Origin of the sequence: Vibrio casei, from assembly GCF_002218025.2 — a bacterium.
In the GTDB taxonomy this organism is placed as follows: Bacteria; Pseudomonadota; Gammaproteobacteria; order Enterobacterales; family Vibrionaceae; genus Vibrio; species Vibrio casei.
The window spans coordinates 2479867-2535435 of sequence record NZ_AP018680.1 but is presented as its reverse complement, the minus strand read 5'-3'; the positions used below and the strand labels follow the sequence as shown (position 1 = coordinate 2535435).

Annotated in this window: 68 protein-coding genes and 1 pseudogene (1 of these 69 only partly in view); 50 read left to right on the top strand and 19 right to left on the bottom strand. The window is 42.5% G+C overall.

Features of this window, described 5'->3' with window-relative positions; genetic code table 11:
• From spoT to gmk, 3 genes are all read right to left on the bottom strand, one after another.
• Positions 1–844, bottom strand: the 5' portion of a protein-coding gene (gene spoT / locus VCASEI_RS11890) for a bifunctional GTP diphosphokinase/guanosine-3',5'-bis pyrophosphate 3'-pyrophosphohydrolase (RefSeq protein ID WP_089110422.1). The gene continues 1274 nt to the left of window position 1, outside the view; only the first 844 of its 2118 coding nucleotides appear in the window; it begins with the start codon at positions 842–844; its stop codon lies beyond the left edge, outside the window.
• A gap of 24 nt (positions 845–868) precedes the next feature.
• Entirely contained in the window at positions 869–1141 is a 273-nt protein-coding gene (rpoZ, locus tag VCASEI_RS11885) for a DNA-directed RNA polymerase subunit omega (RefSeq protein WP_027696467.1), read from the bottom strand.
• A gap of 122 nt (positions 1142–1263) precedes the next feature.
• Positions 1264–1890 carry a guanylate kinase gene (gene gmk / locus VCASEI_RS11880; RefSeq protein ID WP_086960383.1) on the bottom strand — a complete coding sequence of 209 codons (627 nt, stop codon included), beginning with the start codon at positions 1888–1890 and terminating at the stop codon, positions 1264–1266.
• Between the two features lie 203 nt (positions 1891–2093).
• Here gmk and fdhD point away from each other — a divergent pair, with 203 nt between their 5' ends.
• Positions 2094–2942 (top strand): formate dehydrogenase accessory sulfurtransferase FdhD, encoded by an 849-nt coding sequence (fdhD, locus tag VCASEI_RS11875; protein WP_089110423.1) that lies wholly within the window; start codon positions 2094–2096, stop codon positions 2940–2942.
• 117 nt (positions 2943–3059) lie between these two features.
• On the opposite strand, the gene VCASEI_RS11870 is transcribed toward fdhD, so the two are convergent.
• Positions 3060–5390, bottom strand: coding sequence for an FdhF/YdeP family oxidoreductase (locus VCASEI_RS11870; protein ID WP_089110424.1), 2331 nt, complete (start codon positions 5388–5390; stop codon positions 3060–3062).
• A 243-nt stretch (positions 5391–5633) separates the two neighbouring features.
• Between VCASEI_RS11870 and VCASEI_RS11865 the strand changes: the two genes are divergently transcribed.
• Positions 5634–7004, top strand: coding sequence for a DNA-3-methyladenine glycosylase 2 family protein (locus VCASEI_RS11865; protein WP_089110425.1), 1371 nt, complete (start codon positions 5634–5636; stop codon positions 7002–7004).
• Between the two features lie 42 nt (positions 7005–7046).
• Positions 7047–7565 carry a methylated-DNA--[protein]-cysteine S-methyltransferase gene (locus VCASEI_RS11860; RefSeq protein WP_086960477.1) on the top strand — a complete coding sequence of 173 codons (519 nt, stop codon included), beginning with the start codon at positions 7047–7049 and terminating at the stop codon, positions 7563–7565.
• 101 nt (positions 7566–7666) lie between these two features.
• Here VCASEI_RS11860 and VCASEI_RS11855 read toward each other — a convergent pair whose 3' ends face one another.
• The 5 genes from VCASEI_RS11855 to VCASEI_RS11835 form a co-directional block, all read right to left on the bottom strand.
• Positions 7667–9052 (bottom strand): Na+/H+ antiporter NhaC family protein, encoded by a 1386-nt coding sequence (locus tag VCASEI_RS11855; protein ID WP_086960379.1) that lies wholly within the window; start codon positions 9050–9052, stop codon positions 7667–7669.
• Positions 9053–9272: 220 nt separating this feature from the next.
• Entirely contained in the window at positions 9273–10010 is a 738-nt protein-coding gene (locus tag VCASEI_RS11850; RefSeq protein ID WP_226983327.1) for a DsbA family protein, read from the bottom strand.
• A 48-nt stretch (positions 10011–10058) separates the two neighbouring features.
• Positions 10059–10553, bottom strand: a complete 495-nt coding sequence (locus VCASEI_RS11845) for a protein disulfide oxidoreductase (RefSeq protein WP_086960378.1) — start codon at positions 10551–10553, stop codon at positions 10059–10061.
• Complete coding sequence (locus VCASEI_RS11840) at positions 10550–12670, bottom strand: protein-disulfide reductase DsbD family protein (protein WP_089110426.1); 2121 nt, start codon at positions 12668–12670, stop codon at positions 10550–10552. Before VCASEI_RS11840 ends, VCASEI_RS11845 begins: the two co-directional genes overlap by 4 nt.
• Positions 12671–12747: 77 nt before the next feature.
• On the bottom strand, positions 12748–13152 hold the full coding sequence (locus VCASEI_RS11835; RefSeq protein WP_086960376.1) for a hypothetical protein: 405 nt from the start codon (positions 13150–13152) through the stop codon (positions 12748–12750).
• Positions 13153–13641: 489 nt separating this feature from the next.
• Here VCASEI_RS11835 and VCASEI_RS11825 point away from each other — a divergent pair, with 489 nt between their 5' ends.
• Positions 13642–16779, top strand: coding sequence for a DUF3427 domain-containing protein (locus VCASEI_RS11825; RefSeq protein WP_089110427.1), 3138 nt, complete (start codon positions 13642–13644; stop codon positions 16777–16779).
• Between the two features lie 39 nt (positions 16780–16818).
• Positions 16819–17853, top strand: a complete 1035-nt coding sequence (locus VCASEI_RS11820) for a virulence RhuM family protein (RefSeq protein ID WP_086960373.1) — start codon at positions 16819–16821, stop codon at positions 17851–17853.
• An 82-nt stretch (positions 17854–17935) separates the two neighbouring features.
• Here VCASEI_RS11820 and VCASEI_RS11815 read toward each other — a convergent pair whose 3' ends face one another.
• Positions 17936–18802 (bottom strand): YicC/YloC family endoribonuclease, encoded by an 867-nt coding sequence (locus VCASEI_RS11815; protein ID WP_086960372.1) that lies wholly within the window; start codon positions 18800–18802, stop codon positions 17936–17938.
• Positions 18803–18937: 135 nt separating this feature from the next.
• Here VCASEI_RS11815 and rph point away from each other — a divergent pair, with 135 nt between their 5' ends.
• The 3 genes from rph (at position 18938) to VCASEI_RS11800 (ending at position 21862) form a co-directional block, all read left to right on the top strand.
• Positions 18938–19666: a ribonuclease PH gene (rph, locus tag VCASEI_RS11810; protein ID WP_089110428.1), complete on the top strand. Its 729-nt coding sequence runs from the start codon at positions 18938–18940 to the stop codon at positions 19664–19666.
• A 129-nt stretch (positions 19667–19795) separates the two neighbouring features.
• On the top strand, positions 19796–20437 hold the full coding sequence (gene pyrE / locus VCASEI_RS11805; protein ID WP_086960370.1) for an orotate phosphoribosyltransferase: 642 nt from the start codon (positions 19796–19798) through the stop codon (positions 20435–20437).
• 219 nt (positions 20438–20656) lie between these two features.
• Positions 20657–21862: an aromatic amino acid transport family protein gene (locus VCASEI_RS11800; RefSeq protein ID WP_089110429.1), complete on the top strand. Its 1206-nt coding sequence runs from the start codon at positions 20657–20659 to the stop codon at positions 21860–21862.
• A 139-nt stretch (positions 21863–22001) separates the two neighbouring features.
• Here VCASEI_RS11800 and crp read toward each other — a convergent pair whose 3' ends face one another.
• From crp to VCASEI_RS11775, 5 genes are all read right to left on the bottom strand, one after another.
• Complete coding sequence (gene crp, locus VCASEI_RS11795; RefSeq protein WP_017025416.1) at positions 22002–22634, bottom strand: cAMP-activated global transcriptional regulator CRP; 633 nt, start codon at positions 22632–22634, stop codon at positions 22002–22004.
• Positions 22635–22875: 241 nt separating this feature from the next.
• A complete protein-coding gene (locus VCASEI_RS11790; RefSeq protein ID WP_089110430.1) occupies positions 22876–23745 on the bottom strand; it encodes a phosphoribulokinase in 870 nt (289 codons plus the stop codon).
• A gap of 131 nt (positions 23746–23876) precedes the next feature.
• Positions 23877–24092: a YheU family protein gene (locus tag VCASEI_RS11785; protein ID WP_089110431.1), complete on the bottom strand. Its 216-nt coding sequence runs from the start codon at positions 24090–24092 to the stop codon at positions 23877–23879.
• A gap of 118 nt (positions 24093–24210) precedes the next feature.
• Positions 24211–24678, bottom strand: coding sequence for a TIGR02444 family protein (locus VCASEI_RS11780; protein ID WP_089110432.1), 468 nt, complete (start codon positions 24676–24678; stop codon positions 24211–24213).
• A 1-nt stretch (position 24679) separates the two neighbouring features.
• The gene (locus VCASEI_RS11775) at positions 24680–26587 is read right to left on the bottom strand and encodes an ABC transporter ATP-binding protein (protein WP_086960365.1); all 1908 of its coding nucleotides are present in this window, start codon (positions 26585–26587) and stop codon (positions 24680–24682) included.
• Positions 26588–26821: 234 nt separating this feature from the next.
• On the opposite strand from VCASEI_RS11775, the gene kefG reads away from it, so the two are divergent.
• The 4 genes and pseudogenes from kefG to slyD all read left to right on the top strand — a co-directional run bounded on the left by kefG (position 26822) and on the right by slyD (position 30174).
• On the top strand, positions 26822–27409 hold the full coding sequence (gene kefG, locus VCASEI_RS11770; protein ID WP_089110433.1) for a glutathione-regulated potassium-efflux system ancillary protein KefG: 588 nt from the start codon (positions 26822–26824) through the stop codon (positions 27407–27409).
• A 10-nt stretch (positions 27410–27419) separates the two neighbouring features.
• Positions 27420–29210: pseudogene (gene kefB / locus VCASEI_RS11765) on the top strand (glutathione-regulated potassium-efflux system protein KefB).
• 31 nt (positions 29211–29241) lie between these two features.
• A complete protein-coding gene (locus VCASEI_RS11760; protein WP_086960362.1) occupies positions 29242–29442 on the top strand; it encodes a YheV family putative zinc ribbon protein in 201 nt (66 codons plus the stop codon).
• A 159-nt stretch (positions 29443–29601) separates the two neighbouring features.
• Complete coding sequence (slyD, locus tag VCASEI_RS11755; RefSeq protein WP_086960361.1) at positions 29602–30174, top strand: peptidylprolyl isomerase; 573 nt, start codon at positions 29602–29604, stop codon at positions 30172–30174.
• 84 nt (positions 30175–30258) lie between these two features.
• Here slyD and VCASEI_RS11750 read toward each other — a convergent pair whose 3' ends face one another.
• Entirely contained in the window at positions 30259–30483 is a 225-nt protein-coding gene (locus VCASEI_RS11750; protein ID WP_086960360.1) for a SlyX family protein, read from the bottom strand.
• 453 nt (positions 30484–30936) lie between these two features.
• On the opposite strand from VCASEI_RS11750, the gene fkpA reads away from it, so the two are divergent.
• The 37 genes from fkpA to rplQ all read left to right on the top strand — a co-directional run bounded on the left by fkpA (position 30937) and on the right by rplQ (position 52557).
• Complete coding sequence (fkpA, locus tag VCASEI_RS11745) at positions 30937–31731, top strand: FKBP-type peptidyl-prolyl cis-trans isomerase (protein ID WP_086960359.1); 795 nt, start codon at positions 30937–30939, stop codon at positions 31729–31731.
• Between the two features lie 225 nt (positions 31732–31956).
• Positions 31957–32661, top strand: coding sequence for a helix-turn-helix transcriptional regulator (locus VCASEI_RS11740; protein WP_226983331.1), 705 nt, complete (start codon positions 31957–31959; stop codon positions 32659–32661).
• Between the two features lie 29 nt (positions 32662–32690).
• Positions 32691–33077: a sulfurtransferase complex subunit TusD gene (gene tusD, locus VCASEI_RS11735; protein ID WP_086960475.1), complete on the top strand. Its 387-nt coding sequence runs from the start codon at positions 32691–32693 to the stop codon at positions 33075–33077.
• Positions 33077–33430, top strand: a complete 354-nt coding sequence (tusC, locus tag VCASEI_RS11730; protein WP_086960357.1) for a sulfurtransferase complex subunit TusC — start codon at positions 33077–33079, stop codon at positions 33428–33430. Before tusD ends, tusC begins: the two co-directional genes overlap by 1 nt.
• Before the next feature lie 22 nt (positions 33431–33452).
• The gene (gene tusB / locus VCASEI_RS11725) at positions 33453–33734 is read left to right on the top strand and encodes a sulfurtransferase complex subunit TusB (protein WP_086960356.1); all 282 of its coding nucleotides are present in this window, start codon (positions 33453–33455) and stop codon (positions 33732–33734) included.
• A gap of 186 nt (positions 33735–33920) precedes the next feature.
• Positions 33921–34295, top strand: a complete 375-nt coding sequence (rpsL, locus tag VCASEI_RS11720; protein ID WP_086960355.1) for a 30S ribosomal protein S12 — start codon at positions 33921–33923, stop codon at positions 34293–34295.
• A 112-nt stretch (positions 34296–34407) separates the two neighbouring features.
• The gene (rpsG, locus tag VCASEI_RS11715; RefSeq protein ID WP_086960354.1) at positions 34408–34878 is read left to right on the top strand and encodes a 30S ribosomal protein S7; all 471 of its coding nucleotides are present in this window, start codon (positions 34408–34410) and stop codon (positions 34876–34878) included.
• Positions 34879–35044: 166 nt separating this feature from the next.
• Entirely contained in the window at positions 35045–37141 is a 2097-nt protein-coding gene (gene fusA, locus VCASEI_RS11710; RefSeq protein ID WP_089110434.1) for an elongation factor G, read from the top strand.
• A 150-nt stretch (positions 37142–37291) separates the two neighbouring features.
• Positions 37292–38476, top strand: coding sequence for an elongation factor Tu (gene tuf / locus VCASEI_RS11705; protein WP_110957749.1), 1185 nt, complete (start codon positions 37292–37294; stop codon positions 38474–38476).
• Positions 38477–38886: 410 nt separating this feature from the next.
• Entirely contained in the window at positions 38887–39198 is a 312-nt protein-coding gene (gene rpsJ / locus VCASEI_RS11700; RefSeq protein WP_017026395.1) for a 30S ribosomal protein S10, read from the top strand.
• Positions 39199–39211: 13 nt separating this feature from the next.
• The gene (rplC, locus tag VCASEI_RS11695; RefSeq protein ID WP_027697927.1) at positions 39212–39841 is read left to right on the top strand and encodes a 50S ribosomal protein L3; all 630 of its coding nucleotides are present in this window, start codon (positions 39212–39214) and stop codon (positions 39839–39841) included.
• A gap of 16 nt (positions 39842–39857) precedes the next feature.
• Positions 39858–40460, top strand: a complete 603-nt coding sequence (rplD, locus tag VCASEI_RS11690; RefSeq protein WP_086962113.1) for a 50S ribosomal protein L4 — start codon at positions 39858–39860, stop codon at positions 40458–40460.
• Positions 40457–40759: a 50S ribosomal protein L23 gene (gene rplW / locus VCASEI_RS11685; protein ID WP_017026392.1), complete on the top strand. Its 303-nt coding sequence runs from the start codon at positions 40457–40459 to the stop codon at positions 40757–40759. The genes rplD and rplW overlap by 4 nt, the downstream gene beginning before the upstream one ends.
• A gap of 15 nt (positions 40760–40774) precedes the next feature.
• Complete coding sequence (rplB, locus tag VCASEI_RS11680; RefSeq protein WP_086962111.1) at positions 40775–41599, top strand: 50S ribosomal protein L2; 825 nt, start codon at positions 40775–40777, stop codon at positions 41597–41599.
• A gap of 19 nt (positions 41600–41618) precedes the next feature.
• Complete coding sequence (gene rpsS, locus VCASEI_RS11675; protein ID WP_004398469.1) at positions 41619–41897, top strand: 30S ribosomal protein S19; 279 nt, start codon at positions 41619–41621, stop codon at positions 41895–41897.
• A gap of 10 nt (positions 41898–41907) precedes the next feature.
• Positions 41908–42240 carry a 50S ribosomal protein L22 gene (rplV, locus tag VCASEI_RS11670; protein WP_086962109.1) on the top strand — a complete coding sequence of 111 codons (333 nt, stop codon included), beginning with the start codon at positions 41908–41910 and terminating at the stop codon, positions 42238–42240.
• A gap of 20 nt (positions 42241–42260) precedes the next feature.
• Positions 42261–42962 carry a 30S ribosomal protein S3 gene (rpsC, locus tag VCASEI_RS11665; protein ID WP_086962107.1) on the top strand — a complete coding sequence of 234 codons (702 nt, stop codon included), beginning with the start codon at positions 42261–42263 and terminating at the stop codon, positions 42960–42962.
• A gap of 11 nt (positions 42963–42973) precedes the next feature.
• A complete protein-coding gene (rplP, locus tag VCASEI_RS11660; RefSeq protein WP_017026388.1) occupies positions 42974–43384 on the top strand; it encodes a 50S ribosomal protein L16 in 411 nt (136 codons plus the stop codon).
• Positions 43384–43575: a 50S ribosomal protein L29 gene (gene rpmC / locus VCASEI_RS11655; protein WP_017026387.1), complete on the top strand. Its 192-nt coding sequence runs from the start codon at positions 43384–43386 to the stop codon at positions 43573–43575. The genes rplP and rpmC overlap by 1 nt, the downstream gene beginning before the upstream one ends.
• Positions 43575–43829, top strand: a complete 255-nt coding sequence (gene rpsQ / locus VCASEI_RS11650) for a 30S ribosomal protein S17 (RefSeq protein ID WP_017026386.1) — start codon at positions 43575–43577, stop codon at positions 43827–43829. Before rpmC ends, rpsQ begins: the two co-directional genes overlap by 1 nt.
• A 166-nt stretch (positions 43830–43995) precedes the next feature.
• A complete protein-coding gene (gene rplN / locus VCASEI_RS11645; RefSeq protein WP_017026385.1) occupies positions 43996–44367 on the top strand; it encodes a 50S ribosomal protein L14 in 372 nt (123 codons plus the stop codon).
• Between the two features lie 14 nt (positions 44368–44381).
• Positions 44382–44696 (top strand): 50S ribosomal protein L24, encoded by a 315-nt coding sequence (rplX, locus tag VCASEI_RS11640; RefSeq protein WP_086962105.1) that lies wholly within the window; start codon positions 44382–44384, stop codon positions 44694–44696.
• A gap of 14 nt (positions 44697–44710) precedes the next feature.
• Complete coding sequence (rplE, locus tag VCASEI_RS11635; RefSeq protein WP_017026383.1) at positions 44711–45250, top strand: 50S ribosomal protein L5; 540 nt, start codon at positions 44711–44713, stop codon at positions 45248–45250.
• Positions 45251–45267: 17 nt separating this feature from the next.
• Positions 45268–45573, top strand: a complete 306-nt coding sequence (gene rpsN, locus VCASEI_RS11630; RefSeq protein WP_086962103.1) for a 30S ribosomal protein S14 — start codon at positions 45268–45270, stop codon at positions 45571–45573.
• A 29-nt stretch (positions 45574–45602) separates the two neighbouring features.
• On the top strand, positions 45603–45995 hold the full coding sequence (rpsH, locus tag VCASEI_RS11625) for a 30S ribosomal protein S8 (RefSeq protein ID WP_086962101.1): 393 nt from the start codon (positions 45603–45605) through the stop codon (positions 45993–45995).
• A 10-nt stretch (positions 45996–46005) separates the two neighbouring features.
• Positions 46006–46539: a 50S ribosomal protein L6 gene (gene rplF / locus VCASEI_RS11620; RefSeq protein WP_086962099.1), complete on the top strand. Its 534-nt coding sequence runs from the start codon at positions 46006–46008 to the stop codon at positions 46537–46539.
• Positions 46540–46548: 9 nt separating this feature from the next.
• Positions 46549–46902: a 50S ribosomal protein L18 gene (rplR, locus tag VCASEI_RS11615; protein ID WP_086962098.1), complete on the top strand. Its 354-nt coding sequence runs from the start codon at positions 46549–46551 to the stop codon at positions 46900–46902.
• A gap of 14 nt (positions 46903–46916) precedes the next feature.
• On the top strand, positions 46917–47417 hold the full coding sequence (rpsE, locus tag VCASEI_RS11610) for a 30S ribosomal protein S5 (protein WP_086962096.1): 501 nt from the start codon (positions 46917–46919) through the stop codon (positions 47415–47417).
• Between the two features lie 6 nt (positions 47418–47423).
• The gene (gene rpmD / locus VCASEI_RS11605; protein WP_086962094.1) at positions 47424–47600 is read left to right on the top strand and encodes a 50S ribosomal protein L30; all 177 of its coding nucleotides are present in this window, start codon (positions 47424–47426) and stop codon (positions 47598–47600) included.
• A gap of 5 nt (positions 47601–47605) precedes the next feature.
• Positions 47606–48040: a 50S ribosomal protein L15 gene (gene rplO, locus VCASEI_RS11600; protein ID WP_027697913.1), complete on the top strand. Its 435-nt coding sequence runs from the start codon at positions 47606–47608 to the stop codon at positions 48038–48040.
• Positions 48041–48060: 20 nt separating this feature from the next.
• A complete protein-coding gene (gene secY / locus VCASEI_RS11595; RefSeq protein ID WP_086962092.1) occupies positions 48061–49395 on the top strand; it encodes a preprotein translocase subunit SecY in 1335 nt (444 codons plus the stop codon).
• Positions 49396–49436: 41 nt separating this feature from the next.
• The gene (gene rpmJ, locus VCASEI_RS11590; protein WP_000868186.1) at positions 49437–49550 is read left to right on the top strand and encodes a 50S ribosomal protein L36; all 114 of its coding nucleotides are present in this window, start codon (positions 49437–49439) and stop codon (positions 49548–49550) included.
• 159 nt (positions 49551–49709) lie between these two features.
• Complete coding sequence (gene rpsM / locus VCASEI_RS11585) at positions 49710–50066, top strand: 30S ribosomal protein S13 (RefSeq protein WP_086962090.1); 357 nt, start codon at positions 49710–49712, stop codon at positions 50064–50066.
• A gap of 21 nt (positions 50067–50087) precedes the next feature.
• Positions 50088–50477, top strand: coding sequence for a 30S ribosomal protein S11 (rpsK, locus tag VCASEI_RS11580; protein ID WP_027697910.1), 390 nt, complete (start codon positions 50088–50090; stop codon positions 50475–50477).
• A 29-nt stretch (positions 50478–50506) separates the two neighbouring features.
• Complete coding sequence (gene rpsD / locus VCASEI_RS11575) at positions 50507–51127, top strand: 30S ribosomal protein S4 (protein ID WP_086962088.1); 621 nt, start codon at positions 50507–50509, stop codon at positions 51125–51127.
• A gap of 24 nt (positions 51128–51151) precedes the next feature.
• A complete protein-coding gene (locus VCASEI_RS11570) occupies positions 51152–52144 on the top strand; it encodes a DNA-directed RNA polymerase subunit alpha (protein WP_017026372.1) in 993 nt (330 codons plus the stop codon).
• 26 nt (positions 52145–52170) lie between these two features.
• Positions 52171–52557, top strand: coding sequence for a 50S ribosomal protein L17 (gene rplQ / locus VCASEI_RS11565; protein WP_086962086.1), 387 nt, complete (start codon positions 52171–52173; stop codon positions 52555–52557).
• A gap of 206 nt (positions 52558–52763) precedes the next feature.
• Here rplQ and VCASEI_RS11560 read toward each other — a convergent pair whose 3' ends face one another.
• Positions 52764–53240 carry a DUF2780 domain-containing protein gene (locus VCASEI_RS11560; protein WP_086962084.1) on the bottom strand — a complete coding sequence of 159 codons (477 nt, stop codon included), beginning with the start codon at positions 53238–53240 and terminating at the stop codon, positions 52764–52766.
• A gap of 111 nt (positions 53241–53351) precedes the next feature.
• Positions 53352–53972: an FKBP-type peptidyl-prolyl cis-trans isomerase gene (locus tag VCASEI_RS11555; protein WP_086962082.1), complete on the bottom strand. Its 621-nt coding sequence runs from the start codon at positions 53970–53972 to the stop codon at positions 53352–53354.
• A gap of 176 nt (positions 53973–54148) precedes the next feature.
• Here VCASEI_RS11555 and VCASEI_RS11550 point away from each other — a divergent pair, with 176 nt between their 5' ends.
• Positions 54149–54805, top strand: coding sequence for a LysM-like peptidoglycan-binding domain-containing protein (locus VCASEI_RS11550; RefSeq protein WP_089110764.1), 657 nt, complete (start codon positions 54149–54151; stop codon positions 54803–54805).
• An 84-nt stretch (positions 54806–54889) separates the two neighbouring features.
• Here VCASEI_RS11550 and VCASEI_RS11545 read toward each other — a convergent pair whose 3' ends face one another.
• The gene (locus tag VCASEI_RS11545) at positions 54890–55348 is read right to left on the bottom strand and encodes a GNAT family N-acetyltransferase (RefSeq protein WP_086962080.1); all 459 of its coding nucleotides are present in this window, start codon (positions 55346–55348) and stop codon (positions 54890–54892) included.
• Between the last annotated feature and the right edge of the window lie 221 nt (positions 55349–55569).

Sequence of the window (55569 nt, the reverse complement as noted above, 5' to 3'; positions counted from 1 at the left end):
TATGGACTTGCCCTAGAACGCGATAACACGTGTCTGGTGTATCAACAATGACGCGAAAAGCATAGATGTCCATAATGGTATGGAAACGCTGCTCTTTGGTGCGCATTTTATTGTAAATAGAATAGAGGTTTTTTTCTCGGCCCAATACTCGAACGTGCAACCCAACATCTTCGAGTCGGCCTTCAATTTCACTGTGAATCCGTTGGATCATTTCTTTTCGGTTACCACGAGCAGCCTTGACGACCTCTTTGAGTACACGATAACGATTGGGATATAAGGCTTCAAAACCTAGCTCTTCGAGTTCGGTTTTTATGTTGTGGATACCTAAGCGATGGGCAAGGGGAGAAAAAATCTCAAGCGTCTCACGTGCAATACGTCGACGTTTATCTGGGCGTAATGCGCCAAGGGTGCGCATATTGTGAGTACGATCAGCAAGCTTAATTAAGATAACGCGAATGTCTTGCACCATGGCTAAGATCATTTTGCGGAAGTTTTCAGCTTGAGCTTCTTTACGATCGCGAAATTTGAGTTTATCAAGTTTGGAGACACCGTCCACCAATTCAGCCACTATAATGCCAAATTGTGATGCTAAATCTTCTTTGGTGACCTCTGTATCTTCAATCACATCGTGTAATAATGCGGCCATTAAGGTCTCATTATCCAGACGCATTTCCGCCAGAATACGGGCTACCGCAACGGGGTGAATGATATAAGGTTCACCGCTTGAACGGCTTTGTCCTTCGTGGGCGTCTCTTGCCACGACAAAAGCTTCACTCAGAGTCTCGAGTTGAGACTCTGGTAAATATTCTTGGGCAACGGCCTTTAAACTCTCAAATAAGTACAATGTTATTCGCCCAGAGATAAAGAATTAACGGTGATGAACGATGCTGCTTACTGCTGCAAGTTCTGCCGCGTCTTGCTCTTGTTGTTCTTGGCGCTCACGTGCGTCTAAAACTTCTTTAGTGATAAGACCTTCTTCGATTTCACGCAGAGCGATAACCGTCGTTTTATCATTTTCTTCAGGAACCAATGCATCTTTGTTGCCAGTTTGCATTTGACGAGCGCGGCGAGCCGCAATTAGGACTAGGTCGAAACGGTTACCGACTTTTTCAACAGCGTCTTGGACAGTTACGCGTGCCATGATGACTCCAATTTAGTGAATTTTATTTAGAATGACGGGAAATTATACAGCCTTACCGCTACAGATTCTAGCAATAAGACTCTTACCCGTTTATTTGTATTAAACAAACAAAAAACTGCTTATTATTCAGACAGTAATGCTTTTAACATACCGTTAAATTTAACGGCTTGTTTGTCGTGCTTTAGGCGCTCGGCTCGGATAATGGCTTTAAAATCCATTAATGCCGCATCAAAATCATCATTGATGATGAGGTAATCGTATTCATCATAATGGGATATTTCTGATTTAGCCTTGCTCATGCGGCCGGCAATGACTTCTGGGCTATCTTGCCCACGGGTATTCAAACGACGCTCTAATTCACCATTTGAAGGAGGCAGAATAAAGATGCCTTTTGCGTGTGGCATTTGTTTACGGATTTGACGAGCACCTTGCCAGTCAATATCGAGAAAGACATCGATACCGTTGTTTAAGGTCTCTTCAATCCAGACCCGTGATGTTCCGTAATAATTACCAAAGACTTCGGCATGCTCAAGAAACGTGCCTTGGTTCATTAACGTAATAAACTGGTCCTTTTCAACAAAATGATAATGCACGCCATCAACTTCACCGGGGCGTTGTTCACGGGTAGTGTGCGAGATTGACACTTTCATTGCGTAGTTAGGGTTTTTTTCTAACATAGCTGAAATCAAGCTCGATTTACCTGCACCACTTGGCGCAGAAACAATATAAAGCGTACCTTTACCGACCATTATCCATTCACTTTTGTTGAGTATCACCGTTACTATTTTAGTCAATAACGAAGGGTCGCAATAGACATTAAAATCGTAAGGATAAAAAGGGGAGCGAAGAGTAGCATAAGCCGATTATGATTTGAATCCTGCAGGCATTATTTCAGCATCGATACGTGAGTTTCGTTATACTTATTGAGTGTATTACTAGCTTAGATGCCCACATGTCCCAAAAATCTAATAAATCAGCTTTCCCATCGCCGCTAAAAGAGAACTTTGTCACCGCACCTGTTATGCGTTTTAGACATAGTGAACCAAGCGCCAACTTACAGAATGAATATTTTGCTACTGAGACCGCCGTGGCATTGGTGTATAACGGTATCTCGCACACCGTATTAATGTGCACCGCCAGCCATTTGGAAGATTTAGCGGTGGGTTTTTCCTTATCGGAGGGCATCATTGACTACGCTCGAGATATTCATGACATAGTGCAGGTAGAGTCTGACAATGGTATTGAGCTCCATATTGAGATTGCGAACCGCTGTATGGAGCGACTAAGAAAAGTACGCAGAAGTATGGCGGGTCGTACCGGTTGTGGTATTTGTGGGTCTGAAAGTTTAGATCATGTGGTTCGTCCTTTGGCTTCTTTGCTTCAAACAACGTTTTTACCTTGGCAAAAAATTGATGATATTTTGCAGCAACTTGATAACCAACAAAATCTGAACCAAGTGACAGGAGCAACTCATGCAGCGGCTTATGTTTCAGTGGAAGGTGATGTCATTGCAATACGTGAAGATATTGGTCGTCATATCGCTTTGGATAAGCTAGTTGGGTATATTATTCGTCATAAATTGAGCGGCGGCGCTATTTTAGTGACCAGTCGAGCGAGTTTTGAAATGGTACAAAAAGCGGTGAGTGCGGGTGTTGAGATATTGTTGGCTATTTCAGCGGCCACCAGTATGGCCGTGGAATTGGCGCAGAAATCCAATTTAACCTTGGTCGGTTTTTGTCGTCCCGGTCGAGCGGATGCTTATACTTGTCCAGAACGTATTGCGTTGATTAAACAAGAATAAGCTCGGTAAAATCATGTTGAAGGAAGCTAACAAAAGACAGAACGTGATTGTTAGCTGCCTTTTTGTCTATAGATCGCAACGTATTGTCATTGGTCGATTAAGTTCTAACACTTAATGTTAATAAGACACGACATTGATATCTTCGCTGGTTTTTTTACTGAGTTTCAACGTGACCACTATTGCTTTAGAAACTGGTGTATGGCTTAGATCACCACTGTCATGTAAAGCCACTAACGGGTTAGCTTCTGGGAAATAGGCAGCAATGTTACCTTCTGGGATGTCATACTCCACTAATTTAAAACCATATATCTCACGTTGATATTCATCGGCGTATAACGATTGTATATCGACGCGATCTCCGGCTTGCATTCCCATCTCTTCAATGTCTTTCTTATTCATAAACAGAACGTTACGTTCCCCAAAAACGCCACGATAGCGGTCATCAAATCCATATACTGTAGTGTTATATTGATCGTGAGATCGCATTGTTTGCAGTACAAAAACGGCTTGATCACTCATTTTTCGTAATGCTGCGGGTTGTAAGTGAGTTGGCAGTGAATGGGCATTAAACTCGGCTTTGCCGCTTTTGGTTTGCCAGTTATTATCTCGTGCTGAGTTACCTAAGTAGAAACCGCCCGGTTGCTTAATCTTATCGTTGACGCCTTCAAAGCCAGGGATCACTTTTTCAATTAATGATCGAATGCGATCGTAATCTTCAATCAATGATAACCAATCAACTGGAGAGGATCCTAACATTGCTTGAGCCATACCTGCGATGATGGCTGGCTCAGATCGCATTTCACCTTGATCGTTACTTTGCTCATCATGTTCAACTGCGCCATAAGACGCATGTACCATGCTAAAGGAATCTTCGACCGTAACGCATTGCTGTCCGTTTTTTTGCCAATCGACATCGGTACGACCAAGGCAAGGTAAAATTAATGAATCTTTACCTGGTGACAAGTGGGTTCGATTTAATTTGGTGGCAATGTTAACGGTTAAATTACAACTTTCTAATGCTTGCTGTGTAAGTCTCGTATCTGGCGTAGCGGAGACAAAGTTACCACCCAGTCCAATGAACACTTTGCTCTCACCGGCTAACATCGATTTGATCGATTCCACGACATTATGACCCGGCTTAGTTGGTGCTTTAAATCCAACAGCGGATTCTAATTTTTCGATAAAAGAGGCTGATGATTTTTCGTTAATGCCAACGGTGCGATCGCCCTGTACATTACTGTGACCACGAACAGGGCAGACGCCAGCGCCGTCTTTACCAATTTGACCAAACAATAATTGCAGATTAACCATTTCTTGAATGGTATTAACTGAGTGCTTGTGCTGAGTGATACCCATTGCCCAAGTAATGATGACTCGATCGGCCTTACGATAAGTTTCCGCCGCGGTTTCTAATTGCTGTTGAGTTAGGCCAGATTGTTCAATGATCTCTTCCCAAGTCGTTGCATCGACTTGATCCAAATAGGTTTGCATGCCATTGGTGTGTTTTTCGATATAAGCGTGATCAAAGATAGATTCTCTACCTTGGGATAATTCTTTTTTATCAAATACAGACAAAGCTTTTACCATGCCTCGTACTGCGGCCATATCACCACCTAACTTTGGAGTGAAGTAATGGCCGCTAATTGGCGTTGAACCATTGGTTATCATCTCAATTTTGTTTTGAGGATTGGTAAAGCGCTCTAGTCCACGTTCTTTTAAATTGTTAAAAGACACAATGGAAGCCCCACGACGTGATGCTTTGTATAAGGTATCCATCATTCTAGGGTGGTTGGTTGCCGGGTTTTGTCCAAATAAGAAAATGGCATCGGCTTTGGTAAAGTCATCCATGCGGGTGGTGCCTTTACCAATACCAATCGCTTGGGCTAATGCGACGCTGGTGGCTTCGTGGCACATGTTTGAACAATCGGGGAAATTATTGGTTCCCACAGATCTCGCAAATAATTGATACAAAAAAGCGGCTTCATTACTGGCTCGACCGGAGGTGTAAAATTCGGCTTGGTTTGGTGAGTCTAATTGCTTTAAATGCTTTGCAATGAGCGCGAATGCGTCGTCCCAACTGATGGCTTCATAGTGATCTGAGTCGGCATTATAGCGAACGGGTTGATTTAAGCGTCCTTGATACTCAAGGTAATAATCACTTTGCTTACGCAGCGATTTAACGGAATGCTCAGCGAAGAAAGCCTTACCAACTCGGCGGCTTGTCCCTTCCCAATTGACGGCTTTTGCTCCGTTCTCACAGAAATGAAAAAAGCCTTTCTCACCATCTTCACCCCAAGCACAGCCTGGGCAGTCAAAACCTTTATCTTGATTGGTGCGCATCAGGTTGCGGATATTTTTGGCGACATTTTCACTTTTGAGCAGATGTTTACCTGTGCTAACTAATGCACCCCAACCGCCTGCTGCATGCGTGTATTTTTTTATCGCCATGAATATTCCCCTTGAAATCACTGATACTGAATTATTCTTTATCGAAGTTAATCATATCTTATCTGGTTGTTATGAAGATCAAAAAAACTCGCAATGTACAAACCAATCCTGCAAACACAGTTTTCAGGATTGGTTAAGTATAGATATATAGGTTAAGTATAGAAGAGTGTTCAGTTCCGAAAATGGCTAGTGAAAATAGGTTTGGCTTATATACTGGTTGTAGATATAAACGAGAGAATCATAATGTCAAACAATTCACCCTTTGGTTATTCCTCTTTGACGATAGAGCAATGTCAACAAGCTCGGTTATCGCGCGATCAACGTTTTGATGGGCAATTTTTTATTGCAGTGAAAACAACGGGTATTTTTTGTCGACCAATTTGCCCTGCGATTTTACCGAAAGAAGAAAATGTACAATATTTTGCAAATAAAGCCCAAGCACTGGAATCTGGTTTTCGCCCTTGTTTGCGTTGCCGCCCAGACAGTGCACCAGAATCATGGGCATGGAAAGGGGTTGAAACGACCTTTATTCGAGCTCTAAAACTGATTGATAATGGCGAGTTGCAGCGTTCATCGTTAACCTCTTTAGCGGAAAGAGTCGGCGTCAGTGATCGTTATCTTCGTCAATTGTTTCAACGCTACCTTGGCATCTCACCAAAACGCTACGCTCAACTGCAGCAATTAATGTTTGCTAAACAATTATTGCATTCTAGTTCGATGAGCATGACCGATATTGCTTTCGCTTCTGGTTTTAATAGTGTGAGGCGCTTTAATGATGCCTTTCAACAACATCTCTCTTTATCTCCTTCAAAAATTCGTCGTCAGGCTCATCATTTAGGCTTAAAAAAGAGTATTGATCTTCCGTTTAAAGGACAAATTGATTGGCCATTTATGTTGGAGTTTTATGCTCGTCGAGCGATTGCTGGCATTGAAACGGTGACGAATACGCATTATGAACGACAAGTAAAAATAAATGATGCTTCTGCTTGGTTTAGCATAAGTAAAAAATCCGAGCATGCTTTGGAGATGGAATTTGAGCTAGAAGACATTTCTCAACTGCGTGCATTAGTTAATCAAGTGCGGCGCATGCTAGATTTGGACGCTGATACTGATGTAATTGAGCAGCATCTAGACAAGGTTGCGCCAGAGCTTGTTCATCAAAAAGGGATTCGTATTCCGGGAACGTGGAATGCTTGGGAGGCAGGTGTTCGAGCTATTTTAGGCCAGCAAGTTTCCGTGACAGCAGCCATTGGTCAATTGAATCTTTTACTGCGTACCTTGTGCGAGGAAGGCGGCTATTTTCCTGAACCGCATCAAATAGCACAAGCGGATCTGAGTTTTCTGCGTATGCCACAAAGTCGGAAAGAGACTCTTCATCGTTTTGCTGAATTTATGGCTGTTCAACCTCAAACGGATCCTTCTGAATGGCTGGTGTTAAAAGGTATTGGGCCGTGGACCATCAGTTACGCTCAGCTTCGAGGTTTATCTCAACCGGATCGTTTATTGGATAAAGATTTAGTGGTGAAAAAGGCATTAGTGGATTTCCCTCAATTAACCACAGAAACGGCTTCGCCTTGGGGAAGTTACGCCACTTTTCATCTTTGGAATTTATAGAATAGGATCATCGTGATGGTAAAAAATCAGAAAAATACCGTAATAGAATCATGTTATACCACCATGGCAAGCCCATATGGTGAAGTGACGATTCAAGCTTGCGAAAAGGGTTTATTAGGCGTGTGGTTTGCTACGTATACCACTAAGCCTGAAGACTTAGGCGAATATATTGAAAGTGAGCGCTTGACTGAACAAGTCGGTGATGATGGTAAGTTAGTGCTTGCTCGCGCGTTATCTCAGTTAAAAGAATACTTTAATGGTGAGTTAACTCGTTTTGCTTTGCCATTAGCGGCGACCGGAACAGAGTTTCAACAAAAAGTATGGCACGTATTAACTACGATTCCTTATGGGGAAACATGGAGCTATCAAGATCTTGCTAATGCAATTGATAATCCCAAAGCCGTACGAGCGGTGGGGCTTGCGAATGGTAAAAATCCTATTTCGATTATCGTGCCATGCCATCGAGTGATTGGTAAAAATGGTAAATTAACCGGTTATGCTGGTGGTATTGAATGTAAAAAAGGTCTGCTTGAAGCGGAAGCAAGATACCAAAAGAAATAAAATTTATTCAGGCTTGAGTGCTTGTTCATCCGATGTGCAAGCACTCATTAATGCGGTTTAGTGAAGATAACGTTTGTTGTGAAATTAGTATTTTTAATAAATTATAGCGCCGCTTGATGACGTTCTTGATGTTTACGCCCTTGATGGTTAATAAAAATAGACACTAACGCGGTGATGGCTAATAGCATGCAATAATAAGAGTTGGCGACAATTTGCAACGGCGATAAACCAAACACTGAACCCAGCAATAACACTTGTGCGCCATAAGGTAATAAGCCCTGCATCACGCAAGAAAAGATATCTAACAAACTTGCTGAACGCTTGGCTGAGACATTATTTTCCTCTGCAAGTTGGCGTGCGACGCTGCCCGATACAATGATCGCTACGGTGTTATTAGCCGTACAAATATTGGTTAATGACACTAAACCGGCAATGCCGACTTCACTGGCGCGTGAATTAGCTTGTGAGGAATGTTGACTGCCAAATCTGCTTATCACTTTACTGACTAACTGAGTTAAAAACGTTAAACCACCTTGTTGGCGCATGAGTTCGCTTAACCCACCGATTAACATCGATAATAAAAAGATTTCCTGCATATTGCCAAAGCCGGCATAAATATCTTTACCGAGCTGAGCGAATGCGTAATCTGGCACTGAATATAAGCTCACTCCACCGGCAAGAATAATGCCTAAACTTAACACCACAAATACGTTCAGACCTGAAACCGCTAAAACCAAAATGGTGAGATAAGGTAGAATTTTTAGCCATTCAATCTCACCAGTTGCGGGCGTTTGAGTTGCGGTGCTGCTAAAGGCAAAAATGATCAAAGTAATGATGGCGGCCGGAAGAGCAATGCGAATATTTTCGCGGAATTTGTCTTTCATCTCACAACCTTGCGAGCGAGTAGCCGCGATGGTGGTGTCTGAAATAATGGATAAATTGTCACCAAACATCGCGCCACTTAATACTACGCCAGCGGTTAATGGCACGCTCATTCCTGCCGATTGAGCGATCCCTAGTGCAACAGGCGCAACGGCGGCAATAGTGCCCATTGAGGTGCCCATCGCCGTGGCAATGAAGGCTGAGATTAAGAAAATACCCGGTAAGATCATACTAGTTGGCAGTAGTGATAAACCTAAATTTACCGTTGCATCCACGCCACCGGATGCTTTGGCGACAGCTGCAAATGCACCTGCAAGTAAATAAATCATGCACATGGCAATAATGTCTTGATGACCGACACCATTTAAAAACTGTTCAATTGCTTTATTGATTTTTTCTTTGCTTAACAGAATCGCCACGATAATGGCAGGCAATGTCGCTATCGGAGCCGGCAGTTGATAAAAAGCAAAATCAACACCTTGAATGGTTAAGTAAGTGCCGACGCCAATGAATAATGTCAGGAAGACCCCGAGTGGTAATAATGCCAGTGCGGACGGTGCCGGGCGATGAGATGGAGTTGATTTTGATGATTCAGGGGCAGACATAACACACCAGTATTAATAAAGAACGATTAATGAAGATCGAAAACAAAATAGGCCGCGCAGAGTAAAGCTTGTACAGTGAGATGTCAACGTCTGGACGTCTAAATGTCTGTATTGGATGCTCTGAATAGAAATTGATATAAGGCAGTAAAAACGAAAAAGGCGACTTGATGGTCGCCTTTGTTTCACGGGTTATGTGCTTTCAAGTTATCCAAATCTGAGGTTATTTAGCGAGTTGCGCTTGAATAATAGGTTCTAACTTTTCAATCGGTAAATACCCCGGAATTACCTCATCGCCAATTAACATCGCAGGCGTACCTTGTAAACCAAGTTGCGCAAACAGTTGATAGTTCTTGGTCACTTGCTGTTGAATTTTATCGATCTTTTCTAATTGCTCGCGTGTCCTGGTTTTCTTTGCCACTTGAAGTAGTGATGCAGGGTTGTGACTACCGGGCTTTTTGACTAATAACTCACTGACTTCGGCAAACTTGCTTGCTTTATTCTGCCAAGTGTTTAGCGCATAAGTCGCCGAGTTTTGCTCACTATTGATTTCTTTTAGTGGCACTAAAATATCCACGACTTTTATCTCCGGATATTTCTCCGCTAATTGTTGTAATACTGGTGTGAGTTTCTTACACCAAGGACAACTGTAGTCAGTAAAAAAGGCAATCGTCAATTTTGGGTCTTTCGCGCCATAAGACGGTTGGTCCGGGTTGTTATAGATATAGTCATTGTACTGTTTTAATACTGCATCAAATTGGTTTTGCTGGTGGACATAGCGTTGCAAGCTTTCGTGCAAGCCATCTACTACCTGAGGATTGTCACGCAGCATTTGATTGATCTCATTAATTTTCTGCTCAGTTTCTTGTGGCAGTGTTGCCGCTTGTAGTGTGGTTGTTGATAAGCTCACCATGAGTAGGCTAACCCAAATTAAAGCGCGTTGTTTGATTGTTGTTTTCATCATATTTCCTGAAAAAGTTCTTAAATAATTGGCTAGACAGTGGTTGGCTTAACTCACCCAAAGACGAGCAAGTAAACCGATTGGCGAGGTAAAGCCTGTGGTAATGTGTTTGATTTCACCATTGCGCACGATAAAAATCGTTGGCGTAACATTGACTCCCCATTGCTGGCCGATTTGGCTACGTGGATCGTTAATGTTGGCAAAACCCAATTGCTTATATTCAAAGTAGCGTTGCAACTTGTGAGATTCACCGGATGACAAGGAAACGCCGACAGTCGGGTAGTAATCACTTACCCAGTTGACACTTGGTGTGACAAACTGACACACCGAACACCAGCTGGCCCAGAAATACACCACCACTGGCTGCTCCTGGCTAAGCGCCTCAATATCGACCCATTGTTGATTAATATCTTGCGCCTTGAGATTGAAACTGGCTTGTGTTGGCACTGACTGGCTACGCCACAGATCGACAGCAACGGATACCACAACCAGCAATATTAGGTACTTGAAGACCCCAATTAGCTTTGACTTTATCGACTTCATTGAACCCCTCCCGATGCCTTTTCGATGGCTTGCATAACATCATTACTGGAATAGATCACAGGCAGTGCAATACCTTGTGGCGCTTGTGGTCCATAGACAATATTAAACGGAACACCAAAGCGATTATACGATTGTAAGTATTCACTTACTTTCGGGTTAGGCACTGTCCAATCACCTTGCATACGTACAATCTTGTCTTGTTGCAATGCGTCATAAACCGGTTGTTGCAGCAGCACGCCGATCTTGTTGGCTTTACAGGTTATGCACCAATCTGCCGTGACATCGACAAACACGGTATTACCCGCCGTGACTTGTTGCTGGATTGCCAGAGTATCTAGCGGCTGCCAACTTAACTCGGCCGGTAATGGTGAGCGCCAATAATCGGCGGTTAGGCTAGCAATCAAAAAGACGATTGATGTTGCAATTAAGCCGAGACTGACGCTGATGCCAACTGCGCGTGCGCCAAACACATTTACACAGCGCCAGATCAGCAATATTAAAGCGACGAGACTGAAAGCCCACAATAAACCGGTTGATAGATGGGAAGAGAGCAAGCTAATCAGCCACACACAAGTCGCCAACATCATCAAACCAAAAATGATTTTAAGGCGATTCATCCATTTACCCGGCTTTGGTAGTTTTAAGGCAAGCGAAGGACGCAGCGCCACCAATAACCAAGGCAGTGCCATGCCGATACCGAGTCCGGTAAAAATCAGAAATAAAGTCGCCCAAGAAGCGCCAAGAGCAAACGCCACTGCGGTACCAAGAAACGGCGCAGAGCAAGGGGTGGCCAGTAAAGTGGCAAACATCCCTTGAATAAAGTGACCTGAGTGTTTGTTACTTCCCTTAGTGGCCATCCAAGTATTGAGTGATGAAGGTAAACGCAGTTCAAATAAACCCAGCATATTGGCGCCAAAAATCGCCGTCACCAATACCATCAAGCCAAGAAAGCCTGCACTTTGAAATTGAATTCCCCAACCAATCGATTGACCAGACCATTTGAGTATCGCCAAACTCGCGGCAATTAACCAAAATGAGCTGATAATGCCCGCCGCTGAGGCTAGAAATTGCATCCGTACTTGTGATTTTTGTTGGCGTTCAGCGCTTAATACAGAGGTAAGCTTCATACCTAACACCGGTAGTACACACGGCATCACATTGAGAATTAGCCCACCTAGTAAAGCAAATGCAAACATGGTTAATAGTGACGAACTGGTACTTGCCTCACTGACACTACCATCGGTTAATGCAATGGTTTGTTCGGCAATAAATTGCTTATCGACGATGGTGACTTGTATCGATTCACCACTTAAATCCGGCTCGCCAAGCCAGTTAGACACATCAAACCAAGCGGTTAACTGGTTGCCATCAATAGAAAGCTTAGGATGAGAAAAGCTGCTGTCTGCGACATTTTCTGCCTTGCCATCAACAAACAAATCGGGCTGCTGCCAACCTTGCTGACTGGTGAGAGACACTTGCAGCTTATTGTTTGCCGCATCCCATGTTGCTTGTGTGTCGGCCAACATTGAGGAAGTTTGTGGTACTAAACTCACCGCTTGAGCATAGCGACGCATGGCATCTGGATCGGCTTTTAAGTCAGACGGGGTGAAATTCAGCTCTAATGGATAGTCGGTGATCACGCACACGGTTGAGCAAGAAGACAAACTTAAATTGGCCTTAAAGTTGACTGGCTGGTGGCGATCTTCAACTTTAATCGAAAGTGGAAATACGACATCGTGTTTATAGCCTAGGGTTTCAATGCCTAACACATTAAAGCGCTGCGGATAAGGCCACTGCCAATCTACATTATTAATATTGCTAGAAGCTTGCCAATCAAGTTCCGGTGATACGCCACCTTCGCCCGGAGAGCGCCAATAAGTTTTCCACTCATCGGCGAGTTTGACTTCAATAAAACCGGCAGCGTTATTGTTGGCATCAACCTGTCCGGTTAACACAAATTGCACCTCAACCGGAGGATGTTGTTCGGCCTTTATCCAACCGGTTGTCAGCGGCGCGGCGGTCACATAGCTGCTAAATAATACGAATAGCCCTAACAGCCCCAAACTTAATTTGGCAAGCTTAGGCTGAAGGCGTGTGAATACAGTAAAAAGTTGCATTGGTATTCCTAAAATGAAAATAACAAAACCTGCTCTCTTAATAAAAGAGAGTGATGACGAGAGTTAGTCGTTATTACTCATTCTTGGAAAGTACAAAGCTCTAAGTGGCGTCGCCGTTTGGGAACGGGAGGTTTATGAAATATTCGATGGGAGGTGAGGCTAAACCACAGGAACGCAGCAATCATTAAGCTCGGCAGTAAGGTACTAATCACCACACTATCGAGTTGGTGAAAATGAAATTGCAGCAGCTTTTCTGATAAGTGGCATTCATTCGTGCTATCCGGTTTAGCCTTATTCTCAATGTTATCATCAGCAAGTGACGTTAAATTTGGAGCGACACTAGTCGATTGAGCCGCCGATACCGAACAAGCCGCCGACAACACATTCATATTTTTCATCAGGCACACTAAAACCACCCACAGCACAAGAATTAGTGCCCAGCGAGTTGAGTTAGCAGTACGAAGATGATGCAGTGTTTTCAAACCATGCCTTTGTGAATGATGCGATCTAGCTACTAGGAAGACAGATGATGATGCTTTGAGTTTCAATCGGCATCTGTTTGATTGTAACTAGGTGTGAATATTTGGAAAGAGGCGAATAAAAAGCCCTCAATTAAGAGGGCATGCTTGGTATTAAATAGAGTCACTTTGTGTAGGCAGGTATTCAAGTTGAGTTTTTGCACTTTTACGCGCCGAAAAGTGTGGAATTTTACATTTTTATGCGCATAAAAGTGTTGTATCACTCTAGTCACGTATAAATCACGCCCTAAATAGCTCTCTTTCTTTTTTGCGGATACCATCTCGTCATTAAGAGAGGCTTTAGCTAGATCGTCTATCTGAGCAAAGGAAGCTGTCAATCGCTCAAACTTGAGCGGGTCTAGATTTGAAACAATGTTGACCTCCACTAACGAGAGTTAGTACAAAATAGTTTATTATAAAAAATTGAGAAGCAACCATCGGATAAGGGACGTTATGCAACAAGTTGGAATTTATGAGCAATTAATAACAGGGCTTATTGAAAATCGGCTTGATCGAGAGCGTTTTTATGTTGGTGAGCGCGAACTTAACACTAGCGAAGCATCTATCTGGCTATCTCGTTTCTTATCTCACATTCTTGAATATGCGATTGACTCTTTACCTGCTAGTGATGATCGCTTGCAACAGCAAATTACCTTATCCAATCAATTATTGTTATGGCTTAAAGACCAAATTCAAGATAACGGCTTCATTGAAGAAAATTTACTGGCGAGTCAGGGAAAAATTCTGACCGCATTATACGAATTAGAAAATCCCATCTCCGTTGATCTACAAAATTATATAAAAGAAATCACGCCATTAACTGGTTTAACTCAAAGTGAATTGTTTTGTGGTAGTAATGCGGGTTTGTCTCTTGAGTCTGAGCTAAAAAGAGAAATCTTATCCGCCGATAAAATTTATTGGTTAGTGTCGTTTATCAAATGGGCAGGGATTCGCATTTTTCGTAAAGAGTTAGAGGAATTTACGTCGAGTGGTCGTGAGTTGAAAATCATTACCACATCCTACATGGGGGCGACGGACGCTAAAGCCGTGGAGTACCTGGCAAGCTTACCTAATACCGAAGTGAAATTAAGCTACAACACAGATCGTGAACGCTTACATGCCAAGAGCTATCTGTTTTTACGTGATACTGGTTATCACACCGGCTACATAGGTTCTTCTAATCTTTCTCATTCAGCACTCACCAATGGCTTAGAATGGAACTTAAAAATCACCTCGCAAGAGATCCCACATATTATTGATAAATCATTGAGTACTTTTGAAACCTATTGGGCTTCTAATGATTTTGAGCGATTTAGCGGAGATGCTGTCAGTAGTGATAAGCTAAAAAAAGCATTAAATCAGCAACGTGGTGATCACCAATCGAGCACAACACATTTCTTTGATATTACGCCGTTCCCTCATCAAACGGATATTCTAGAGCAATTGGCAGTGGAACGTAGTGTTCATCATCGTTTCCGAAATTTAGTGGTGGCGGCAACTGGCACAGGTAAAACGTTAATTTCAGCGTTTGATTTTGCTCGCTTCGTTAAAGAAAAACCTGAAGCAAACTTCCTATTTATTGCTCATCGTGAAGAAATATTAAAGCAAGCACGATCGGCTTATCGAGGAGTGCTGCGTAATGGCAACTTTGGAGAGCTTTGGGTCGGTGGGCACACGCCAGAACACCATCGTCAATTGTTTGTTTCTATTCAAACCTTAAACAATCAACTTGAGCAATTGACGCTAACGTCTGACTTCTATGATTACATCGTCATTGATGAAGTTCATCATATTAAAGCAAGCAGTTATCGTTCGGTATTAGAATACTTTTCACCAGAGGTATTGCTTGGGTTGACGGCAACGCCTGAGCGTCATGATGGAGGTGATATTTTAGCGGATTTTGGTGGGGTGATAGCCGCTGAGATCCGTTTACCTGAAGCGATCAATCGTCGTCATCTTTGCCCATTTCAGTATTTTGGTATTGATGATGATACGGATCTTAGAAGCATCTCTTGGAGTCGAGGTCGTTACGACATTACCGAATTAACCAATCTATATACTTATAATCAAGCGCGCTTTGATAAGATTTTATTAAGCATGCAGGAGCTGATTACCGACATTACTCAAATGAAAGCTTTAGCCTTTTGTGTGAGTAAAGAACATGCTGAATACATGGCTCAGCAATTGTTATTAAAAGACATAAAATCCGACGTACTGACCAGCAACAATAGTCATGAACGTCAACAGAAGCAGCAAGCGATTCGCTCGGGAACAATCAGTGTACTTTGTGTGGTCGATATTTTTAATGAAGGGGTCGATATACCGGAAGTCGATACCTTGTTGTTTTTAAGGCCAACAGAAAGCTTAACCATATTCTTGCAACAACTCGGCCGAGGCTTGCGTTTATCTGAAGGTAAAGAGTGTTGTACCGTCTTAGATTTTGTGGGGAACTCACGTTCAGAATATGATTTTGCCAATAAATTTCGAGCCTTAGTTGGTAAAAGCAATCGAGCCATCAGTAATGAAATCAAACAAGGCTTTCCTCATGTACCATTAGGCTGTCGTATTGAGTTGAGTAAGCGTACTCAAGAAATGGTGTTGAGTAATATTCGACAAGCTTCCTTAACATTAAATCGTCTCGTTACTATGATCCGTCAGTATCCTCAACATTCGACACTACCGTTAACTTTGACCAATTTCTTAAGTCAGCATCCTCATATCGATTTAAATGAGCTATACAAGAAAGGATGCTGGGAAGAGTTGGTTCAAAAGTCACAAGATCAGGTTAATGATGATGCGGATAGTCATCATTTGAAGATGATCAAAAAGGCTATTTATAATCGAATTTTGACTTGTGATGATCATGCTTATTTAAGTTTCTTAAAGCAACTTTGCCAAAATAACTTTGTGAGTGAAAATCAAATTAGCCGCCATATTTTGATGTGTCATTATGATTTTTGGCAGAAGCCTGGGCCTAGTTGTGGTTTTGATTCTATTGCCCAAAGCTTGGCCAAACTGAGATCGTTCGATTTTAAATTGGAGTTATTGGATGTCTTGAATTGGCAACTTGCACAAACTAAGCATGAACAGCCGGTAATGGATAATTTACCCGACGTACCACTGCGATTACATGCTCGTTATTCCAGAGAACAGATATTGGTCGCTTTTGGTGCCACAACGTTTGAGAGACAACCGCCAGCACGCGAAGGTGTATTTATTATTTCAGATCAAAATATTGAATTGATGTTTGTGACATTAGATAAAAATGAACAGCAGTTTTCTCCAACCACTATGTATTATGATTACGCAATTAATGAGAGCTTGTTTCATTGGCAATCGCAAAATAGCGCAAGGCCTGATCGTGGCCGCGGGCTAGATTATGTACAGCACTCAAAAATTGAAAAACGTTTATTTTTATTTGTTCGAGAGCAAACTAAAGATGAATTAGGTCGTACATTAGGGTTTGTGAATTATGGTGAAGTGGAATACGTTTCACACACAGGATCACAGCCTATGAGTATCACTTGGAAATTAAACTCGCCAATGCCAAGCTTTATGTGGCAACAAGCTGCTAAGTTAGCAATGGGGTGAGATAAGTAAGTCCTATCAATGACGCATAAGGTTAATTGAATGACAGATAATATACCTCAAGCTCCACAAGGAGAGTTTATTTTTTTCACTAGTGTGGATGGTCAAACTCGTGTTGAGTGTCGCTTTGAATCCGATACCTTATGGCTATCTCAAGCTGTGATGGCAGAACTTTATGACAAAGATGTTCGTACGATTAATGAGCACTTAATTAATATCTACAATGAAGGTGAGCTTGTACAAAATGCAACCATCCGGAAATTCCGGATAGTTCGATTAGAAGGTATTCGACAAGTCTCTCGTGAAATTGACCACTATAATCTCGATGCAATTTTAGCTGTAGGCTACAGGGTTCGTTCACAACGTGGTACGCAGTTTCGTCAATGGGCGACAGGGGTGTTGAAGGAATACCTTATCAAAGGCTTCGTAATGGATGATGAACGTCTGAAAAACCCGCCTGTGGGTCAGTCTGCCGTTCCTGACTACTTTGATGAGATGCTTGAACGCATTCGCGATATCCGAGCCAGTGAGCGGCGAGTTTATTTGCGTGTCAAAGAAATCTTTACGATGGCCGCCGATTATGAACCATCTAATCAAGAGACCAACCGCTTCTTTCAAACTATCCAAAATAAGCTGCATTATGCCTCTACGAAGATGACCGCTGCCGAGCTTATCGCTAGTCGTGTGGATGCCAGTAAACCAGATATGGGGCTAACCAGTTATAAAGGTGATGAAGTTCGCAAGACAGACGTAACTATTGCCAAAAACTATTTGTACGAAGATGAAATTAAAGAGCTGAATCGCATCGTGAATATGTGGCTTGATTTTGCTGAAGACCAAGCTCTTCGCCGTAAACAGGTCTTTTTACAAGATTGGGCTGAAAAGCTTGATCAATTTTTAAGCTTCAATGATCGTGAGGTTTTAAGTGGTGCAGGGAGTATCTCTAAAAAGGCCGCAGATGATAAAGCCAAATTAGAATTTGATCATTTTGCTGAGCAACGACGCCGTTTGAAGGAAGCCGAAGGTAGAAAAGCCAATATAGCAGCACTCAAAGCGATAATTAAAAAAGATAAGTAAACGTTAAAGATAATTCATTAAGAAAAGCCCTGTATTCATAATGAAAAACAGGGCTCTAAGCGTCTTCTAGAACAGAAAAAATCTATTCTATGTTCTGTATCTGCTCCCTCATTTGCTCAATCAACACTTTCAACTCAACACCAGAAGCAGTCACATCTGTGCTGATTGATTTAGACGCTAAAGTATTGGCTTCACGGTTGAATTCTTGCATCATGAAATCGAGCTTACGGCCACACGCGCCGCCTTTTTTCATAATGTTGTTAGCTTCTTTTACGTGAGAATCTAGGCGATCTAATTCTTCTGCGACGTCTGATTTTTGCGCCAGTAAGATCAGTTCTTGTTCGACGCGTGAACTGTCGAGTTCAATTTTGGCTTCTTCAAATTTATTCATTAGACGATCACGTTGCCATTGTAGGATCTCTGGCATGCGCGCGCGAACTTTAGCCGCCTCGTTAGTGATCGCTTCTAAACGCTGGTCGATCAGCGCTTTCATGTTGTCACCTTCACGGCCACGCGCGTCGATGAAATCATCCATGGCTTCTTCAAATGCGCTTAGTAATTCTTTTTGGATGTTATCCATATCTTGCTCTGGTGCTTCCATTACGCCGGGCCAGTTCATGATTTGAAAAGGATTAAGGCGAGAGTTTTCACCAGTAAGAAACATGACTTGTTTGGCAGCTTGAATGACTTGCTTAGCAAGATCTTCATTAATGTTGAGATCGCTTTGGGCTTTTGAATTCGCTTCAAAACGTAGGTGACATTCTACTTTGCCGCGTGCTAAACGCTTACGAAAGCGCTCACGTAAAATTGGCTCTAGTCCACGGAACTGTTCTGGTAGGCGAAAGTAAGTTTCAAGGTAACGTTGGTTTACACTGCGGATTTCCCACACGGCGTTGCCCCAATCTGATTTGATTTCTTTGCGGGCATAAGCGGTCATGCTGTAGATCATTGAATGTTTCCTAATCTAAATAAAGTGATTATTTTCTGTTGGCTATGGTAGCACTAAACGGGGGATAAGATCGCTTTTTGAGGTGAATCTCTATATAATCCTGCCCCAATTATATCCTCAACTAGGTATCACTCTATGACTTCTACAGCTCGCCCAAATGACCGTGCCGCGGATCAAGTTCGTCCAATTAAAATGACTCGTAATTATACGGCTTATGCTGAAGGTTCAGTATTAGTAGAGTTTGGCAATACCAAGGTGTTGTGTAATGCCAGTGTTGAAGAAAAAGTACCAGGCTGGTTAAAAGGCCGTGGTAAAGGTTGGGTTACTGCTGAATACGGTATGTTGCCACGTGCAACTCATACGCGTAACCGTCGTGAAGCCGCAAGCGGTAAACAAGGCGGACGTACTATGGAAATCCAACGTTTAATCGCTCGTAGTTTACGTGCGGTTGTCGATTTGGATGTACTAGGCGAAATGATGATCACTGTGGATTGTGATGTGATTCAAGCCGATGGTGGTACACGTACTGCTTCTATCTCTGGCGCAAGTGTTGCGTTGGCTGATGCAATCCAATCACTAGTCGCTTCTGGCAAATTAAAGAAGAACCCAATGAAGAGCCATGTTGCCGCGGTTTCTGTTGGTATTCTAGGTGAGCACGCTTTATGTGATTTAGAGTATGTGGAAGATTCTGCTGCCGATACCGATATGAACGTGGTAATGACCGAAGAAGGTAAGATGATTGAAGTTCAGGGCACCGCAGAGGGCGAAGCGTTCTCCCGCCAAGAATTGAATCAATTATTAGATTTAGCCGAGAAAGGCATTAACGATATTATCGCAGTCCAGAAAGCCACTCTGGCGGAATAGTTTATTTATATAGCTCCTCATTGAGGGGCTATTTTTTTGAGTACAATTTGAGTCTGTCACAGCTGAAATTGAAGATGAAACCCTCTAGGGACTAGACACTAGGAACTAGGGACTAAATAGAGATATTTTATGAAAGCATATCAACGTGAATTTATTGAGTTTGCCCTTGAGAAACAAGTTCTTAAATTTGGCGAATTCACATTAAAGTCTGGCCGTACGAGTCCGTATTTCTTTAATGCGGGTTTGTTTAATACTGGCCGCGATCTTGCGCGTCTAGGTCGTTTTTATGCCGCAGCTTTGGCTGATTCTGGTATTGAATTTGATGTGTTGTTTGGCCCTGCGTACAAAGGCATTCCTATTGCGACGACGACGGCAGTTGCGCTTGCTGATCATCACGATATCGATACGCCATATTGCTTTAACCGTAAAGAAGCGAAAGATCATGGCGAAGGCGGCAACCTAGTGGGTAATCCATTAGAAGGTCGTATTATGCTGGTGGACGATGTGATCACAGCGGGTACTGCGATTCGTGAATCAATGGAAATCATTAAAGCGAATGGCGCGGATCTCGCGGGTGTATTGGTCGCGATTGATCGTCAAGAAAAAGGCAAAGGTGAGTTATCGGCGATTCAAGAAGTGGAACGTGACTTTGGCTGCGCGGTGATTTCGATCATCAGCCTAGGTGATCTAGTGACTTACCTTGAAGAGCAAGGGAATAATGAAGCGCAACTTGAGTCGGTAAAAGCTTACCGTGCGCAATATGGTATCTAATTTTTCTTGATACTCTATATTGAAGTGAACCCAGAGTGAGAGATTGCTCTGGGTTTATTTTTGTTTACACTGTGTAATTATATTTTTACACCATAATAAAAGCCCGTTTTGAGTCAATATTGTCGAATGTTTAATCGATATATTGATATGTCACCTCGATTTACTTCTTATAAGTGGTAACCTTTCAGCTTAATATTTCATTAAAAAAAGAAAAAGTAGATGAGTAGTTCAAAGATTCTAGGCAGTACTTTGATTATTGCGGGCACCACGATTGGTGCTGGTATGTTGGCATTACCTATTGCTTCCGCAGGGTTAGGTTTTAGCACGTCTTTAATCATCATGATTGGGATGTGGGCGCTAATGGCTTATACCGCATTGCTCATGTTAGAGCTGCACCAACATGCCGATTACGACGCCACTCTACACTCGTTAGCCAAACAATTTTTAGGTGATAAAGGCAAATGGGTTGCGACGTTTGCCATGCTATTTCTTTTTTATGCGCTATGTGCAGCCTACATCGCGGGTGGTGGCGGTCAGTTTAATGACAAATTACATAACTGGTTTGCCATTGATGTATCCAATGGTGTTGGAACGTTAATCTTTACTATTTTAATTGCAGCGATTGTGACCTTTGGTACTTCATCGGTAGATAGAGTTAACCGCGTGCTATTCACCTGTAAACTAATCGCTATGGCGGTCATGCTGTTCTTCTTAACGCCTAATATTCAAGCGGTTCATCTACTTAATATGCCATTAGAAAAAGGCCTGATTGTGGCTGCATTGCCAGTGATTTTTACCTCTTTCGGTTTTCACGGTAGCATTCCTGCGGTAGTGCGCTATTTAAACCTTGATATGAAAGCTTTGAAGAAGGTGATGGTTTTCGGTTCTTTATTGCCGCTAGTGGTTTATATCTTATGGCAACTGGCCACGCTAGGTGTAGTTGATCAATCAACATTATCTCAAGCAGGTGATGTGACAGCATTAGTCGGTACGTTATCTCAAGTGATTCATAGCTCGGCTATTTCACAAGTAGTCTCCGTATTTGCCGACTTAGCATTAATCACCTCTTTCTTAGGTGTGAGTTTAGGGTTATTTGAATTCTTAGGCGACAGCTTAAATAAAAACCAAAGCAAAGGTGGCCGTGTTGGTATTGCGCTAGTGACCTTTGTGCCGCCATTGTGCTTTGCATTATTTTACCCACAAGGTTTTATTATGGCGCTTGGCTATGCGGCGATCGCATTGGCGATACTCGCTATTTTATTGCCGGTGACGATGGTGATGAAATCTCGTGTACAACACCAAGACAAGCAAGCTTTTACTGTTTCAGGTGGTACGCCAGCCTTAATGCTGACACTTACCGCTGGCATCGTTATTATTGTGCTACAAGTGATGATTAGCTTAGGTGTGTTGCCAGCGATAGGGTAGGTTTTCGGTTTCGAGGTATTTGAGTCATAAGAAGTAAAGCTCAAGCTTCGAAAAGCTAATATAAAATAAAAGCCACTGAATCTTTTAAGTCAGTGGCTTTATTTCTTCTTACGGGGTTATCGTTATCTATAAACGAGGATTAACGTGTACCGTAAACCACGATGGTTTTACCGTGGGCTGAAATCAAATTTTGCTCTTCTAGCATTTTTAAGATGCGACCAACCGTTTCACGTGAACAGCCAACAATCTGACCGATCTCTTGACGAGTGATCTTAATTTGCATGCCATCTGGGTGCGTCATTGCATCTGGTTGTTTCGCTAGGTTTAGTAGCGTTTGAGCGATACGACCTGTCACGTCTAGGAATGCTAAGTCACCAACTTTTTGGCTAGTGATTTGCAGACGTTTTGCCATTTGGGCAGAAAGACGCATCAAAATATCAGGGTTAACTTGGATAAGTTGGCGGAATTTCTTAAATGAAATTTCAGCCACTTCACAAGGAGATTTGGCTCGAACCCAAGCGGTACGCTCTTGGTCTTCTTCAAATAGGCCTAATTCACCAATGAAGTCACCTTGGTTCAAGTAAGACAAAATCATTTCTTTGCCTTCTTCATCCTTGATTAATACTGCCACAGACCCTTTTACGATGTAATAAAGGGTTTCTGCTTTCTCGCCAGCGTGAATCAAAGTACTTTTTGATGGGTACTTATGGATGTGACAATGCGATAGAAACCACTCTAATGTTGGGTCAGTTTGAGGTTTACCTAGAACCATAATTTGTTACTTCCTCTACAAGGCTTGCTCAGTTTTGAGTCATTCATCCTGAGACCGGCTAAACTGGTCAAATAGAATAGGTGTTAATTGTTATAGCTGCAAGTTGTTTGCAGTAGCCTATAAATACTACCCCTTTCTTGCTGTGATTTCTTGACTTTGATCGGATCAGATAGGGAAATTCGGCAGTGAAAATGTGCACGAACTCACACTCTGGATAGTCTGCGTGCTTTTGCCATGCATCTTAACCAATTTTTCCAGTTTCGATCAGTTGATGAAGAATCGGTTGAATGATCAATTCCATGGCAAAACTCATCTTACCACCCGGCACTACTAAGGTATTATGGCGAGACATAAAAGATCCCTCTATCATGGCAAGTAAGTATGGGAAGTTGACATTTTTAATCCCGCGTAAACGAATAACCACAAAACTTTCATCGAGGCTTGGAATGCCTTTGGCATTAAGTGGATTTGAGGTATCAACCGTTGGAACGCGTTGAAAGTTTATATGGGTGCGAGAAAACTGAGGAGTAATGTAATTTAAGTAATCATCCATGGAGCGAACAATAGAATCCATGACGGCCTCTCGTGAATGGCCACGATCTCGGGTATCTCGGACGAATTTTTGGATCCATTCTAAGTTGACTATCGGAACCATGCCAATCAGAAAATCAACATGTTGAGAGACATTGACATCCCCATCCACGACACCACCATGTAAGCCTTCATAAAAAAGTACGTCGGTATTTTCTGGGAGATCTTGCCACGGCGTAAAGGTGCCTGGCATTTGATTATAGGGGACTGCTTCATCAAAGCTGTGGAGATAACGACGAACTTTTCCTGCCCCATTTTGCCCATATTTTTTGAAAAAATCGGCTAGAGAAGGAAAATCATTGGCTTCGGGGCCAAAGTAACTAATGTGTTTGCCTTGTTCTTTTGCTTTTCGAATGGCGACGTCCATCTCGGGGCGTGTGTAGCGATGAAAGCTGTCCCCTTCAACCCACGATGCTTTAATATTCATCATATTGAACATTTTTCTGAAGGTTTCTGAGGTGGTGGTGGTACCTGCACCTGAAGAACCTGTTACTGCAATAATGGGATGTTTCGACGACATAATAATCCTTCATTCCGACTTCAATAATGAAGACCAGTGTAGGGGAATGTTAGGCAAGAATAAATAGTGGTGAAGATGTGTCGTGATGAATACTCAAATATTTATTGGCCGAAAAGTCGGGAGGTTGAGGTTCATTGCAATTCATTAATCGCTTTGATATCAACGCTTTCATGTAATTCTGAAAAAACAATTGCAATGCTTCCTGCCTGTAATTGAGCTTTAACTTGTTTTATTTTGGTGTCCAGTGACGTTTCTTGCATGCCGTAATCCGTGCCTTCACGTAAAATGAATTCTTTGATGAGGTTTTCTAAGGTGTCGGGATCGATTTGTTGCCAAGGAATAATCATAAATACTGCTTTTTTTATCGGTGAGAAAGAGAGGTATTGGTAAAAACATAGCTATTGGCGAAAAATAGAGTAATGGATGAAAAATAGATTGATTGATGAAAAAGACCGGTGAAGCACATTAGCGGCGAGAAGCGGTAGCATAAAAATGCTCACACAAATGTTTGGCATCTTGTTTCAAACAATATTGGTGAGTCATTGGTATGCCTTGTTGTGGTGTCAGAGTTAGTTGATTGAGGCATGTGACTAAATCGGATTGTTGCTGGCGCTCAAGTTGAAGTTCAAACTGAAGTGACTCACGGTACAAGGTGTCGGGTAAATGCGGTTTGGCTTTACGACGATAATAACGGAACTGGCTTAATAAACTTTGTGTTCGGTCAATGGCGGTTTCCAATTGGATCCATTGATCTTCAGAGAAGGCTAGTTCATGCTCATCGAGCCATTTTAATAACAAAATTAAATTGACGTTACCTTGATGGTGATTTTGTAGATGTAAACACGCTTCTTTGATGTCACGCACGCTGTAATGCTGCAAACTAAATTGCCATAAGCGTTCTAAGGTGAGAGGAAGCGGTGAGTATTGATTCATATTATTGGTTGAGTGATTCCAGTTCTTCTTGCAATGCCATCCATTCCATTTCAACGTCTTCGAGTTGAGACTTTCGGCTAGCTTGAATGGTTAATACTTCAGTGAGTTTAGCTTTATTTTCATCTTGATAGAGTGATACATCACTTAATAGTTGTTCAGCATCGGCCAACTCGGTACCTAGTTTGTCCATTTTCGTTTCAAGTTGTGTCAGTTTTTTGCGAATTGGTGCAGTTTGCTTGCGTAATTCTGCTTCTAAACGTTTTTGTTCTTTACGTGCGTTGGCGCTATTAATACTTGGTGTGCTATCAACATCGCCTTGTGCCTCTTTTTTGTCTTGTTTTTGCTGATCAGTGAGCCATTTATAATAGTCGTTTAAATCCCCATCAAAAGGGGCAACTTGCTGTGAGTCAACCAAATACAAATCATCGGTGGTGGCGCGTAATAAATAGCGATCATGGCTCACGATAACCATCGCCCCTTCAAAGGTTTGCAGTGCCATTGTTAGGGCTTGGCGCATATCCAAATCAAGGTGGTTGGTTGGTTCATCGAGCAGCAATAAGTTCGGCTTTTGCCATACAACTAAGGCTAGAACCAAGCGAGCTTTTTCGCCACCTGAAAATGGTGCGACTTTGTCGAGTGCTTTTTCACCTACAAAACCAAAGCTTCCGAGGTAATCGCGCAGTTGTTGCTCGGTATGATTGGGCGCAATTTGCATCATGTGTTGTAAAGGTGTTTCTTCGGGATGCAGTGTTTCTAATTGATGCTGGGCAAAATAGCCAATTTTTACCCCTTGAGAATAGGTAAGATCGCCACTTTGTGGATTCAGCTCACCAGAAAGCAGTTTAATTAAGGTGGATTTACCTGCACCATTGCGACCGAGTAAACCAATTCGGCTGCCCGGAACTAGATTGAGTCGAATATGTTTAAGGATAAGGTTATCCCCATAACCTGCGGAAACTTCATCCATCATCATGATTGGATTGGGTAAAGCAGAAGGCTCCCGAAATTCAAAGCTGAATGGATTATCGAACTGAGCGGGGAGAACTTTCTCCATTTTTTCTAAGGCTTTAATTCGGCTTTGTGCTTGGCGAGCTTTCGAGGCTTTGTAACGAAATCGATCAATGTAGCTTTGCATGTGCGACATTTGTTTTTGTTGCTTAGAATACATCGCTTGTTGCTGCATTAATTTTTGCGCGCGTTGGGTCTCAAATGAGGAGTAGTTGCCGGTGTATTCGTTGAGTAGTTGATTTTCTACATGAATGATTCGACCGACAATAGGGTCGAGAAAATCCCGGTCGTGCGAAATTAAGATTAACGTGCCAGGGTAGTTCTGTAGCCATTTTTCTAGCCAAAGTACGGCATCTAAATCTAAGTGGTTGGTGGGCTCATCGAGCAATAATAAATCTGAACGGCACAGTAGAGCTTGTGCTAAGTTTAAACGCATACGCCAGCCACCAGAAAATTGCGTTAAACTCCATTGCATTTGAGCTTGGCTAAAACCTAAGCCATTTAATAATTCAGCGGCGCGAGCTTTAATGGTGTAGCCACCGACTGTTTCGATTTTGCCGTGCAACTCAGCGACTAAATTACCATTATCGTCTTGTTCTGCTTTAATCAGGGCTAGCTCTAATTGGCGATATTCACGGTCACCATCAATCACATACTCTAATGCTGCGCGTTCTAATGCTGGGGTTTCTTGGGCAACCCAAGCCAATTCCCAATACGAAGGCATTTGGAAATTACCCGCATCGATAGAAAGCTCATCTTTCAATAATGCAAATAGGGTGGATTTACCACAACCATTTTTGCCAACAAGTCCTACTTTATCGCCAGGATGAATGGTGGCTGAAGCCTGTTCTAATAATGGTTTTCCACCGCGAAGCAATTGAATATCTGAAAATGTAATCATAGGAGTCTTATCTAAGGTTTTGCGAATGAAAAGTTAAGCGAAACGGACGCAATGTGCGCCTTGAATAGTAGGCGTTTCAAGGATAAATGTCGATCAATAAACGATTTACGATCGGATGAATTTACGTGATAAAGTGTCGGGGTTTCCTGATAACGAAACAGAGTTGTGTTGAGGTAGTTATACTTCTAATTATGGGACATCAAATTTTGCAGTGTAGATTGTATGGAGACAGCGATGTCAGATCACGCTCAACAACAAAGTCAAACTGAGGCGACAGACGTCGCGTTACCACGTATTTTGGTGATTTATGCCCACCCCGATCCTGAACATTCCGTGGCCAACCAAATTCTACTGAAAGCGATAAAAGATCTACCACATGTGCAGATCCACGATCTTTACGCTTGTTACCCTGATTTTTTTATTGATGTGGCCGTGGAGCACCGTTTGTTGCTGGAACATGATTTGATTGTGTTCCAGCACCCCATGTTTATGTATTCATGCCCAGCTTTAATGAAAGAGTGGATGGATACTGTACTTGGCAAGGGATTTGCATTTGGTAAGGGCCGAGCATTGCAGGGAAAATCTTGGCGTAGTGTGATTACCACTGGTGGTCAAAAAGAGGCGTTTTCAGCTCAAGGCTACAACCAATATCCGCTGGAACAAATTTTGCAGCCTTTTGAGCTAACCGCTAAGTTATGCCAAATGAATTGGATTGAACCTTTGGTTTTATATTGGGCAAGGAATGTGCATCAGGCACAGAGAGTAGAGCATGCGCAAGCCTACCGTCAGTGGCTAATGAACCCGTTTGAGTTATCTCAGTAGAGGGAAATATATGGCATCAACAATTGATTTTTTACAAAGCGGCGTGGTGTTCTTATCGGCAGCAGTGATTGCCGTTCCTCTTGCTTAACGTTTTGGGCTTGGTTCTGTTTTAGGGTACTTACTGGCTGGTATTGTGATTGGTCCTTGGGGGTTAGGGCTAATTAGTGATGTAGACAGTGTGATGCATTTCTCTGAGCTGGGGGTTGTGTTGCTTCTATTCTTGATTGGCCTTGAGCTAAACCCCAAAAAATTATGGCAAATGCGCATACCTATTTTAGGATTAGGTGGCGCTCAAGTGGCGGTGACCACATTAATTATTTCTGCGATTGCGAATTGGTTTGGCATTAGTTGGCAAAATAGTTTAGTGATTGGAATGGGGCTTGCGTTGTCTTCGACGGCGATAGCATTACGAGTTATCGAAGAGCAAGGACTAGCAGGCACTGAAACAGGGCAATCTGGCTTTGCTGTTTTATTATTCCAAGATATTGCGGTCATTCCTATGTTAGCAATATTGCCTTTGTTGGCTGGTAATGTTGGTGGGGATTGGTTAGATGCGGTGTGGATGATTGGAGGGGTGTTGGCTCTATTAGTGGGCGGGCATTATTTATTGCGTCCAATTTTCCGCTATGTGGTGATGAGCCGAGTCCGTGAGCTTTTTACTGTTGCGGCTTTGTTGCTGGTGATTGGTATTTCCGTCTTAATGGAAAAACTGGGTCTATCTATGGCTCTAGGGACATTCTTAGCGGGAGTACTATTGGCAGAAAGTGAATATCGCCATGAGTTAGAAAGTGCTATTGAGCCATTTAAAGGGCTGCTACTTGGTTTGTTCTTTATGTCGGTAGGCATGGCTGTAAACCTTGATTTACTCATTCATTACCCTTTGAAAATATTGGCAGCAGTAGCAGCGTTAGTCAGTATTAAAGCGCTTATTCTTTACATATTAGCTCGCCTTATGGGGACAAGAGCTAAAGCGCGAAGCAGAATGGCGGCAATTTTAAGTCAAGGGGGGGAATTTGCTTTCGTATTATTTACCGCCGCGACAGGTCATGGTTTGCTTGGAAGCGAAGTGAGTTCTTTTTTATTAGTGGTGGTTAGTTTATCGATGATGACCACGCCACTTATTTTGCTGGCTCAAGAGAAATGGTTTAATCGGACGATTAATATTTCGGATAATATGCAGTCTGATGTGATCAATGAAGAACCTAGAGTCATCATTGCTGGCTTCGGTCGTTTTGGACAAGTGGTTGGACGTTTGTTATACGCTAACAAGATCCGCATCACGGTATTAGAAAGTGATGCCAGCCAAATTCAGTTATTAAGAAAGTTTGGTTATAAAGTGTATTACGGTGACGCCACTCAGCTAGATTTATTAAGAGCAGCAGGTGCTGAACAAGCTGAAGCGATTGCTATTTGTACTGATTCACCCGATGAAGTGTTAAAAATTGCGGAGCTATGCAAACAACACTTCCCTAATTTGAAAATTTTAGCGCGTGCGCGAAGCCGAGTTGAAGCGTATCGGTTATTGAATATGGGGGTAACCTTATTTTCACGAGAAACCTTTTTAGGGGCGCTAGATTTAGGGCGCCAGGTATTGACTCAACTTGGCATGCATCCTTATCAAGCTAAGCGTGCTGAAGCGCATTTTCGCAAATTAGACACCACGATGCTCAAAGAATTATTGCCATTACATATGGAAGATAAAGACATGGGGATCCGGGCCAAAGAAGCGCGTAAAGAATTAGAAGAAATTTTTGATCGTGAGATGGAAAGCGATCGTCAAACCCAAAATCATTGGGATTAAATCGATCCAATAATGGAAATATGGAATTGGCATGATAATCAAAAAAAGATTCATTGCTGGGGCGAGTTGCCCTATGTGTAAACAGCCTGATAGCTTACGAGTTTGGGAAGAAAACCAGATTGAAGTGGTTGAATGTGTAGAATGTAATTATGTTGAGCAAAGAACCCCAAAAAAGGTAGAAAAAACACCTAGGGCGACAGATCAGATGATAGGTATTTTTAAACCTGATTAAAGGCAGGGTTTTAAGTGAGTTCTGGAGCATTTTTTATCAAGGTAAATGAAAATAAACACAGTGGATCGATTGAAATTTGCCGTGCTTATCCCCATTATCTTGCACATAGAGATTAAGTGCTCACACATTCTCAACGCTTAATCTGAATTTGGAGCGAATATGAAAATTGAAAAGAACGTTGTAGTTAGCTTGGCTTACCAAGTGAAAGTAGAAGACGGTGTTGTGGTTGATCAGTCAACAGTTGAAGCGCCACTTGATTACTTGCATGGCCACAATAACCTGATTACAGGTTTGGAAAATGAACTACTAGGTAAAGCTGCAGGTGATAAATTCACAGCAACGATTGCTCCAGAAGATGCGTATGGCGAGCACAGTGATGATCTTGTTCAACGTGTACCTGCGGATGTTTTCCATGGTGTTGAGCAAATTGAAGTGGGTATGCGCTTTTTAGCTGATACAGATCAAGGTCAAATCCCTGTTGAAATCACTGAAGTCGATGGTGATGAAGTCGTGGTTGATGGTAATCATATGCTTGCGGGTCAAACCTTAACATTTGATGTAGAAGTGGTTGCTGTTCGTGAAGCAACAGAAGAAGAAATTGCTCATGGCCATGTACATCAGGCTGGTGGTCATCACGGACATGATCATGATGGCGATTGCTGCGATCATGACCACGGCCATGAAGAGAAAAAAGAAGGTTGTGACGGAAATGGCGGTTGTGGCTGTCATTAATTCTTAAGAATATGAAAACGCCAGCCCACTCAGGTTGGCGTTTTTAGTTGAATGACAAGTTTCATTGAATAACAAGTATTACGATTAATAATGCGGTGGTGGTGTTTCTTCCGATGGATCCGCCAAGTTAGAAGCGTCTAAGTTTTTGACTTTACCGACGACAAACTTCATTTGATCTTGCATTCTAGTGATCAGAAGTTGTTGCTGGCTTAGTGCATCATTTAATTCACTAATGGTTTGTTCTTGGAAGGCGACCTGACATTCAAGATCATTAATGCGTTGCTGAAGTTCAAGATTGTCTGAAGTCATGAAGATCACTTTTTATAGTTAAAGAATGGATGATACCCTGAGTGCTAAAAATTATACCTGAATATTCAAAGACTGTAGATCTCTACTTTCATCAATGAATAAGTAAAATGAATGCGATAAAGTACAAGAATATAGGTAATAAAGCGCAATAAAGAGTTCATTTTTATGAAATAGAGTGAACTTTGCTAAAAAAAAACACTCTCTTAACAAAGAGTCGATACGACAACGCAATAGTATGACAACATCAATAATATGTGATTTCCTACTAAATAATTGTTTTATAAGTAAGGTATAACGCTGTAATTGATATACGAGGGGATTATATTTACTGCTGGTTATTTTTTGTAGCAACCAGTACAAATAGTCTCTCAACTAGAGCTAAAGGCGCTAGTATATTGCTTCAATCATTTTTATAAATCATAACGATGGTTCGCCATCATGCTGGAGAATTTAATGAAACCGATTTTTAAAGTATCGCTGCTAGCGGCAACTGTACTATTAGCTGTAGGCTGTCAAAAAGAAGAATCGAAAGATGCAAAAACAACAGCGCCAACAGAGCAAGCTCAATCTGCAGCTTCTGCAACGAATCAGTACCAAACGGATGATGAGAAAGCAGCTTATGCAATCGGCGCATCTTTTGCTAATTACTTAAACACAAGCATTGAAAAGCCAGCTGAAATTGGTATTAACCTTGATAAAACCATCGTTTTAAAAGGTATTGAAGATGTGTTTGCTGGTAAGTCTGGCATGAGCGAAGAAGAGACTCATAAAGTGCTTCAAGAGTTAGACAAACGTGTGTCTGAAAAAATGCAGTCTCAAGCGGCTGAAAAATCAGCTGCGAGCAAAAAGGTCGGCGATGAATTTCGCGCTAAATTTGCAAAAGAAGACGGCGTAAAAGAAACCAAATCAGGTATTCTTTACAAAGTTGAAAAAGAAGGTACTGGTGCGACACCAAAAGCGACGGATACCGTTGTTGTAAATTACGAAGGTACGTTGGTTGATGGAACTAAATTTGATAGTTCTTATGATCGAAAAGAACCAGCTACATTTCCACTTAACCGCGTTATCCCTGGTTGGACGGAAGCCGTTCAGTTAATGAAAGTTGGCTCTAAATACCAAGTGGTTATTCCGCCCGAGCTAGCATACGGTGAGCAAGATACTCCAACGATTCCGGCTAACTCTACGTTAGTCTTTGAAATCGAACTGATGTCAGTTAAAACTGAACAAGCACCTGCTGCTGCGAAATAAATATTTAGTGATAAATTAGCTAAAAATAAAGAAGGCTCATCAATCGATGAGCCTTCTTGTATCTGCGATTGTAAATACATTACAAAACTTATCCTTAACCATTATATTGAAGTTACGGCAATCTCTAACTCAAATTTTCTGATAAACTTACATTCATTTGTTGAAGTACTATCTGATTACTAGCCGTAATTATATCCAGAGGTGTATGTGAATAGTTCTGAAATTATGCATTCTGAAGCATTGTTGGAGATGGAGTCTGTCTATGTTAGACCTTTTTCTGATCACGATAAAATTATCTTACATTCTTACGAGGCCGTAGTAGATGGCTTAGCCAGCCTAATCGGTAATTATTGTGAGATTGTTTTGCATTCTTTAGAAGATCTCAATACATCGGCGATTAAAATTGCTAATGGTGAAAATACTGGCCGTCAAGTGGGTTCACCCATTACCGATTTAGCATTAAAAATGTTGAAAGATATCGAAGGATCACAACGTAATTTCTCGCGATCGTATTTTACTCGAGCGAAAGGCGGGGTATTGATGAAGTCAATCACCATTGCCATTCGTAATGGTGAGCAACGTGTTATTGGATTGTTGTGCATTAATATCAATTTAGATGCGCCTTTTTCGCAAGTCTTGCATGCTTTTATGCCAACAGCCGAAGCCGAAGAAGCTGCATCATCGGTCAACTTTGCTAGTGATGTTGAAGAGCTGGTGGATCAAACAGTAGAAAGAACGATTGAAGACATTAATGCGGATAAATCGGTATCGAATAATACCAAAAATCGTCAAATTGTAATGGATCTGTATGACAAAGGTATTTTTGATATTAAAGACGCGATTAACCGGGTCGCCGATCGTTTAAATATCTCCAAACATACGGTTTATCTCTATATTCGCCAACGTAAAGTTGAGGATGGTGAAAAGTGAGTCAATGCTTAACGGAACCTGAAAAAATTCTGACTTATACTTTGGTGGTGAATGGTTCGGTTTATGGCAGCCAATCGGCGAGAAACGCCTATCTTTTTGCTTGTTCTTTACTTGAAAGAGGGCATAGATTAGTCAGTGTTTTTTTCTATCAAGATGGGGTTCACAATGCCTCTAGTCTAGTGTTACCTGCTAATGATGAATTCAATTTACCCCAAGCATGGCAGCGTTTATCAAAAGATCACAATGTGAGACTAGAATCCTGTGTGGCGGCCTCATTGCGTCGAGGAATCGTCGATTCACATGAAGCTAAGGTTCATCAATTACCCACGAGCAATACTGCTGAGGGATTTGAATTAGCAGGCCTAGGTGGGTTAGCGGAAGCTATGCTGATACAAGATAGAGTGGTACAGTTCTAATGCGATTAGGTTTTGTTTTTCGATCATTTCCTCATTCAAATACAAAGGGCCGAGAGGGGCTAGATGCATTATTGGCGGCGTCTGCATACTGTGAAGACATTGAAGTTTTCTTTCTTGGCAACGGTGTTACTCAATTGGTTAAGGAACAAGCCCCAAAACAAATATTATCACGCGATTATATTTCAGCTTTTAAGTTGCTTGAATTGTACGACATTGAAAAGATTTATGCCTGCAGAACATCACTATTGGAATTTAATTTATGCTCCGATAGATTCATTATTGATGTTGAAGTGTTGTCTTTTGAAGAAATCAATCATCGCCTTCATAATTGTCAAAAAATTCTGACATTTTGATGCGATTAAAGGGCCGATTTTTATGCTTCACATAATTAAATCCATCGATGCGATTGAAGCTTCCATCCAATTTAGCCATCCAGATGATCAATTTATCTTAGTAGAAGATGCCGTTTATGGGCTAATTAGTCAAAAAGTGCTCATCGGTGTATTAAAAGATCATCTTGATCATTGCTATGCGTTAGAGTCGGATATTCAAGCAAGAGGGCTGAGTTTTCAACTTGTATTGACAGGTAAGGTTATTGATTTTAATGGATTTGTTTTTCTTAGTGAAAACCATCAACAAATAATAACTTGGGAATGAATCACCATGTTGAGTCTATTTATTTGTGCATTATAGAAAAAAGTATCACTCTTGATTGTATATTTCTTGACACACTCCCCCTTGATGAATAAAATTTTGCGTCCCTATTTCTCTCTTGTGTAAATGCAGTGAGTAGGTAGGGTTAGATTTTTCACAAGCTTATTTTCGTAAATCAGGAGCTATTTAATGGCAACTATTAACCAGTTGGTACGCAAGCCACGTGTAAAGCAAGTTGTTAAAAGCAACGTGCCTGCGCTAGAAGCGTGTCCACAAAAACGTGGTGTATGTACTCGCGTATATACTACTACTCCAAAAAAACCGAACTCAGCATTACGTAAAGTATGTCGTGTTCGTCTAACTAACGGCTTTGAAGTTACTTCATACATCGGCGGTGAAGGTCATAACCTTCAAGAGCACAGTGTTGTTCTTATCCGTGGTGGTCGTGTTAAAGATTTACCAGGTGTGCGTTATCACACCGTTCGCGGCGCATTAGACTGTGCTGGCGTAAACGACCGTAAACAAAGTCGTTCTAAGTATGGTGTTAAACGTCCTAAGTCTTAATGTTCACTTTGAAAAAAGTAAGCGTTAAGTAAGGCCAAACACTAAATAATATATTTTGTTGAAAAAACTGAAAAGTTTTGGATAACCTGAAGAAGACAACGGAGAAACATCCATGCCACGTCGTCGCGTAATAGGCCAGCGTAAGATCCTTCCAGATCCTAAGTTCAAATCTGAATTGCTGGCAAAATTTGTAAACATCCTTATGGTTGATGGTAAGAAATCAACTGCTGAAAAAATTGTTTACACTGCACTTGATTCTATGGCTGAGAAATCTGGTAAAGATCACTTAGCTGTATTCGAAGAAGCTCTTGAAAATGTTCGTCCAGCGGTAGAAGTTAAATCTCGCCGTGTGGGTGGTTCAACTTACCAAGTACCAGTAGAAGTTCGTCCGGTTCGCCGTAACGCTCTTGCTATGCGTTGGTTGGTTGAAGCTGCGCGTAAGCGTGGTGAAAAATCTATGGCAATGCGCCTAGCTGCTGAAATGCTAGATGCGTCAGAAAACAAAGGTACTGCTGTTAAGAAACGTGAAGACGTTCACCGCATGGCAGACGCGAACAAAGCGTTCGCACATTACCGCTGGTAATGTCTTTTTAGTACTGCAAGGTTCCTTGCAGTACTTCTTTAGTTCCTATGCTTATGCTAGGAACTATTGCTATATCTATTGCAAGCAAATATTAGTAAAGCAGTGCTTTTAACCGATAGACTAGATATAGCAATAGTCCCTAAGTCTCTAATAAAAGGATTCAATCGTGGCTCGTAAAACTCCTATAGAGCACTACCGTAATATCGGTATTGTTGCTCACGTAGATGCAGGTAAGACAACCACAAGCGAACGTATTTTGTTCTATACCGGACTTTCTCACAAAATCGGTGAAGTTCACGATGGTGCAGCAACCATGGACTGGATGGAGCAAGAACAAGAGCGCGGCATTACAATTACTTCAGCCGCCACTACGACGTTTTGGCGTGGTATGGAAGCTCAGTTTGCAGATCACCGTATCAATATTATCGACACTCCTGGACACGTTGACTTTACCATCGAAGTAGAGCGTTCTCTACGTGTACTTGATGGTGCGGTTGTTGTGTTCTGCGGCTCATCTGGTGTTGAACCTCAGTCAGAAACAGTTTGGCGTCAAGCGGATAAATATCACGTACCTCGTTTGGTGTTCGTGAATAAAATGGATCGTACTGGCGCAGACTTCTTGCGCGTGGTTGAACAGATCAAAGATCGTCTAGGCGCAACGCCTGTTCCCATTCAATTGAATATTGGTGCGGAAGAAAACTTCCAAGGCGTTGTTGATCTTATTAAGATGAAAGCAATCAACTGGAATGCTGCTGACCAAGGCATGACTTTCACGTACGAAGATATTCCAGCAGATATGCAAGAAATGGCCGAAGAATATCGTACAGAACTTGTTGAAGCGGCAGCGGAAGCCAATGAAGAGCTAATGGATAAGTATCTTGAAGAAGGTGAACTGACAGAAGCTGAAATCAAACAAGGTCTTCGTACTCGTACCCTTAATAATGAAATCGTATTAGCGACTTGCGGCAGTGCATTTAAAAATAAAGGTGTACAAGCTGTTTTAGATGCAGTGGTTGACTTCCTTCCTTCCCCAATTGATGTTCCTGCAATTAAAGGTATCGATGAAGATGAAAATGAAGTAGAGCGCCACGCCGATGATAAAGAACCGTTCTCAGCGTTAGCATTTAAGGTTGCAACTGACCCATTTGTGGGTACTTTAACTTTTATCCGTGTTTACTCAGGGGTTGTTGAAAGCGGTAAAACGGCTTACAACTCTGTGAAGAAACAACGTGAACGCTTAGGTCGCATTGTTCAAATGCACTCAAATAAGCGTGAAGAAGTGAAAGAAGTGCGAGCTGGTGATATTGCAGCCATTATTGGTCTTAAAGATGTGACTACAGGTGAAACACTGTGTGACCAGAACCATAAAATTGTTCTTGAACGCATGGAGTTTCCAGATCCAGTTATTCAGATCGTTGTAGAGCCAAGCTCTCAAGCTGATCAAGATAAGATGACTATCGCTCTCAGTAAACTAGCGGCAGAAGACCCATCATTCCGTGTTGATATGGATGCGGAAACTGGGCAGATCCTGATTTCAGGTATGGGCGAACTACACTTAGATATCATCGTTGACCGTATGAAGCGTGAGTTTAACGTGAATTGCAACGTTGGTAACCCACAAGTAGCTTACCGTGAAACAATTCGTGGTACGGCGAAAGCGGAAGGTAAATTTATCCGTGAGTACGGTGGTAAGGGTCAATACGGTCATGTATGGCTGAAACTTGAACCATCAGAAGTAGGCGAAGGCTTTGTCTTTGTAAATGAAATTGCCAATGGTATTGTGCCGAAAGAGTTCGTCACTTCAATCGCGAAAGGCGTTGAAGAGCAGATGAATAATGGTGTACTTGCTGGCTATCCTGTTTTGGATGTCAAAGTTACATTATTTGATGGCTCTTACCATGAAACAGATTCAAGTGAGATGGCGTTTACAATCGCCGCCTCGATGGCTTTCAAAACGGGTGCACTTGAAGCGCAACCTGTTCTGCTTGAGCCTATGATGAAAGTTGAAGTAACTACTCCAGAAGACTGGATGGGTGACGTCGTTGGCGATCTTAACCGTCGTCGAGGCATCATTGAAGGTATGGACGAGGGGACAGCTGGCCTGAAGATAATTCGTGCACAAGTTCCGTTGTCCGTCATGTTCGGTTACGCAACTGATTTACGTTCTGCGACACAAGGTCGTGCTTCTTACTCCATGGAGTTTAGTGAGTACGCTGAAGTGCCTAACAATGTTGCAAAAGCAATCATTGCAGAACGCGGTTAAGGTTGATTTGGCGATGAGTTTAATCACTGATCGCCTTATTAAATAATGAATCTATTGCGTTGATGAAAGTTGACGCATAAAATAGCAAATTCTGGCGCGTTTTGACACAAACTTTGTCAAAGCGAATCATAACTAGGAAGGAACACGATTGTGTCTAAAGAAAAATTTGAACGTACGAAACCGCACGTAAACGTTGGTACTATCGGCCACGTTGACCACGGTAAAACAACTCTTACTGCTGCTATCTGTACTACACTTGCAAAAGTGTACGGTGGTGTTGCTAAAGACTTCGCATCTATCGATAACGCTCCAGAAGAGCGCGAGCGTGGTATCACAATCGCAACTTCTCACGTTGAGTACGATACTCCAGCGCGTCACTACGCACACGTAGACTGCCCAGGACACGCCGATTATGTTAAAAACATGATCACTGGTGCTGCTCAAATGGACGGTGGTATCCTAGTTGTTGCTGCAACTGATGGTCCAATGCCACAAACTCGTGAGCACATCCTACTTGGTCGTCAGGTTGGTATTCCTTACATCATCGTATTCATGAACAAATGTGACATGGTTGATGATGAAGAGCTTCTAGAGCTAGTAGAAATGGAAGTTCGTGAACTTCTTTGCGAATACGATTACCCAGGTGATGATTTACCAGTAATCCAAGGTTCAGCTCTTGGCGCACTAAATGGTGAAGAGCAATGGGAAGCGAAAATTGTTGAGCTTGCAGAAGCACTAGACAACTACATCCCAGAGCCAGAGCGTGCAGTAGATCAACCATTCCTACTACCAATTGAAGATGTATTCTCAATTCAAGGTCGTGGTACTGTTGTAACAGGTCGTATCGAGCGCGGTATCTTACGCGTAGGTGACGAAGTAGAAATCGTTGGTATCAAAGATACAACTCTTACTACTTGTACTGGTGTTGAAATGTTCCGTAAACTGCTTGACGAAGGTCGTGCAGGTGAGAACGTTGGTGCACTTCTACGTGGTACTAAGCGTGATGACGTTGAACGTGGTCAAGTATTGGCTGCTAAAGGTTCAATCAACCCACACACAACTTTTGAATCAGAAGTTTATGTTCTTTCAAAAGATGAAGGCGGACGTCACACTCCATTCTTCAAAGGTTACCGTCCACAGTTTTACTTCCGTACAACGGACGTAACTGGTGACATTCAATTGCCAGAAGGCGTTGAAATGGTAATGCCTGGCGATAACGTACAAATGATCGTAACGCTAATCGCGCCAATCGCGATGGACGAAGGTCTACGTTTCGCAATCCGTGAAGGCGGCCGTACAGTTGGTGCTGGTGTTGTTGCGAAAGTTATCGCTTAATAATACCGTATTAATAGTATGAAAAAAGGGAAGCTTCGGCTTCCCTTTTGTCTATCTGGCATAAAGAATCTAACACCTTAGATTAATTTCCATCCAATGCTTGCATCCCTTTTTGTGATCTGTATAATGCACCGCACTGGTTAAGCCAGTTGTGAACCAATGAGCAGCGAGGATTCGCGTTAACACTCTTAATCTATAGAGATTATTCGGTGATTTAACCATAATGTATACTCAGCTTATGTTCGCAGTTAATAAAATTAGTTATCTATTCATAGTTGCTGATCAATTTTAACTGACAATGTACCCAATAAGGGCACTACGGTTTCACATAAATCAATCGACATTCCTGCGAACTTACGCAGTTGAGTGGCGATATTGTTTGTGTAATTAATTAATTGGAGCTCTGTCTCATGCAGAACCAACGTATTCGTATCCGCCTAAAGGCTTTCGATTATCGTCTAATCGATCAGTCTACTGCGGAAATCGTTGAAACAGCAAAGCGCACCGGCGCACAGGTTCGTGGTCCTATTCCACTTCCTACTCGTAAAGAGCGTTTCACTGTTCTTGTCTCTCCTCACGTCAACAAAGACGCACGTGATCAGTACGAAATTCGTACTCACAAGCGTTTGATCGACATCGTTGAACCAACAGATAAAACTGTTGATGCTTTGATGCGTTTAGATCTTGCTGCTGGCGTTGATGTTCAAATCAGCCTAGGTTAAGGGAGAAGAGATAATGATTGGTCTAGTCGGTCGTAAAGTGGGTATGACCCGCGTATTTACCGAAGAAGGCGTTTCTATCCCTGTAACAGTTGTTGAGGTTGAAGCGAACCGTGTTTCTCAAGTGCGTACACTTGAAACTGATGGTTATGCTGCAATCCAAGTAACTGCAGGCGCTAAGAAAGCCAACCGTGTATCTAAGCCTGAAGCTGGTCACTTTGCGAAAGCAGGTGTTGAAGCAGGTCGCGGTCTTTGGGAATTCCGTTTAGAAAACGGTGAAGAGTTTGAAGTTGGCGCTGAGCTGAACGTAGAACTGTTCAATGAAATCAAAAAAGTAGACGTTACTGGTACATCTAAAGGTAAGGGTTTCCAAGGCGCTGTTAAGCGTTGGAACTTCCGTACTCAAGATATGACTCACGGTAACTCTTTGTCTCACCGTGCACCGGGTTCAATTGGCCAATGTCAAACTCCAGGTCGCGTGTTTAAAGGCAAAAAAATGGCTGGTCACATGGGTGCTGAGCGTGTAACGACTCAAAACCTAGAGATCGTACGTGTTGACGCTGAGCGCAATCTGCTTCTTATTAAAGGTGCAGTCCCTGGTGCTATCGGCGGTAACGTTATCGTAAAACCAGCTGTTAAAGCATAACGTCTAGGAGTAAGTAATGGAATTGATGGTTAAAGGTGCTGATGCACTAACTGTTTCCGAGACTACTTTCGGACGTGAGTTTAACGAAGCTCTTGTACATCAAGTAGTTGTTGCATATGCAGCAGGTGCTCGTCAAGGTACACGTGCTCAAAAGACTCGTTCTGAAGTATCTGGTGGCGGCGCTAAACCATGGCGTCAAAAAGGTACTGGCCGCGCGCGTGCTGGTACAATCCGTAGCCCAATCTGGCGTACAGGTGGTGTTACTTTTGCTGCGAAACCACAGGATCACAGCCAAAAAGTAAACAAAAAAATGTACCGTGGTGCTATGAAAAGCATTCTTTCTGAATTAGTTCGTCAAGAGCGTTTAATCGTTGTTGATAACTTCTCAGTTGAAGCGCCAAAAACTAAAGACCTAGTTGCTAAGCTTAAAGATCTTGAGCTAAACGATGTTTTAATCGTAACTAGCGAAGTAGACGAGAATCTATTCTTAGCTGCTCGTAACCTTTACAAAGTTGATGCACGTGATGTTGCTGGTATTGATCCAGTAAGTCTAATCGCATTTGACAAGGTTCTAATTACTGCTGACGCAGTGAAGCAAGTTGAGGAGATGCTGGCATGATCAGTGAAGAGCGTCTACTAAAAGTTCTACGTGCTCCACATATCTCTGAAAAAGCGACAATGGCTGCTGAAAAAGCAAACACAATCGTTTTCAAAGTTGCTATTAACGCAACTAAAAAAGAGATCAAAGCAGCTGTAGAGAAGCTATTTGAAGTTGAAGTTAAGTCTGTAAATACCCTAGTTCTTAAGGGTAAGACCAAGCGTCAAGGTATGCGTGAAGGCCGTCGTTCAGACGTGAAAAAAGCTTACGTTACCTTGAAGGAAGGTCAAGACCTTGACTTCGTTGGCGGTGCTGAGTAACAGGAGTAGTTAAAAATGGCTATTGTTAAGTGTAAGCCGACTTCCCCTGGTCGTCGCCACGTTGTTAAAGTAGTTAATGCTGACCTTCACAAAGGTAAGCCTTACGCACCGCTTTTAGAGAAAAACTCTAAAAATGGTGGTCGTAACAATAACGGTCGTATTACTGTTCGTCACATTGGTGGTGGTCACAAGCAACACTACCGTGTAATTGACTTTAAACGTACTAAAGACGGTATTCCAGCGAAAGTTGAACGTCTTGAATACGATCCAAACCGTAGTGCAAACATTGCTTTAGTATTGTATGCAGACGGTGAACGTCGTTACATCATTGCACCTAAAGGCATTCAAGCTGGTGATGCGATCCAATCTGGTGTTGATGCGCCTATCAAAGCAGGTAACACCCTGCCGATGCGTAACATCCCAGTAGGTTCGACTATTCACTGTATTGAACTTAAGCCTGGTAAAGGTGCACAGCTGGCTCGTTCAGCTGGCGCATATGCACAACTTGTCGCTCGCGATGGTTCATATGTGACTCTACGCTTACGTTCTGGTGAGATGCGTAAAGTATTATCTGAAGGTCGTGCAACTATCGGCGAAGTAGGTAATGCAGAGCACATGTTGCGTGAACTTGGTAAAGCTGGTGCTAACCGCTGGCGCGGTGTTCGTCCTACCGTTCGCGGTGTGGTAATGAACCCAGTAGACCACCCACACGGTGGTGGTGAAGGCCGTACATCTGGTGGTCGTCATCCAGTTTCTCCATGGGGTATGCCAACTAAAGGCTTCAAAACCCGTAAGAACAAACGCACTGACAAGTACATTGTACGTCGTCGTAACAAATAATCTATAAAGAGGAATCGCCATGCCACGTTCTCTCAAGAAAGGTCCATTTATTGACCTACACTTGCTGAAGAAGGTAGAGAAAGCGGTGGAAAGCGGAGACAAAAAGCCTATTAAGACTTGGTCCCGTCGTTCAATGATCATTCCATCAATGATTGGTTTGACCATCGCTGTCCATAATGGTCGTCAACACGTTCCAGTATTCGTAACCGATGAAATGATCGGTCACAAATTGGGCGAATTTGCACCAACTCGTACCTATCGCGGCCATGCTGCAGATAAGAAAGCTAAGAAGAAATAAGGAGTAAATAATGGAAGCTATTGCTAAACATAACTTTGCTCGCATTTCTCCTCAGAAAGCTCGCTTAGTTGCAGATCAAATCCGTGGTAAATCAGTAGATCAAGCTCTTGAAATATTGACATTCAGCAACAAAAAAGCTGCTGAACTAATTAAAAAAGTTCTTGATTCTGCGATTGCAAATGCGGAACACAACGAAGGTGCAGATATCGACGATCTATCAGTCGCTAAAATCTTCGTAGATGAAGGTCCTATCATGAAGCGTATTATGCCTCGTGCTAAAGGCCGTGCGGATCGTATCTTGAAGCGTTCAAGCCACATCACTATTGTTGTAGCAGATCGCTAAAAGACTAGGAGAGTAAGCAAATGGGTCAGAAAGTACATCCAAATGGTATTCGTCTTGGCATTGTTAAGCCTTGGAATTCTACATGGTTTGCTAATACCAACGAATTCGCTGACAACCTAGACGGCGACTTCAAGGTACGTCAATTCTTAACGAAAGAATTGTCTAAAGCATCTTTATCTCGCATCGTTATTGAACGTCCAGCGAAGAGCATCCGTGTGACTATTCATACAGCTCGCCCTGGTGTTGTTATCGGTAAAAAAGGTGAAGACGTTGAGAAGCTACGCGCAGCTGTAGCTAAAATCGCAGGTGTACCGGCGCAAATTAACATTGCAGAAGTACGTAAGCCTGAGCTAGATGGTCAATTAGTGGCTGATAGCATTTCGTCTCAACTAGAACGTCGTGTTATGTTCCGTCGCGCTATGAAGCGTGCCGTGCAAAACGCAATGCGTCTAGGTGCGAAGGGTATTAAAGTAGAAGTAAGCGGCCGTCTTGGCGGTGCTGAAATCGCGCGTACTGAATGGTACCGTGAAGGCCGTGTGCCACTACATACTCTACGTGCTGATATTGACTACGCAACTTCTTCGGCTCACACCCAATACGGTGTGATCGGCGTTAAAGTTTGGATCTTCAAAGGAGAAATCCTTGGTGGAATGCCAGATGCTAATGCGGTAGAGCCAAAGGCTGACAAGCCTAAGAAGAAGCCACGTCAAAGCCGTAAGTAAGGAGTCGACTGATGCTACAACCTAAACGTACTAAATTCCGTAAGGTTATGACTGGTCGTAACCGCGGTCTAGCGAAAGGTACTGATGTGAGTTTCGGCGAATACGGCTTAAAAGCTGTAGGCCGTGGTCGTATCACTGCTCGTCAGATCGAAGCGGCTCGTCGTGCAATGACGCGTCACGTTAAGCGTCAAGGTCAAATCTGGATTCGTATTTTTCCAGACAAACCTATCACAGAAAAACCTCTTGAAGTTCGTCAAGGTAAAGGTAAGGGTAATGTAGAATATTGGGTTGCCCAAATCCAGCCTGGTAAAGTGATGTACGAGATGGGTGGTGTACCTGAAGAGTTGGCACGTGAAGCGTTCCGCCTAGCGGCACGTAAACTGCCTATAAAAACAACTTTTGTAACTAAGCAGGTGATGTGATGAAAGCACAAGACCTACGCGAAAAAAGCGTTGAAGAGCTTAACGCTGAGTTATTGAATTTGCTACGTGAACAGTTCAACTTGCGCATGCAAGCTGCGACTGGTCAACTACAGCAAACTCATACTCTGAAAGCTGTACGCCGTGATATCGCACGTGTTAAGACTGTTTTGACTAGTAAGGCAGGCGCATAATGAGCGAAACTACTCGTACGACTCAAGGTCGTGTAATTAGCAACAAGATGGATAAGTCTATTGTTGTTGCTATCGAACGTTTTGTTAAACACCCAATTTATGGGAAGTTCATCAAACGTACGACAAAAGTACATGCACACGATGAAAACAACGAATGTGGCCAAGGCGACAAAGTTGAAATCTGTGAGTGTCGCCCTCTGTCTAAGACTAAATCTTGGACATTGGTTAAAGTTCTAGAAAAAGCGAAAATTTAATTTTCCCTTATTTTTTAGGATTTTAAAGCGGCTCCAAAGGTTTTTTTGGAGCCGTTTATTTTTTGACTACCTTTCTAAAAGAAACGGTGGTACAATTCGCAGCCCTTGTAAAAGAGGCAGCCCGACCCGTGATGGGTCTAGTTTTAATATTTAGCGGAGCACTAACATGATCCAAATGCAAAGTACACTCGACGCAGCGGATAACTCCGGCGCTCGCAGAGTAATGTGTATTAAGGTTCTGGGTGGCTCTCACCGCCGTTATGCACATATCGGAGATATCATTAAAGTTACTGTTAAGGAAGCAATTCCTCGCGGTAAAGTTAAAAAAGGTGATGTCCTGAAAGCGGTAGTGGTGCGCACCCGTAAAGGCGTTCGTCGTCCAGACGGTTCTGTCATTCGCTTCGACCGTAATGCTTGTGTATTGTTGAATGACAATACTGAGCAACCAGTCGGTACACGTATCTTTGGTCCTGTGACTCGTGAACTTCGTAATGCGAAATTCATGAAGATTGTATCACTAGCACCTGAAGTTCTGTAAGGAGCGGCAATAAAATGGCAGCTAAAATCCGTCGTAATGACGAAGTAATCGTTCTTGCTGGGAAAGATAAAGGCAAGCGCGGTAAAGTATCTAAGGTTCTCGAAACTGGTAAAGTTTTCGTTGAAGGTATCAACCTTGTTAAGAAACACCAAAAGCCTCAACCGGCTCTAGGTCAACAAGGTGGCATCGTTGAACAAGAAGCAGCTATTGATGCTTCTAACGTTGCAATCTTCAATGCATCTACTGGTAAAGCGGATCGTATCGGTTTCCGTTTGGAAGAAGGCAAAAAAGTGCGTTTCTTCAAATCAAACGGTGAATTAATTAAGTAATTTGGAGTTCTACTATGGCGAAACTGCATGATTACTACAAGTCGTCTGTAGTCGCTGAACTGACCAAAGAGTTCAGCTACACAAGCGTCATGCAAGTCCCTAGGATTGAGAAAATCACCCTAAACATGGGCGTTGGTGAAGCTATCAACGATAAGAAACTGCTTGAGAATGCAGCAAGTGATATGGCGACCATTTCTGGTCAAAAGCCTCTTATCACTAAAGCGCGCAAATCAGTCGCTGGTTTCAAAATTCGTGAAGGCTACCCAATTGGTTGTAAAGTAACCTTGCGTGGCGAGCGTATGTGGGATTTCTTGGAGCGTTTGATTTCTATCGCTCTTCCACGAGTACGTGATTTCCGTGGTGTTAGCGCTAAGTCTTTTGACGGACGCGGTAACTACAGCATGGGCGTTCGCGAGCAAATCATCTTCCCGGAAATCGACTACGATAAAGTCGATCGTGTTCGCGGTCTTGATATTACTATCACGACGTCTGCAAACTCTGATGAGGAAGGCCGAGCTCTGCTGGCTGCCTTTAACTTCCCATTCCGCAAATAAGGTGAAGGGTTACTGTTATGGCTAAACAATCAATGAAAGCACGTGAAACTAAACGTGCAAAGCTTGTAGCACAATACGCTGAAAAGCGTTCTGCGCTAAAAGCAACTATCAGTGATGTTAACGCATCTGAAGAAGATCGTTGGAATGCAGTTCTTAAACTGCAGGCTCTTCCACGTGATTCAAGTGCATCGCGTCAGCGCAACCGTTGCAACCAAACTGGTCGTCCACACGGTTTCCTACGTAAATTCGGTCTAAGCCGTATCAAAGTTCGTGAAGCTTGCATGAAAGGCGAGATTCCTGGACTTCGTAAGGCTAGCTGGTAATTGCCACTTAATCATTTGGAGTAAATCATATGAGCATGCAAGATCCGATTTCGGATATGCTGACCCGCATTCGTAACGGTCAGGCAGCAAACAAAGTTGCTGTGAAAATGCCTTCTTCAAAGCTTAAAGTTGCAATTGCTACTTTACTTAAAGCTGAAGGCTACATCGCTGACTTCGCTGTTGAAAGCGAAGTAAAACCAGTGCTAGAAGTTACACTTAAGTACTTCCAAGCTAAACCAGTAATCGAGCAAATCCAACGTGTTTCACGTCCTGGTCTACGCGTCTATAAAAATAAAGACACGTTACCGACTGTGATGGGCGGTTTGGGTGTTGCTGTTGTGTCCACTTCCAAGGGTCTGATGTCTGACCGTGCTGCTCGTAAGGCAGGTCTTGGTGGTGAAATCATCTGTTACGTTGCGTAAGGAGTAGGATATGTCTCGTGTTGCTAAAGCACCAGTTGCCATCCCTGCCGGCGTAGAGGTGAAACTGAACGGCCAAGAAATCACTGTAAAAGGTGGTAAAGGTGAATTAACTCGCGTACTAAACGACGCTGTAGTTCTTTCACAGGAAGATAACAACCTAACGTTTACACCAAAAGAAGGTGTATTTAAAGCGAATGCTCAAGCTGGTACAGCTCGTGCACTTGTTAACAACATGGTTGTTGGTGTTACTGAAGGCTTTACTAAGAAGCTAGTTCTTAAAGGTGTAGGTTACCGTGCTGCCATTAAAGGCAATGCAGTTGGCCTAACTTTAGGCTTCTCACACCCGGTTGAGCATGCTCTACCTGAAGGTGTTAAAGCTGAATGTCCAAGCCAAACTGAGATCATTTTAACTGGTTGTGATAAACAACTCGTTGGTCAAGTTGCAGCTGACATTCGTTCTTACCGTGAGCCGGAGCCTTATAAAGGCAAAGGTGTTCGTTACGCAGATGAAAATGTGCGTACTAAAGAAGCTAAGAAGAAGTAAGGTAACACTATGGATAAGAAAGCATCTCGCATCCGTCGTGCTACACGCGCACGTCGTAAGATTGCCGAGCTAGGTGCAAATCGCCTAGTAGTACACCGTACTCCACGTCATGTGTACGCTCAGGTTATCGCACCAAACGGCTCTGTGGTTATCGCTTCTGCTTCTACTGTAGAAAAGGCGATCCGTGAGCAAGTTAAGAATACTAGTAACGTTGACGCTGCTAAAGCTGTAGGTAAAGCTATTGCTGAGCGCGCTATCGAAAAAGGCATCTCAGATGTGGCTTTCGATCGTTCTGGTTTCCAATACCACGGTCGAGTGGCGGCACTTGCAGATTCTGCACGTGAAGCTGGTCTGAAATTCTAAGGTAGGGTTGGAAGATGGCTAAACAAGAACAACAAGCTTCAGATTTGAATGAAAAGCTAATCGCTGTTAACCGTGTTTCTAAAACGGTTAAAGGTGGTCGAATCTTTAGCTTTACTGCACTAACAGTAGTTGGTGACGGTAATGGTCGCATTGGTTTCGGTTACGGCAAAGCCCGTGAAGTACCAGCTGCGATTCAAAAAGCAATGGAAAAAGCGCGTCGTAACATGGTTACTATCGCTCTTAACGAAGGCACACTTCACCATTCAGTGAAGGGTCGCCACACAGGCTCTAAAGTTTACATGCAACCAGCCTCTGAAGGTACAGGTATCATTGCCGGTGGTGCAATGCGTGCAGTACTTGAAGTTGTAGGCGTTCATAACGTACTTGCGAAAGCGTACGGTTCAACGAACCCTATCAACGTCGTTCGTGCTACGATCGATGGTTTGAGCGGCATGAAGTCACCAGAAATGGTTGCTGCTAAGCGTGGTCTAACTGTTGAATCTATTTCGGAGTAAGAACACATGGCAACTATTAAAGTAACTCAAACTAAAAGCTCAATTGGCCGTCTACCAAAGCACAAAGCTACTTTGCGCGGTTTAGGCCTTCGTCGAATCAACCATACTGTTGAACTAGAAGATACTGCTTGCGTACGCGGCATGATCACTAAAGTTCAATATATGGTTAAAGTTGAGGAGTAATCAGAATGCGTTTGAATACTCTATCACCGGCTGCGGGTTCTAAACCTTCTAAGAAGCGTTTAGGTCGTGGTATCGGTTCTGGACTAGGTAAAACTGGTGGCCGTGGTCACAAAGGTCAAAAGTCACGTTCTGGCGGCTCTGTTCGTCCAGGTTTTGAAGGTGGTCAAATGCCTTTGAAACAACGTCTACCAAAATTTGGTTTCACTTCTCGCAAGAGCCTAGTGACTGCTGAAGTTCGTCTAGCTGAGCTAGCGAAAGTAACGGCTGACGTTATCGATCTTGACAGCTTGAAAGCTGCTAACGTAATCACTAAGAACATCGAGTTTGTTAAAGTTGTTCTTTCTGGTGAAATCAGCAAGCCAGTAACTGTTAAAGGTCTACGTGTGACTAAAGGTGCTGTAGCTGCTATCGAAGCTGCTGGCGGTAAAATCGAAGCTTAATCTTCGAAGGATAGGTACAGATGGCTAAAAAACCAGGACAAGATTTCAGTACTGCTAAACAGGGTACTGGTGAATTAAAATCGCGTTTATTATTCGTAATCCTCGCGCTTTTGGTATTCCGAGCTGGCTCTTTTGTGCCGATTCCTGGTATTGATGCGGCTGTACTTGCCGATTTGTTCGAACAGCAAAAAGGTACCATCATTGAAATGTTTAACATGTTCTCTGGTGGTGCTCTTTCGCGTGCATCTATATTAGCGTTGGGCATCATGCCGTATATTTCGGCCTCGATTGTTGTCCAATTGCTAACTGTAGTTCATCCAGCGTTAGCGGAACTCAAGAAAGAGGGTGAAGCAGGCCGTCGTAAGATAAGCCGATACACACGCTATGGCACGCTTGTACTAGCAACTTTCCAAGCAATTGGTATTGCAACTGGTCTGCCGAATATGGTCCAAAATCTGGTCGTTATCGATCAAACCATGTTCACAATCATTGCTACCATCAGTTTAGTAACTGGCACCATGTTTTTAATGTGGTTAGGTGAACAAATTACTGAGCGCGGAATTGGTAACGGTATCTCGTTGATTATTTTCACGGGTATTGTTGCTGGGTTGCCAGCTGCAATCGGACATACAATTGAGCAAGCGCGTCAAGGTGAATTGAACGTGCTTCTTCTGTTGTTAATCGCTGTGGTTGCGTTCGCTGTTATTTATTTCGTTGTTTTCATGGAACGTGGTCAACGTCGTATTGTCGTTAACTATGCGAAGCGTCAACAAGGTCGTAAAGTGTTTGCAGCACAAAGTACGCATTTACCATTGAAGATAAACATGGCAGGTGTAATCCCTGCTATCTTTGCTTCAAGTATTATCCTGTTTCCAGGTACTCTAGCTCAATGGCTTGGCCAGAATGGTGAGAGTAAAACATTTGGTTGGTTAACGGACGTGTCTTTGGCACTAAGCCCTGGTCAACCGTTGTATATAATACTTTATGCGACAGCAATTATTTTCTTCTGTTTCTTTTATACAGCGATGGTGTTTAACCCTCGTGAAACAGCAGATAATTTGAAGAAGTCCGGTGCATTCGTACCCGGCATCCGCCCAGGTGAGCAGACAGCAAGATACATAGACAAAGTAATGACTCGCTTAACGCTGGTTGGTGCTTTATATATTACCTTTATTTGTCTAGTCCCACAGTTTATGATGTCCGCATGGAACGTTAAGTTCTATTTCGGCGGTACATCACTACTTATTGTAGTGGTTGTTATCATGGACTTTATGGCACAGGTACAGACTCATCTGATGTCTCAGCAGTATGATTCTGTGTTGAAAAAAGCAAACCTTAAAGGCTACGGACGCTAATTTAGCAGCGTAGTTTTAGGTTTCATTTACGGAGTTTAGCAATGAAAGTTCGTGCTTCCGTTAAAAAAATCTGTCGTAACTGTAAAGTTATCAAGCGCAACGGTGTTGTGCGTGTAATTTGCAGTGAGCCAAAGCATAAGCAACGCCAAGGCTAATTAGCAGAAATTTTTACTTGAAATATGAGGGCAGGCCGAGTATATTCCTCGGCCTACCTTTTGTGTGCAAAAGAAGTAGTAAACCGCTGCGTATCCTCTACGGGCTTTGCAGCGGATAATTCTTTTAAGAAAAGTACTTTAAGTACTATGGAGTGAATAGTGGCCCGTATAGCAGGCATTAACATTCCTGATCAAAAGCATGCGGTAATTGCATTAACTGCAATTTACGGCATCGGTAAAACTCGTTCTCAAGCTATTTTAGCTGAAATGGGTATTGCTGAAGATGTTAAGATCAGTGAACTAACTGAAGAGCAGATTGATCAACTGCGTGATGGTGTAGCTAAATACACTGTAGAAGGTGATCTACGTCGTGAAGTATCGATGAACATCAAGCGTCTTATGGACCTTGGTTGTTACCGCGGTCTTCGTCATCGTCGCAGTCTACCACTACGTGGACAGCGTACTAAAACCAACGCTCGCACCCGTAAAGGTCCGCGCAAGCCGATCAAAAAATAATCGGATAAGGTAGAGAGTACAATGGCAAAACAACCAACACGCACGCGTAAACGCGTTCGCAAGCAAGTAGCAGATGGCGTAGCGCACATCCATGCTTCTTTTAACAACACAATCGTGACCATCACTGACCGTCAAGGTAATGCTCTTTCTTGGGCAACTGCTGGTGGTTCAGGTTTCCGTGGTTCTCGTAAATCTACGCCGTTCGCAGCACAAGTTGCAGCTGAACGCGCAGGTGAAATGGCCAAAGAATATGGCCTAAAGAACTTGGAAGTTATGGTTAAGGGCCCAGGTCCTGGTCGTGAGTCTACAATCCGTGCTCTAAATGCATTGGGTTACCGCATTACAAACATTGTTGATGCAACTCCGATCCCTCATAACGGTTGTCGTCCACCTAAGAAACGTCGCGTTTAATTCGTTTCTAGGAATATTGGAGAAAGATCATGGCAAGATATTTGGGCCCTAAGCTTAAGCTTAGTCGTCGTGAAGGTACTGACTTATTTCTTAAGTCAGGTGTCCGCGCGATCGATACCAAGTGTAAAATTGATAACGCACCAGGTGTACACGGCGCTCGTCGCGGTCGTCTATCTGAGTTTGGCGTTCAGCTTCGTGAGAAGCAAAAAGTTCGTCGTATGTTCGGCGTACTAGAAAAACAATTCCGCAACTACTACAAAGAAGCTGCACGCCTTAAGGGCAATACAGGTGAAAACCTGCTTCAACTTCTTGAAGGTCGTTTAGATAATGTTGTTTACCGTATGGGTTTTGGTGCTACTCGCGCTGAATCACGTCAACTAGTTAGCCATAAAGCTATCTTAGTAAACGGCAAAGTAGTTAACGTTCCTTCATTCAAAGTTAAGGCTAACGATGTTGTTTCTATCCGTGAAAAAGCTAAACAGCAATCACGTATTAAGGCTGCTCTAGAAGTTGCTGAACAACGCGAAAAACCAACTTGGATTGAAGTAGATGCTAGCAAGATGGAAGGTGTGTTTAAACGCATCCCAGAGCGTTCTGATCTATCTGCTGACATCAACGAACACTTGATCGTCGAACTTTACTCTAAGTAAGGTTTAAACAAAAGAGAGGACACAATGCAGGGTTCTGTAACAGAATTTCTTAAGCCACGTCTTGTTGACATCGAACAGATCAGCACGACACATGCAAAAGTAACTCTTGAGCCTTTAGAGCGTGGTTTTGGCCACACTTTAGGTAATGCACTTCGCCGTATTCTTTTATCTTCTATGCCAGGTTGTGCTGTAACAGAAGTTGAGATTGAAGGCGTTCTACACGAGTACAGTACCAAAGAAGGTGTACAAGAAGATATCCTAGAGATCCTTCTTAACCTGAAAGGGCTTGCTGTAAGTGTTGCCGAAGGCAAAGATGAAGTGTTTATTACACTAAAAAAATCAGGCTCGGGCCCTGTTGTTGCAGGTGACATCATCCATGATGGTGATGTAGAGATCGCTAACCCAGAACACGTTATTTGTCACCTAACGGATGACAAAGCTGAAATCGCTATGCGAATTAAAGTACAACGTGGTCGTGGTTATGTTCCGTCTTCAGCTCGTATCCATACTGAAGAAGATGAGCGTCCAATTGGTCGTCTACTTGTTGATGCTACTTATAGCCCGGTTGATAAAATCGCCTATGCAGTAGAGGCAGCGCGTGTAGAACAACGTACCGATTTAGACAAACTTGTCATCGATATGGAAACGAATGGTACTTTGGAACCTGAGGAAGCAATTCGTCGTGCAGCTACAATTTTAGCTGAACAACTTGATGCGTTCGTAGATCTTCGTGATGTACGTGTACCAGAAGAGAAAGAAGAGAAGCCGGAGTTCGATCCTATTCTACTGCGTCCTGTAGACGATCTTGAACTAACAGTTCGCTCTGCTAACTGCTTAAAAGCAGAAGCGATTCACTACATCGGTGATCTTGTACAGCGTACTGAGGTTGAGCTTCTTAAAACGCCAAACCTTGGTAAGAAGTCTTTAACAGAGATTAAAGATGTTCTAGCGTCGCGCGGTCTGTCTCTAGGTATGCGCCTAGAAAACTGGCCACCAGCGTCGATTGCTGAAGATTAATTGATATTAGTTAGAAGGATTAGGTCATGCGCCATCGTAAGAGTGGTCGTCAACTCAACCGCAACAGCAGCCATCGTAAAGCGATGTTTAGCAACATGGCTAGCTCTCTAGTTCGTCATGAAGTTATCAAGACAACTTTGCCTAAGGCAAAAGAGCTTCGCCGCGTAGTTGAGCCTTTGATTACACTAGCTAAGACTGACAGCGTTGCTAACCGTCGTCTAGCATTTGCTCGCACTCGTGATAACGAAGTGGTAGCAAAATTATTTAATGAATTAGGTCCACGTTTCGCTGCCCGTCAAGGCGGTTATACTCGTATCCTAAAAGCTGGCTTCCGTACTGGTGATAAAGCTCCAATGGCATACATTGAGCTTGTTGATCGTCCAGAAGTAGCAGCTGAACAAGCTGCTGAATAAGCGAAAGTTAAATAATAGAAAACGCCGAGTATTTATACTCGGCGTTTTTTTTTGCTTTTCATTCATGGTCATTGGGTTTTTATCTAGTTTAGAAAGTAATTTACAGCCGGATAGTATAAAGATTAAATTAGTGGAATACTCTGATAGAGAAATGCCACCTTATATAAATATAAAGTGGCATTATTTATAATCGAATCGTCGGAATTTTATTTCCAGAGACTAGTTAACGAGCCTAATAAACCACTGCTAGCACCTTGATTACCTAAGTAGTCTAGGATAATTGGTGCAAATTGTTCGACCATAGAGCTGTCGAGCCCTAACTTTTCAAATGCAGTTTTTACGGCCGCCATACTATCCAGTGAGCTGCTTGCTGTTTGAGCACTTCCAAGCAAAGAAGAGAGTTTAGGTGAAAGGCTTGATAATTCAGAAGCAGAAGGGCCGGATAGTTGATTTGAAGCCATTGCTAATAACGCACTTGCTCCACCGGCGGCTTGAGTTGATGATACGCCGAGTTGATCAGTGAGTGCATTGACTAAGCCGGTACTGCTTTTAGCTGAATCATTCAGTTGTGTAGCAAGTTTCGTGACTGAATCTGAATCTTTATCCCCCAGTCCAAATAAAGCATAACTAGGCGCTGATATGACTATGCTTGCAGCAATAATAGATGTAATAACTTTCTTCATTAAAAAATCCACACATGTTGATAACAGGTAACTAGTTATAAACTTTTTTGTGACATAAAAAAAGCAGCGATTGCTGCTTTTCATTTAATATTATAATTGATAGTTAACTAATTATAGTATTGCTAGAAGTTCAACTTCAAAGACTAACGCTGCAAATGGAGGAATAGCCGCACCTGCACCACGTTCACCATAGGCAAGATCTTGTGGGATATACAGTTTCCATTTTGAACCTACAGGCATTAGTTGCAGAGCTTCAACCCAACCTGCGATAACACCTGTCACAGGGAATTCTGCTGGCTGGCCACGTTGTACAGAACTGTCAAAAACGGTACCGTCAGTTAATTGCCCATGGTAATGAACGCGTACTTGTTTATCTGAAGTCGGAATATCACCAGTACCTTCAGTCATTACTTCATATTGAAGGCCTGATTCAAGAACAGTTACTTCAGAGCGAAGCGCGTTATCTTTTAAGAATACTTCACCATCAGCTGCAGCAACTTTTGCTAGTTCAGCACGTTGTTCTTCTGCACGCGTATGCAAATCACGTAGTGCATTGTTGATTTCATCCACTTCGATTTCTGGCATGTCACCAGTTAATGAAGTAGCAATACCTTTTGCGATAGCTGCAACGTTAAGGCCTTCAAGGCCACTACCTGCAAGTTGCTGACCCATTTGTAGACCAATACCGTAGCTAGCTTTTTGTTCAACAGTTTCTAATTTAACTTCAGACATGCGAATCTCTTGTTTACTTAAATGAAGTAGTAAGGATATCAGTTCTCATACTTAGATGAAACTTTGAGTCAATAAAATGCTTAACCGTGCAGGGGCTTGCTAGATTTTGTAATATACTGACAAAAAGATCCGTTTATTGAATATCCTTGTTGAAAATAAAAATAGGATGAATATAAGTGAACCAACGAAAGAAAATTAGTCCGAGCTATCTAAGGCGAATTTGGGATGTTGCCGCTGGCATAAACTTTACTGCTTGTATTGTTAGAACTTGGAAGCGCTTACCTAAGCTTCACCAGCGTGCTTTGATGATTCTTATGCCTCTTGTTATCATCTTGTTTTTATTTCCATCGGGCTCAGGTTCTATTAAATCTGACGTTCCTGTAGGGAGTGAAAAAGTTGTTGTCTCTCGAGTTGCTGTTCCATTAATCATTGATGGTGAAGAAACTAATGCGACTAAGCCTAGACCAAAAGTTGAAAAGGTTGATCAACAAAGAGTGTCTCTTAGTGGGCCGCAATCGAATGAACAAGCTGAGCCTGAAAAAAAACCAGTTAGTAATAATGCCGGACCAGAGCCTTGGCATGATTACACGGTTAAGAAAGGAGATACGCTCTCTCAAGTTTTTAGAAGTAATAATTTGTCATTATCTGATCTGAATACTCTTGTGGCGATAGAAGGAAAAGATAAGCCTTTAAGTCAAATACAATATGGTCAACGTATCCGCTATAAATTAACCAACCGTGGTGATTTGGATATTTTACAAATAGAGAAAGATGAAGGGCCTGTGATGTTTTTCCGTTTATCCAGCGGGGGCTTTGCCCGTAGTCAGCCTTAACTAGTTTATAGATATATTTTTGAATTAGCCTAGTGACTTAGGCTAAGTAACTCATTGTATATTTAGTCGCTTTGTCTTTAAAAATTATTCCTGAAAGGGATTACGCTGCATATCAATATGAGGTATATCATCTTCTAAGTATACTTCTGACACTCGTAAGAAATCATGTCGTTGATAGAAATGTTCTAAATGTGCTTGAGCGCCAATTGTAATGGTTTGTTCTCCCCATATTTTCATACTGTATTCAATAGCATTTTGCATTAGTTGATGACCTAACCCCCCACCTCTGTGGTCGATGGCTGTCGCGACTCTGCCGATACTCACCGTATCATAGCTAATCCCTTCTGCTAATAAACGCGCGCAAGCAATTACTTTTTCATCTTGATATCCTATTAAATGATAGACATCTTTATGGGTATCTTTTCCGTCAAGCTCAGGGTAGGGACAATTTTGCTCAACAACGAAAGTATCCACTCTTAACTTTAATATTTCGTATAACTCACTTACGTTTAATTGTTCAAATTTCAAACACTTCCATTGCATATCTTTTTAATCCATTTTTATTAATAAGTACTAACTTAATCGAGTTTTTCTCTGAGTCAAGCTTTCAAAAGTTCATGCTTAATTTGATATCAGATAGTAAGAGCATCTGCTCAAAATAATCCCTTAGCAGTTATTCGAATAAAAAATGAAATTTTAGCATTTCAGGTAATAAGCGGAGATCGTCATAATGAATCATTGTTATTTGATTATTGAAGAAAGAG

Excerpts from the sequence above, each read along its gene's own strand:
- rpmJ (WP_000868186.1), top strand. The coding sequence starts at position 49,437 with ATGAAAGTTCGTGCTTCCGTTAAAAAAATCTGTCGTAACTGTAAAGTT.
- VCASEI_RS11560 (WP_086962084.1), bottom strand. The coding sequence starts at position 53,240 with ATGAAGAAAGTTATTACATCTATTATTGCTGCAAGCATAGTCATATCA.
- VCASEI_RS11780 (WP_089110432.1), bottom strand. The coding sequence starts at position 24,678 with ATGAATCAATACTCACCGCTTCCTCTCACCTTAGAACGCTTATGGCAA.
- VCASEI_RS11865 (WP_089110425.1), top strand. The coding sequence starts at position 5,634 with ATGTCAAACAATTCACCCTTTGGTTATTCCTCTTTGACGATAGAGCAA.
- VCASEI_RS11760 (WP_086960362.1), top strand. The coding sequence starts at position 29,242 with ATGATAATCAAAAAAAGATTCATTGCTGGGGCGAGTTGCCCTATGTGT.
- rpsD (WP_086962088.1), top strand. The coding sequence starts at position 50,507 with ATGGCAAGATATTTGGGCCCTAAGCTTAAGCTTAGTCGTCGTGAAGGT.
- rpsL (WP_086960355.1), top strand. The coding sequence starts at position 33,921 with ATGGCAACTATTAACCAGTTGGTACGCAAGCCACGTGTAAAGCAAGTT.
- rpsN (WP_086962103.1), top strand. The coding sequence starts at position 45,268 with ATGGCTAAACAATCAATGAAAGCACGTGAAACTAAACGTGCAAAGCTT.
- VCASEI_RS11740 (WP_226983331.1), top strand. The coding sequence starts at position 31,957 with ATGCATTCTGAAGCATTGTTGGAGATGGAGTCTGTCTATGTTAGACCT.
- tusC (WP_086960357.1), top strand. The coding sequence starts at position 33,077 with ATGCGATTAGGTTTTGTTTTTCGATCATTTCCTCATTCAAATACAAAG.
- VCASEI_RS11790 (WP_089110430.1), bottom strand. The coding sequence starts at position 23,745 with ATGTCGTCGAAACATCCCATTATTGCAGTAACAGGTTCTTCAGGTGCA.
- VCASEI_RS11850 (WP_226983327.1), bottom strand. The coding sequence starts at position 10,010 with ATGAAAACAACAATCAAACAACGCGCTTTAATTTGGGTTAGCCTACTC.
- rpsK (WP_027697910.1), top strand. The coding sequence starts at position 50,088 with ATGGCAAAACAACCAACACGCACGCGTAAACGCGTTCGCAAGCAAGTA.
- VCASEI_RS11855 (WP_086960379.1), bottom strand. The coding sequence starts at position 9,052 with ATGTCTGCCCCTGAATCATCAAAATCAACTCCATCTCATCGCCCGGCA.
- rplD (WP_086962113.1), top strand. The coding sequence starts at position 39,858 with ATGGAATTGATGGTTAAAGGTGCTGATGCACTAACTGTTTCCGAGACT.
- VCASEI_RS11825 (WP_089110427.1), top strand. The coding sequence starts at position 13,642 with ATGCAACAAGTTGGAATTTATGAGCAATTAATAACAGGGCTTATTGAA.
- gmk (WP_086960383.1), bottom strand. The coding sequence starts at position 1,890 with ATGGTCGGTAAAGGTACGCTTTATATTGTTTCTGCGCCAAGTGGTGCA.
- VCASEI_RS11800 (WP_089110429.1), top strand. The coding sequence starts at position 20,657 with ATGAGTAGTTCAAAGATTCTAGGCAGTACTTTGATTATTGCGGGCACC.
- rplE (WP_017026383.1), top strand. The coding sequence starts at position 44,711 with ATGGCGAAACTGCATGATTACTACAAGTCGTCTGTAGTCGCTGAACTG.
- secY (WP_086962092.1), top strand. The coding sequence starts at position 48,061 with ATGGCTAAAAAACCAGGACAAGATTTCAGTACTGCTAAACAGGGTACT.
- VCASEI_RS11545 (WP_086962080.1), bottom strand. The coding sequence starts at position 55,348 with ATGCAATGGAAGTGTTTGAAATTTGAACAATTAAACGTAAGTGAGTTA.
- rpsS (WP_004398469.1), top strand. The coding sequence starts at position 41,619 with ATGCCACGTTCTCTCAAGAAAGGTCCATTTATTGACCTACACTTGCTG.
- rplC (WP_027697927.1), top strand. The coding sequence starts at position 39,212 with ATGATTGGTCTAGTCGGTCGTAAAGTGGGTATGACCCGCGTATTTACC.
- VCASEI_RS11870 (WP_089110424.1), bottom strand. The coding sequence starts at position 5,390 with ATGGCGATAAAAAAATACACGCATGCAGCAGGCGGTTGGGGTGCATTA.
- rpsJ (WP_017026395.1), top strand. The coding sequence starts at position 38,887 with ATGCAGAACCAACGTATTCGTATCCGCCTAAAGGCTTTCGATTATCGT.
- VCASEI_RS11750 (WP_086960360.1), bottom strand. The coding sequence starts at position 30,483 with ATGACTTCAGACAATCTTGAACTTCAGCAACGCATTAATGATCTTGAA.
- VCASEI_RS11785 (WP_089110431.1), bottom strand. The coding sequence starts at position 24,092 with ATGATTATTCCTTGGCAACAAATCGATCCCGACACCTTAGAAAACCTC.
- rplR (WP_086962098.1), top strand. The coding sequence starts at position 46,549 with ATGGATAAGAAAGCATCTCGCATCCGTCGTGCTACACGCGCACGTCGT.
- pyrE (WP_086960370.1), top strand. The coding sequence starts at position 19,796 with ATGAAAGCATATCAACGTGAATTTATTGAGTTTGCCCTTGAGAAACAA.
- rpmC (WP_017026387.1), top strand. The coding sequence starts at position 43,384 with ATGAAAGCACAAGACCTACGCGAAAAAAGCGTTGAAGAGCTTAACGCT.
- kefG (WP_089110433.1), top strand. The coding sequence starts at position 26,822 with ATGTCAGATCACGCTCAACAACAAAGTCAAACTGAGGCGACAGACGTC.
- rpsE (WP_086962096.1), top strand. The coding sequence starts at position 46,917 with ATGGCTAAACAAGAACAACAAGCTTCAGATTTGAATGAAAAGCTAATC.
- rpsH (WP_086962101.1), top strand. The coding sequence starts at position 45,603 with ATGAGCATGCAAGATCCGATTTCGGATATGCTGACCCGCATTCGTAAC.
- rplO (WP_027697913.1), top strand. The coding sequence starts at position 47,606 with ATGCGTTTGAATACTCTATCACCGGCTGCGGGTTCTAAACCTTCTAAG.
- VCASEI_RS11820 (WP_086960373.1), top strand. The coding sequence starts at position 16,819 with ATGACAGATAATATACCTCAAGCTCCACAAGGAGAGTTTATTTTTTTC.
- rpoZ (WP_027696467.1), bottom strand. The coding sequence starts at position 1,141 with ATGGCACGCGTAACTGTCCAAGACGCTGTTGAAAAAGTCGGTAACCGT.
- rplV (WP_086962109.1), top strand. The coding sequence starts at position 41,908 with ATGGAAGCTATTGCTAAACATAACTTTGCTCGCATTTCTCCTCAGAAA.
- rpsG (WP_086960354.1), top strand. The coding sequence starts at position 34,408 with ATGCCACGTCGTCGCGTAATAGGCCAGCGTAAGATCCTTCCAGATCCT.
- fdhD (WP_089110423.1), top strand. The coding sequence starts at position 2,094 with ATGTCCCAAAAATCTAATAAATCAGCTTTCCCATCGCCGCTAAAAGAG.
- slyD (WP_086960361.1), top strand. The coding sequence starts at position 29,602 with ATGAAAATTGAAAAGAACGTTGTAGTTAGCTTGGCTTACCAAGTGAAA.
- rplB (WP_086962111.1), top strand. The coding sequence starts at position 40,775 with ATGGCTATTGTTAAGTGTAAGCCGACTTCCCCTGGTCGTCGCCACGTT.
- VCASEI_RS11840 (WP_089110426.1), bottom strand. The coding sequence starts at position 12,670 with ATGCAACTTTTTACTGTATTCACACGCCTTCAGCCTAAGCTTGCCAAA.
- rplP (WP_017026388.1), top strand. The coding sequence starts at position 42,974 with ATGCTACAACCTAAACGTACTAAATTCCGTAAGGTTATGACTGGTCGT.
- rpsQ (WP_017026386.1), top strand. The coding sequence starts at position 43,575 with ATGAGCGAAACTACTCGTACGACTCAAGGTCGTGTAATTAGCAACAAG.
- rplF (WP_086962099.1), top strand. The coding sequence starts at position 46,006 with ATGTCTCGTGTTGCTAAAGCACCAGTTGCCATCCCTGCCGGCGTAGAG.
- rplX (WP_086962105.1), top strand. The coding sequence starts at position 44,382 with ATGGCAGCTAAAATCCGTCGTAATGACGAAGTAATCGTTCTTGCTGGG.
- VCASEI_RS11845 (WP_086960378.1), bottom strand. The coding sequence starts at position 10,553 with ATGAAGTCGATAAAGTCAAAGCTAATTGGGGTCTTCAAGTACCTAATA.
- VCASEI_RS11815 (WP_086960372.1), bottom strand. The coding sequence starts at position 18,802 with ATGATCTACAGCATGACCGCTTATGCCCGCAAAGAAATCAAATCAGAT.
- rpmD (WP_086962094.1), top strand. The coding sequence starts at position 47,424 with ATGGCAACTATTAAAGTAACTCAAACTAAAAGCTCAATTGGCCGTCTA.
- VCASEI_RS11570 (WP_017026372.1), top strand. The coding sequence starts at position 51,152 with ATGCAGGGTTCTGTAACAGAATTTCTTAAGCCACGTCTTGTTGACATC.
- rplW (WP_017026392.1), top strand. The coding sequence starts at position 40,457 with ATGATCAGTGAAGAGCGTCTACTAAAAGTTCTACGTGCTCCACATATC.
- rplQ (WP_086962086.1), top strand. The coding sequence starts at position 52,171 with ATGCGCCATCGTAAGAGTGGTCGTCAACTCAACCGCAACAGCAGCCAT.
- tusB (WP_086960356.1), top strand. The coding sequence starts at position 33,453 with ATGCTTCACATAATTAAATCCATCGATGCGATTGAAGCTTCCATCCAA.
- rplN (WP_017026385.1), top strand. The coding sequence starts at position 43,996 with ATGATCCAAATGCAAAGTACACTCGACGCAGCGGATAACTCCGGCGCT.
- VCASEI_RS11555 (WP_086962082.1), bottom strand. The coding sequence starts at position 53,972 with ATGTCTGAAGTTAAATTAGAAACTGTTGAACAAAAAGCTAGCTACGGT.
- VCASEI_RS11775 (WP_086960365.1), bottom strand. The coding sequence starts at position 26,587 with ATGATTACATTTTCAGATATTCAATTGCTTCGCGGTGGAAAACCATTA.
- fkpA (WP_086960359.1), top strand. The coding sequence starts at position 30,937 with ATGAAACCGATTTTTAAAGTATCGCTGCTAGCGGCAACTGTACTATTA.
- rph (WP_089110428.1), top strand. The coding sequence starts at position 18,938 with ATGACTTCTACAGCTCGCCCAAATGACCGTGCCGCGGATCAAGTTCGT.
- rpsC (WP_086962107.1), top strand. The coding sequence starts at position 42,261 with ATGGGTCAGAAAGTACATCCAAATGGTATTCGTCTTGGCATTGTTAAG.
- crp (WP_017025416.1), bottom strand. The coding sequence starts at position 22,634 with ATGGTTCTAGGTAAACCTCAAACTGACCCAACATTAGAGTGGTTTCTA.